This window comes from Stenotrophomonas thermophila (genome assembly GCF_001499715.1).
Classification (GTDB): domain Bacteria; phylum Pseudomonadota; class Gammaproteobacteria; order Xanthomonadales; family Xanthomonadaceae; genus Stenotrophomonas; species Stenotrophomonas hibiscicola.
This window is the reverse complement of record NZ_CVIW01000017.1, coordinates 1-56642: the sequence shown is the minus strand read 5'-3', so window position 1 is coordinate 56642 and position 56642 is coordinate 1. Positions and strand designations below refer to the sequence as shown.

Annotated in this window: 51 protein-coding genes and 2 pseudogenes (1 of these 53 running past the window's edge); 24 read left to right on the top strand and 29 right to left on the bottom strand. The window is 66.7% G+C overall.

Features of this window, described 5'->3' with window-relative positions; translation table 11 throughout:
* Both BN1263_RS09870 and BN1263_RS09865 read left to right on the top strand, forming a co-directional pair.
* Nucleotides 1-50 carry the end of an HvfC family RiPP maturation protein gene (locus tag BN1263_RS09870; protein WP_058980824.1) on the top strand. 721 nt of this gene lie to the left of the window's left edge, so 50 of the gene's 771 nt are visible here — the last part of the coding sequence; the start codon falls outside the window, past its left edge; its stop codon occupies nt 48-50.
* 14 nt (nt 51-64) lie between these two features.
* Nucleotides 65-703: a ferric reductase-like transmembrane domain-containing protein gene (locus tag BN1263_RS09865; protein WP_058980822.1), complete on the top strand. Its 639-nt coding sequence runs from the start codon at nt 65-67 to the stop codon at nt 701-703.
* A gap of 135 nt (nt 704-838) precedes the next feature.
* Here BN1263_RS09865 and BN1263_RS09860 read toward each other — a convergent pair whose 3' ends face one another.
* The 7 genes and pseudogenes from BN1263_RS09860 to BN1263_RS09830 all read right to left on the bottom strand — a co-directional run bounded on the left by BN1263_RS09860 (nt 839) and on the right by BN1263_RS09830 (nt 7616).
* Nucleotides 839-1975, bottom strand: a complete 1137-nt coding sequence (locus BN1263_RS09860; RefSeq protein ID WP_058980820.1) for a metallophosphoesterase — start codon at nt 1973-1975, stop codon at nt 839-841.
* Nucleotides 1976-2079: 104 nt separating this feature from the next.
* Complete coding sequence (locus BN1263_RS09855; protein ID WP_058980818.1) at nt 2080-3618, bottom strand: TerC family protein; 1539 nt, start codon at nt 3616-3618, stop codon at nt 2080-2082.
* Between the two features lie 43 nt (nt 3619-3661).
* Complete coding sequence (locus BN1263_RS09850; protein ID WP_005408494.1) at nt 3662-3886, bottom strand: helix-turn-helix domain-containing protein; 225 nt, start codon at nt 3884-3886, stop codon at nt 3662-3664.
* The gene (locus tag BN1263_RS09845; RefSeq protein WP_026346953.1) at nt 3886-4353 is read right to left on the bottom strand and encodes a DUF2975 domain-containing protein; all 468 of its coding nucleotides are present in this window, start codon (nt 4351-4353) and stop codon (nt 3886-3888) included. The genes BN1263_RS09850 and BN1263_RS09845 overlap by 1 nt, the downstream gene beginning before the upstream one ends.
* A 184-nt stretch (nt 4354-4537) precedes the next feature.
* Entirely contained in the window at nt 4538-5122 is a 585-nt protein-coding gene (locus tag BN1263_RS09840) for an NMCC_0638 family (lipo)protein (RefSeq protein ID WP_058980816.1), read from the bottom strand.
* Nucleotides 5123-5216: 94 nt separating this feature from the next.
* Nucleotides 5217-5648, bottom strand: coding sequence for a pyridoxamine 5'-phosphate oxidase family protein (locus BN1263_RS09835; protein ID WP_186008961.1), 432 nt, complete (start codon nt 5646-5648; stop codon nt 5217-5219).
* Between the two features lie 229 nt (nt 5649-5877).
* Nucleotides 5878-7616, bottom strand: a pseudogene (locus BN1263_RS09830) (GGDEF domain-containing protein).
* Here BN1263_RS09830 and BN1263_RS20690 point away from each other — a divergent pair.
* Nucleotides 7525-7815 carry a hypothetical protein gene (locus tag BN1263_RS20690; protein ID WP_186008962.1) on the top strand — a complete coding sequence of 97 codons (291 nt, stop codon included), beginning with the start codon at nt 7525-7527 and terminating at the stop codon, nt 7813-7815. The pseudogene BN1263_RS09830 and the gene BN1263_RS20690 sit on opposite strands and share 92 nt — an antisense overlap.
* On the opposite strand, the gene BN1263_RS09825 is transcribed toward BN1263_RS20690, so the two are convergent.
* The 3 genes from BN1263_RS09825 to BN1263_RS09815 form a co-directional block, all read right to left on the bottom strand.
* Entirely contained in the window at nt 7776-8801 is a 1026-nt protein-coding gene (locus BN1263_RS09825; RefSeq protein ID WP_019659360.1) for an AI-2E family transporter, read from the bottom strand. The two genes, BN1263_RS20690 and BN1263_RS09825, sit on opposite strands and share 40 nt — an antisense overlap.
* Before the next feature lie 116 nt (nt 8802-8917).
* Nucleotides 8918-9970, bottom strand: a complete 1053-nt coding sequence (locus tag BN1263_RS09820; RefSeq protein ID WP_058980814.1) for a sensor domain-containing diguanylate cyclase — start codon at nt 9968-9970, stop codon at nt 8918-8920.
* A 113-nt stretch (nt 9971-10083) separates the two neighbouring features.
* The gene (locus tag BN1263_RS09815; protein WP_058980811.1) at nt 10084-11091 is read right to left on the bottom strand and encodes a LacI family DNA-binding transcriptional regulator; all 1008 of its coding nucleotides are present in this window, start codon (nt 11089-11091) and stop codon (nt 10084-10086) included.
* 95 nt (nt 11092-11186) lie between these two features.
* Between BN1263_RS09815 and BN1263_RS09810 the strand changes: the two genes are divergently transcribed.
* The 5 genes from BN1263_RS09810 to BN1263_RS09790 are packed head-to-tail and all read left to right on the top strand — an operon-like array spanning nt 11187 to nt 15819.
* Entirely contained in the window at nt 11187-12239 is a 1053-nt protein-coding gene (locus tag BN1263_RS09810) for a sugar phosphate isomerase/epimerase family protein (RefSeq protein ID WP_058980810.1), read from the top strand.
* 27 nt (nt 12240-12266) lie between these two features.
* Nucleotides 12267-13484: a nucleoside permease gene (locus tag BN1263_RS09805; protein WP_058980807.1), complete on the top strand. Its 1218-nt coding sequence runs from the start codon at nt 12267-12269 to the stop codon at nt 13482-13484.
* 12 nt (nt 13485-13496) lie between these two features.
* Nucleotides 13497-14621: a Gfo/Idh/MocA family protein gene (locus tag BN1263_RS09800; RefSeq protein WP_058980803.1), complete on the top strand. Its 1125-nt coding sequence runs from the start codon at nt 13497-13499 to the stop codon at nt 14619-14621.
* Nucleotides 14622-14640: 19 nt separating this feature from the next.
* Nucleotides 14641-15504: a sugar phosphate isomerase/epimerase family protein gene (locus BN1263_RS09795; RefSeq protein WP_058980801.1), complete on the top strand. Its 864-nt coding sequence runs from the start codon at nt 14641-14643 to the stop codon at nt 15502-15504.
* Between the two features lie 18 nt (nt 15505-15522).
* Complete coding sequence (locus BN1263_RS09790; RefSeq protein WP_058980799.1) at nt 15523-15819, top strand: c-type cytochrome; 297 nt, start codon at nt 15523-15525, stop codon at nt 15817-15819.
* A 30-nt stretch (nt 15820-15849) separates the two neighbouring features.
* Here the strand turns inward: BN1263_RS09790 and BN1263_RS09785 are convergent, their stop codons facing one another.
* The 6 genes from BN1263_RS09785 to BN1263_RS09760 all read right to left on the bottom strand — a co-directional run bounded on the left by BN1263_RS09785 (nt 15850) and on the right by BN1263_RS09760 (nt 21134).
* Complete coding sequence (locus BN1263_RS09785; protein ID WP_058980797.1) at nt 15850-16623, bottom strand: 3-keto-disaccharide hydrolase; 774 nt, start codon at nt 16621-16623, stop codon at nt 15850-15852.
* Entirely contained in the window at nt 16608-17183 is a 576-nt protein-coding gene (locus tag BN1263_RS09780; RefSeq protein WP_058980795.1) for a gluconate 2-dehydrogenase subunit 3 family protein, read from the bottom strand. Before BN1263_RS09780 ends, BN1263_RS09785 begins: the two co-directional genes overlap by 16 nt.
* Nucleotides 17183-18868 (bottom strand): GMC oxidoreductase, encoded by a 1686-nt coding sequence (locus tag BN1263_RS09775; protein ID WP_058980793.1) that lies wholly within the window; start codon nt 18866-18868, stop codon nt 17183-17185. Before BN1263_RS09775 ends, BN1263_RS09780 begins: the two co-directional genes overlap by 1 nt.
* 27 nt (nt 18869-18895) lie before the next feature.
* Nucleotides 18896-19792 carry a hydroxypyruvate isomerase family protein gene (locus BN1263_RS09770; protein ID WP_058980791.1) on the bottom strand — a complete coding sequence of 299 codons (897 nt, stop codon included), beginning with the start codon at nt 19790-19792 and terminating at the stop codon, nt 18896-18898.
* Nucleotides 19793-19994: 202 nt separating this feature from the next.
* Nucleotides 19995-20567 (bottom strand): single-stranded DNA-binding protein, encoded by a 573-nt coding sequence (locus BN1263_RS09765; protein WP_019659372.1) that lies wholly within the window; start codon nt 20565-20567, stop codon nt 19995-19997.
* Nucleotides 20568-20738: 171 nt separating this feature from the next.
* Entirely contained in the window at nt 20739-21134 is a 396-nt protein-coding gene (locus BN1263_RS09760; RefSeq protein ID WP_058980790.1) for a hypothetical protein, read from the bottom strand.
* A gap of 139 nt (nt 21135-21273) precedes the next feature.
* Between BN1263_RS09760 and BN1263_RS09755 the strand changes: the two genes are divergently transcribed.
* The 4 genes from BN1263_RS09755 to BN1263_RS09740 all read left to right on the top strand — a co-directional run bounded on the left by BN1263_RS09755 (nt 21274) and on the right by BN1263_RS09740 (nt 27323).
* Complete coding sequence (locus tag BN1263_RS09755; protein WP_058980787.1) at nt 21274-22305, top strand: LacI family DNA-binding transcriptional regulator; 1032 nt, start codon at nt 21274-21276, stop codon at nt 22303-22305.
* 131 nt (nt 22306-22436) lie between these two features.
* Entirely contained in the window at nt 22437-23339 is a 903-nt protein-coding gene (locus BN1263_RS09750; protein WP_058980785.1) for an ABC transporter ATP-binding protein, read from the top strand.
* Between the two features lie 12 nt (nt 23340-23351).
* Entirely contained in the window at nt 23352-26936 is a 3585-nt protein-coding gene (locus BN1263_RS09745; RefSeq protein ID WP_058980783.1) for an ABC transporter permease/M1 family aminopeptidase, read from the top strand.
* A 60-nt stretch (nt 26937-26996) separates the two neighbouring features.
* On the top strand, nt 26997-27323 hold the full coding sequence (locus tag BN1263_RS09740; protein ID WP_186008960.1) for a hypothetical protein: 327 nt from the start codon (nt 26997-26999) through the stop codon (nt 27321-27323).
* Nucleotides 27324-27367: 44 nt separating this feature from the next.
* Here BN1263_RS09740 and BN1263_RS09735 read toward each other — a convergent pair whose 3' ends face one another.
* Nucleotides 27368-27682 carry a hypothetical protein gene (locus tag BN1263_RS09735; protein ID WP_058980778.1) on the bottom strand — a complete coding sequence of 105 codons (315 nt, stop codon included), beginning with the start codon at nt 27680-27682 and terminating at the stop codon, nt 27368-27370.
* Nucleotides 27683-27907: 225 nt separating this feature from the next.
* On the opposite strand from BN1263_RS09735, the gene BN1263_RS20445 reads away from it, so the two are divergent.
* Nucleotides 27908-28807 carry a hypothetical protein gene (locus tag BN1263_RS20445; RefSeq protein ID WP_144435337.1) on the top strand — a complete coding sequence of 300 codons (900 nt, stop codon included), beginning with the start codon at nt 27908-27910 and terminating at the stop codon, nt 28805-28807.
* A gap of 10 nt (nt 28808-28817) precedes the next feature.
* Entirely contained in the window at nt 28818-29192 is a 375-nt protein-coding gene (locus tag BN1263_RS09730) for a hypothetical protein (RefSeq protein ID WP_058980776.1), read from the top strand.
* A 117-nt stretch (nt 29193-29309) separates the two neighbouring features.
* On the opposite strand, the gene BN1263_RS09725 is transcribed toward BN1263_RS09730, so the two are convergent.
* The 5 genes from BN1263_RS09725 to BN1263_RS09705 all read right to left on the bottom strand — a co-directional run bounded on the left by BN1263_RS09725 (nt 29310) and on the right by BN1263_RS09705 (nt 35813).
* Nucleotides 29310-29768: a GNAT family N-acetyltransferase gene (locus BN1263_RS09725; RefSeq protein WP_058980774.1), complete on the bottom strand. Its 459-nt coding sequence runs from the start codon at nt 29766-29768 to the stop codon at nt 29310-29312.
* 140 nt (nt 29769-29908) lie between these two features.
* Nucleotides 29909-30295: an SseB family protein gene (locus tag BN1263_RS09720; protein ID WP_058980773.1), complete on the bottom strand. Its 387-nt coding sequence runs from the start codon at nt 30293-30295 to the stop codon at nt 29909-29911.
* Between the two features lie 126 nt (nt 30296-30421).
* Nucleotides 30422-32137, bottom strand: coding sequence for an alpha-amylase family glycosyl hydrolase (locus BN1263_RS09715; protein ID WP_058980772.1), 1716 nt, complete (start codon nt 32135-32137; stop codon nt 30422-30424).
* The gene (locus BN1263_RS09710) at nt 32137-33624 is read right to left on the bottom strand and encodes an MFS transporter (protein ID WP_058980771.1); all 1488 of its coding nucleotides are present in this window, start codon (nt 33622-33624) and stop codon (nt 32137-32139) included. The genes BN1263_RS09715 and BN1263_RS09710 overlap by 1 nt, the downstream gene beginning before the upstream one ends.
* Nucleotides 33621-35813 (bottom strand): glucosidase family protein, encoded by a 2193-nt coding sequence (locus BN1263_RS09705; protein WP_058980769.1) that lies wholly within the window; start codon nt 35811-35813, stop codon nt 33621-33623. The genes BN1263_RS09710 and BN1263_RS09705 overlap by 4 nt, the downstream gene beginning before the upstream one ends.
* A gap of 237 nt (nt 35814-36050) precedes the next feature.
* Between BN1263_RS09705 and BN1263_RS09700 the strand changes: the two genes are divergently transcribed.
* On the top strand, nt 36051-38105 hold the full coding sequence (locus BN1263_RS09700) for a glycoside hydrolase family 97 protein (RefSeq protein WP_058980767.1): 2055 nt from the start codon (nt 36051-36053) through the stop codon (nt 38103-38105).
* Between the two features lie 225 nt (nt 38106-38330).
* Nucleotides 38331-41087, top strand: a complete 2757-nt coding sequence (locus BN1263_RS09695) for a TonB-dependent receptor (protein ID WP_058980763.1) — start codon at nt 38331-38333, stop codon at nt 41085-41087.
* Between the two features lie 227 nt (nt 41088-41314).
* On the opposite strand, the gene BN1263_RS09690 is transcribed toward BN1263_RS09695, so the two are convergent.
* A complete protein-coding gene (locus tag BN1263_RS09690; protein ID WP_058980762.1) occupies nt 41315-42928 on the bottom strand; it encodes an alpha-glucosidase family protein in 1614 nt (537 codons plus the stop codon).
* 214 nt (nt 42929-43142) lie between these two features.
* Here BN1263_RS09690 and BN1263_RS09685 point away from each other — a divergent pair, with 214 nt between their 5' ends.
* Nucleotides 43143-44141 (top strand): polyprenyl synthetase family protein, encoded by a 999-nt coding sequence (locus tag BN1263_RS09685; RefSeq protein WP_058980759.1) that lies wholly within the window; start codon nt 43143-43145, stop codon nt 44139-44141.
* Nucleotides 44142-44394: 253 nt separating this feature from the next.
* Here the strand turns inward: BN1263_RS09685 and BN1263_RS09680 are convergent, their stop codons facing one another.
* On the bottom strand, nt 44395-45186 hold the full coding sequence (locus BN1263_RS09680) for a dienelactone hydrolase family protein (RefSeq protein WP_058980758.1): 792 nt from the start codon (nt 45184-45186) through the stop codon (nt 44395-44397).
* Nucleotides 45187-45330: 144 nt separating this feature from the next.
* Here BN1263_RS09680 and BN1263_RS09675 point away from each other — a divergent pair, with 144 nt between their 5' ends.
* On the top strand, nt 45331-45924 hold the full coding sequence (locus tag BN1263_RS09675) for an SMI1/KNR4 family protein (RefSeq protein WP_058980756.1): 594 nt from the start codon (nt 45331-45333) through the stop codon (nt 45922-45924).
* Between the two features lie 87 nt (nt 45925-46011).
* Here the strand turns inward: BN1263_RS09675 and BN1263_RS09670 are convergent, their stop codons facing one another.
* The 4 genes from BN1263_RS09670 to BN1263_RS09655 form a co-directional block, all read right to left on the bottom strand.
* Nucleotides 46012-46545 carry a hypothetical protein gene (locus BN1263_RS09670; RefSeq protein WP_058980754.1) on the bottom strand — a complete coding sequence of 178 codons (534 nt, stop codon included), beginning with the start codon at nt 46543-46545 and terminating at the stop codon, nt 46012-46014.
* A gap of 98 nt (nt 46546-46643) precedes the next feature.
* Nucleotides 46644-48053 (bottom strand): UDP-N-acetylmuramoyl-L-alanine--D-glutamate ligase, encoded by a 1410-nt coding sequence (gene murD, locus BN1263_RS09665; RefSeq protein ID WP_058980751.1) that lies wholly within the window; start codon nt 48051-48053, stop codon nt 46644-46646.
* The gene (murL, locus tag BN1263_RS09660; RefSeq protein WP_058980750.1) at nt 48034-49386 is read right to left on the bottom strand and encodes a UDP-N-acetyl-alpha-D-muramoyl-L-alanyl-L-glutamate epimerase; all 1353 of its coding nucleotides are present in this window, start codon (nt 49384-49386) and stop codon (nt 48034-48036) included. The genes murD and murL overlap by 20 nt, the downstream gene beginning before the upstream one ends.
* A 76-nt stretch (nt 49387-49462) precedes the next feature.
* Entirely contained in the window at nt 49463-52057 is a 2595-nt protein-coding gene (locus BN1263_RS09655; RefSeq protein WP_058980747.1) for a bifunctional aspartate kinase/diaminopimelate decarboxylase, read from the bottom strand.
* A gap of 75 nt (nt 52058-52132) precedes the next feature.
* On the opposite strand from BN1263_RS09655, the gene BN1263_RS09650 reads away from it, so the two are divergent.
* Complete coding sequence (locus tag BN1263_RS09650; protein ID WP_058980745.1) at nt 52133-53005, top strand: PhzF family protein; 873 nt, start codon at nt 52133-52135, stop codon at nt 53003-53005.
* A 91-nt stretch (nt 53006-53096) separates the two neighbouring features.
* Nucleotides 53097-53975 (top strand): PhzF family protein, encoded by an 879-nt coding sequence (locus tag BN1263_RS09645; protein WP_058980744.1) that lies wholly within the window; start codon nt 53097-53099, stop codon nt 53973-53975.
* Between the two features lie 99 nt (nt 53976-54074).
* Here the strand turns inward: BN1263_RS09645 and BN1263_RS09640 are convergent, their stop codons facing one another.
* On the bottom strand, nt 54075-54506 hold the full coding sequence (locus BN1263_RS09640) for an OsmC family protein (protein WP_019659396.1): 432 nt from the start codon (nt 54504-54506) through the stop codon (nt 54075-54077).
* A 372-nt stretch (nt 54507-54878) separates the two neighbouring features.
* Here BN1263_RS09640 and BN1263_RS09635 point away from each other — a divergent pair, with 372 nt between their 5' ends.
* The 4 genes and pseudogenes from BN1263_RS09635 to BN1263_RS20995 all read left to right on the top strand — a co-directional run.
* Complete coding sequence (locus BN1263_RS09635; protein ID WP_005408442.1) at nt 54879-55277, top strand: HU family DNA-binding protein; 399 nt, start codon at nt 54879-54881, stop codon at nt 55275-55277.
* A gap of 283 nt (nt 55278-55560) precedes the next feature.
* Nucleotides 55561-55869, top strand: a complete 309-nt coding sequence (locus tag BN1263_RS09630; RefSeq protein WP_019659397.1) for a DUF3861 family protein — start codon at nt 55561-55563, stop codon at nt 55867-55869.
* A 55-nt stretch (nt 55870-55924) separates the two neighbouring features.
* Entirely contained in the window at nt 55925-56473 is a 549-nt protein-coding gene (locus BN1263_RS09625; protein WP_058980741.1) for a hypothetical protein, read from the top strand.
* 82 nt (nt 56474-56555) lie between these two features.
* Nucleotides 56556-56642: pseudogene (locus BN1263_RS20995) on the top strand (DUF1439 domain-containing protein); the annotation flags it as partial.

Sequence of the window (56642 nt, the reverse complement as noted above, 5' to 3'; positions counted from 1 at the left end):
TGGCCGGGTTCTGCGACTGCCGGCCAGCGGCCGGCACTACCCCTGTCTGATTCGAGGTTTCATCATGGCTGCTTCCAACACTTCCTTCCTGCGCGGCTGGCGCCTTTTCGTGACCATGGCTGTGGTCCTGATCGCCGTCGCACTGGCGGCGTTCACCCTGCAGCCCGACGTGGTCGAGGGCAGCCGCGCGGCGATCCGGGTCACTGCACGCACGTCGTTCCTGCTTTTCCTGGCCGCGTTCACCGCATCATCGTTCGCCAGCCTGCTGCCCGGCCCGTTCACCCAGCACATGTTGCGCGAGCGGCGCATCATCGGCCTGTCATTCGCGTTCTCGCACCTGCTGCATGCGGTGGCGATCACCGCCTTCGGCATCCTCAACCCCGCGTTCTGGCCGGCACGCTCGGCCCTGGCCAACCTGCCGGGCACGATCGGCTATGTAGCCATCCTCACCCTGGCCATCACCTCGCATCGTGGCATCGCCCGCCGCATGGGCCCCACCGTGTGGCGTCGCCTGCACGTGACCGGCATGTGGATCATCGCCGCAGTGTTCACCTATTCGTACTTCAAGCGCGTGCCCGGCAACTTCTGGTACGCGGTACCCTCCGCGTTGCTCTTCACCGCTGTCGTGGTGCGTGCGATCGCCAAGCGGGCGCAGTCGCTGCGGCGCAATGCGCATGCGCGGCCACCGCTGCGGAGTTCTTGAGGAGGCGGTTACCTGTAGAGCCGAGCCCATGCTCGGCTGCCCCTGGCTCAGCCGAGCATGGGCTCGGCTCTACAGAGGGATCCCAGCACGATAGGCAGCGAATTCCCTGCGGAAAGGGATATGCCCCACTTCAGGTCACGGGGCGCGGCGCAGCGTGATCAGGGTGATTTCCGAGGACACCCCGATGCGCGCGGGGAATCCGGCCCACAGGCCAGCGCCATTGCTCACGTACAGGGTCATCCCATCCACGTCGTAGCGGCCGGAGACGAAGCCACCATTGGCCCGCTTCACCAATTGGTCCATGCCGATGATCTGCCCGCCGTGGGTATGCCCGGACAGCTGCAGTTTGACGCCGCGCGCTGCTGCCGAGCGTGCATTACGCGGGCGGTGATCGAGCAGGATCACGGGCGCGGTGGGATCGGTGCCGGCCAAGGCGGCGTCCAGATCCGGCAGCGGCAGGCCATAACGCGCCGCCACCGGGTCGGTGACACCAGCGATGGTCAGCGCCGCATCACCGCGTCGCACCTGCAGGTGGCTGTTCTCCAGCACCTGCATGTGCAGCGCGCGGAACGCCTGCATCCATGCCTGGTACTGCGCGTAGTACTCGTGGTTACCGGTGATGGCAATGACGCCGTCCGGCGCCTGCAGATCGGCCAACGGACGCGCGTCGTCGCGACGGGCCTCGACGCTGCCATCGATCAGATCGCCGGTGATCACGATCAGGTCCGGCTTCAGCGCGTTGCTCTCGGCCACCACTCTACGCACCCAGTCGCCGGTCAGCAGACGGCTGGCATGGATGTCGGTCAGTTGCAGCACGCGATAGCCGTCGAACGCCGCTGGCAGCCCGGCAATGCTCACCTCGATCTGCCGGGCATGAGGCACCGCCATGCCCTGGCTGACACCATAACCACTGACCAGCAGCGCCAGCACGCCGGCCGCCGGCCGCAAGCGCCGCGTGCGCAATGCGGCTACCGCACGTGGCCAGCGCAGCAGGCGGGACGCGAGCAGGCCCGCATCCATCGCCAGCATCAGCAACGCCAACAGCAACACCGCCGTGGAGCCGGTAGCCAGCGTGGCGATGGCCAGTTTCGGAATCTCGGGCGAGGCCATCGTGCCCCAGAACGTGGCGACGATACGCAGCTGCACGGCTACGCCCACCAGCAGCAGCGACAGTACGACCTTCTGCCAGGGGGGCATGCGCAGTGGCCAGAACAGGCGCCAGGCCACATACAGGCCCATCAACAAACCGATCGTACTCAGCACTGCAACCATCCGGGAGGGAAAGTGGGGGCCGCCATGGTGACGGCTGCGGGCCGTGTTGTGTAGAGCCGAGCCCATGCTCGGCTACTCAGGAAGCCGTCAAGCATGGCTCGACGCTACGGATGCCCCAGACGCTCCAACCGCAGGCGGGCAATGCGGCGCTTCTCCATCGCAAGCACAGTGATGCGCACGCCGGCCACCTCCAGCACATCGCCGATGTCCGGCAGCCGACCCAACTGCTCCAGCACCAGCCCGGAGATGGTCATGTAGTCGGCACTGCGCGGCAGCGATACGCCGGCCAGCCGCTGCAGGTCGTCCAGAGTCAGCGCACCGTCGGCCTCCCATTGGTCCTCGCCCTGCGCGACCACGCCATAGCGCTCGTCCTGGGTATCGACCAGGTCACCGGCAATGGCCGCCAGCAGGTCGTTGGCGGTCACCAGGCCTTCCACGCTGCCGTACTCGTCCACCGCCACCGCCAACGGCACCGGATGCTGGCGGATCAGTTCCAGCGCCTGCAGCGCGCTGGCACTGGACAGCACGTACTGCGGCTCGCGCAGGTTGCCCTCCAACTGCAGCGGCCTCCCCTGCAGCAGGTCGGCCAGCAGGTCGCGGCTCTGCACCACGCCACGCAGGCTGTCCAGGTCACCCTCACCCACCAGCAGGCGGGTGTGCGGCGACGCCACCAGGCGTGCCACCACATCCTGCTGCCCACGCGCCAGGTCGATCCACTGCACGTCGGCACGCACCGTCATCACGCTCGACACCGGGCGATCGGCCAGGCCCAGCACGCTGCGGATCATCTCGTGTTCGGCCGGCTGCAAGCGCTCTTCAGCGTCCACCTGCCCGTCCCCCCCTTCATCGTCGTGACCATTGGCCGGGCGCGCGCCCAGCATGCGCAGCACGGCATCGGCGGTGCGCTGGCGGAACGGCAGGCGGCGCTCGTTGCGCTCGCGGTTGAAACGCACCCACTGGTTGAACGCCTCGACCAGGATCGAGAAGGCGATCGCCGCGTACAGGTAGCCCTTGGGGATCTTGTAGCCCAGTCCTTCGGCCACCAGGCTGAAGCCGATCATCAGCAGGAAGCCCAGGCACAGCACCACCACGGTGGGATGCTTGTTGACGAAGCGGGTCAGCGGCTTGCTGGCCAGCAGCATCAGCGCCATGGCGATCGTCACGGCCGCATACATCACGCCGAGGTTGTCGACCATGCCGACCGCGGTGATCACCGAGTCCAGCGAGAACACCGCGTCGAGCACCACGATCTGCGCCACCACCATTGCGAAGCTGGCGTAGACCTTCTTGCCGTCCTCGTGGTGTTCGCGGCCTTCCAGCCGTTCGTGCAGTTCCATGGTGCCCTTGAACAGCAGGAACAGGCCACCGCCCAACAGGATCAGGTCACGCCCGGAAAAGCTGTGGTCGAACAGCGTCAGCAGCGGCGCGGTCAGTTTCATGATCCAGGCCAGTGCGGCCAACAGCACCAGCCGCATCAGCAAGGCCAGCGCCAGGCCGATCACCCGTGCGCGGTCGCGCTGGTGCGGCGGTAGCTTGTCGGCAAGGATCGCGATGAACACCAGGTTGTCGATGCCGAGAACGATCTCCAGCACGACCAGGGTTGCAAGGCCCATCCAGATCGAGGGGTCAGCCAACCATTCCATTTCAGGTCCGTTTCGTCAGTAGGCAAGGGAAAAGAGCGACCGCTCAGTCAGCGTCCTGTGCCTGCGCCGGGTCGTGCCCGAGCAGGTCACCGGGCGTGCACTGCAGCTCGCGGCAGATCGCATCAAGGGTGGAAAAGCGGATGGCGCGCGCCTTGCCGGTCTTCAGGATCGACAGGTTGGCCAGGGTGATGTCGATGCGCCCGGCCAGCTCGGACAGGGTCATGCCCCTTTCCTGCAGCATGCGGTCCAGGGTAATGACGATTGCCATCAGATGACACCGTCGAGGTCATCGCGCATCGCGGCACCCACGGCGAAGACGCGCGCCAGCACGAACAGCATCAGCACGGCCACCAAGCCAGTGATCGACATGCCACCGCCGACCTCCATCCAGGTGAAATCCGGGCCCATCCAGGCCGCGTAGGCGCCGATCAGGATCGACAGCAGCTCCATCGCCAGCATCAGCCAGGCCATGCGCTGCAGGCGCTGTGCGTTGGCGTGGGTGAACGGCCGCTCGCGCGCCGCCGACTTCAGCAGCCGCAGCAGGTGGCGCAGGAACATCAGGCACAGCACCAGCAGCGCGACGATCGCGCCCAGGCCCAGGCAGAAATGCAGGAACAGGTCATTGCCATGCGCGGCGACAGCCGCAGCGTCATGCACGCTGTCGAGCAGCCAGCGGCGGTCGTGGGCGACCAGCGGCACGGCCAGCAGCGCGGCCAGGATGCCCAGCCAGCACATCGCCCTGACGGCCTGTACGGCCGCCAGGGCCAGGGTGAACAAGCCTCGCGCGGGTCTGGCGCGGGCGGGACGAGCGGTCAAGCGGCCTCCGGCATTGGGGTGGCCTCGCCGCCCCGGGGTGGATTTATCGATAAACGATATATCACATGCCGCGTGAAAGGCTGAATCGCGAGCGTCGCCCCTGTCAGGGCCCAGGTGCGCCCTGTGCCTGCATCGCTTCGCCAGGGGCGGCCGAGGCCATGGCCTGCACTCCGGCTTCGGCCGCCTGCCGCGTGACCAGGCGGAAGCGCACCTGCAGTTTGCCCTGCCCCGGCGTAGCCCAGCCGTACTGGATGGCCACCTGATCGGCCGACAGTGGCCCACGCCCTGGCAGCGACCGTACCTGCAACGGCTTCGGTGCGGCCTGCACCAACCGGGCAAACCCCTTCTGCACCACCGCCGCGTCGGCCTTCTCGGCGTAGACCGTACACGTTCCATCGTCAGCCCAGCTCACCGCATAGCGGCCACTGGCCAGCGGCACCATCCACGCCACGCCCGATTGCCCCTGCAACAGCGTGGCGGCTTCGGCCGGCTGCAGCGGCGACAGCCCATTGGATTCCATCAGCGACTGCAACCGCGCCGGGGCCCCGATGTGCTGCATGCAGGCGGTATCGAACAGCTCGCTGAAGGGATCCTGCGCCGGGGCCTTGGCCTTGGGCGCACGCGCGGGTTGCGCCACCACCAGTGTGGGCAGCAGGGCCAAAGCCAGCCAGAAGAACGCAGGACGCATCGGGATTCCACGCTACGGAAAACAGCGGGGAGGATGGCAAAGGCCTGGCGCGCCGCGCAATGGCCGCGATGGCCGCCAGCCTCCCGCTGCCGGGTCAGACGGCCATTTCGCCCTGGTCCTCGCCATCCCAATAGTGGATGCGGCTGGCGCGCACGTGAATCAGCACCAGCCCCGGTGTATCCACGCCCTGCTGGAACCAGCGCTCAAGATCCTTCACCCAGTGCTCGCGCATCACAGCGCGATCGCGCACCAGCGCCGCCCTTCCCTGCACGTGCACGAACAACGGCGGCTTGCCCAGCAGCGACTTGCTGCCGGAAAAACCCAGCGCAACGGCGGGGTCAGCCTCAATCTCGTGCACCATGTCGGTGTCTTCCGTAGTGAAGAACCAGCTGTCACCGTCGTAGTCCACGTCACCGTTGTTGCTCATCGGACGACCGGCAATTTCTCCGCCGGCGCGGGTCTGCAGCATGGTGAAATCGATGTCGGCCATCTTCCTGGCCAGTTCGGGCAGGGTGAGCTGGGTCATGGTGTCGTCCTTCATCAAGTGGAATCCCAGCGTCTGCGCAGAGCGGTGACCGAAGCGTGGAAGGTCCATGGCGACTTCTTCACAGAAAACGAGATAGGGCGCGTGGCGCGTGCGTGACGCGCTGATCACCACACCACCTGCGTTTGCAGCAGCTGCACGCCCCATCTCGCGTCGGGCGATCCTGCAGACGCTGCGACGGGTGCATGCACGCATTGGCTGACGCGTGCCATCAGCGCGTGATGCGACCGTCCCCGCACCGTACCCGGTCACGCCCCTGTGCCTTGGCCTGGTACATGGCCGCATCGGCGGCACGCAGCAGGCTGCGCCAGCCCAGCGCATCGGTGCCGCCCGTGGCCACCCCGAAACTGGCGGTCACGCGCAGCACGATGCCCCCGGCCAGCGCGATGTCCATCTGCTGAAGCGCCAATCGCAATGATTCAGCCAGCTGGCGCCCGCCGGCCAGATCACCGTCGGCCAGCAGCACCAGGAACTCCTCGCCACCATAGCGGGCGATGTTGTCGCTGCGCCGCAGGTGGTGCCGCAGCAACTGCGCCACCTGCACCAGCACTTCGTCGCCGGCTTCATGGCCATGGCCATCGTTGATGGCCTTGAAGCGATCCACGTCCAGCAGGATCACCACGGCGCTTGCCTCGCCCCCCGCATGTCTCCGCTGCACCACCTCATCCAGCGCGCGCCGATTCAACAGCCCGGTCAGTTGGTCGGTACCGGCCAGCTGGCGCAGCTCGCTGGTCAACGCCGAACGCTCGCGCGATTTCTCACGCAGCACTTCGATGGCATCGAACAGGCGCTGCATCTCGGCCAGCGGGTGGGTGACATTCCGCTCCGGACCGGGGGTATCCGAGGCAAGCTGGATCACCTGCTGCTGCGCCTGCAGCAGTGGCTGCAGGATCTGCAGGTGCGCAATGCGCAGGGCCATGCCCAGCACCACCAGCGTGCCCAGCGCGGTAGCCACCAGCACGGCCAGGCGCATGGCCTCACGGTTGCGACTGCGTTCTAAGCGGGCGATGGACACGCTCAGGTAGCCATCGCGCAGCGCCTCCAGCGACTGCAGGGTCGGCACGTAGCGATTGGTGAACGCGGCGGCGGTCCACGACGGCGGCACGCCACGGCGGCCGTCCTCGATCAGCTGCTCGATCATCGGCAGTGACTCACCGAAGAGCTGCCGCCGCGCCATGTCCCAGTGCCAGGACAATTCCGGGTCGCTGCGGAACACCGACTCGTGGCTGCTCGCCAACCGCCACAGCTCCAGCAGGCGGCCCTCGGTCTGCAGCGCAGCGCGCACCTGTTCCTCGCGCCACGCCCCCGGTACCGCCACCGGCGCCATCACGTTCGAGGCCAGGCGGCCACCATGCTCGCGAAGATCGAACAACAGCTGGCCCTGCATTGCCGGAATCGCCGCCTCACGGTCGGCACTGACCAGCGCGTTGATCTGCGCCGAGGTCAGCAGATGCAGGCGGTCAACCACCGCGAACATGCCGCTGATCGCACGCTCCACCTCCTCCACACGGCGTGCGTCATGCGGTTGCGCCGCGACATGATCGACCGCAGCCCGCGCCGACTTCAGGCGACGCTGCGCGCTGGCCAGCAGGCGATGCTCGTCGTACACGCCCGGGTCATCCTTGAACACGGTCTCCAGCTGCAGCAGGGCAGTGTCGACCCGCTGGCGTGCGGCCGCCAGCTGCGCAGCCAGCCGTGCCTGTTCGGCGGCATCGGCCGGGTCAGCCCCCAGCAGGCTGTTGGCCGGGCCTCGCTCGGCCGAAGCCAGGTTGGCAAGATGAAGGTCTGCCGCAGCTGCCGCAGGCTGGCCAGGTTGCCTTCGGCGTCGGTGTAGCGCAGTGTTCCCTGGACCAGGGCGATGGCCATCAACGGCAACGTGCACACGACAAACAGCCCAGCCAGGATCCAGACCCAGGTCCGCAACCTGATGGGCGATACCTTGCCGGCCATGCAGAATTCCCCTGAAGTGCGGCTCACTGTAGCGACCGGCTCCGGCGGCGCCAAGCCAGTGCCGCCCGATCCGCGGGGGGGATATAGCGCAGCGCGCGCGAACGCCGACAATGCCGGCGCCCCGACGCCAGCCGATCAGATGCGACAGGTTACGCCGGGTCAGATCCAGCGCTGGTCGACCAGTTCGCGCTTCACGTAGGCATAGAACACCGGCGCCGCCACCAGGCCGGGCAGGCCGAACGCCGCCTCCATCACCAGCATGGCCAGCAGCAGCTCCCAGGCGCGGGCCTGGATTTCACCGCCGACGATGCGCGCATTGAGGAAGTACTCCAGCTTGTGGATCACGATCAGGTACAGCAGCGCCGCCACTGCCACGTAGAACGAGACAGACAGCGCAACGATGGTGATGATCGTGTTGGAAATGATGTTGCCCACCACCGGCAGCAGGCCGGCGACGAAGGTGATCAACACCAGGGTCTTGGACAGCGGCAGGTGCACACCGAACAGCGGCAGCACGCCCAGCAGGAAGATCGCGGTGAACACGGTGTTGAGCAGCGAGATCTTCACCTGTGCGAACACCACCTGGCGGAATGCGGTGGCCAGGCGGCTGGTGCGCCCGATCAGCTCCTGCGCCAACGGCCCCATCTTGGGCACGGGAAGTTCGTCGTACAGCGCGATCATCGCACCCAGCACCATGCCGATCAGCACGCGCACGCCCACCTGCACCACCGAGGTACCGGCCACGCCCAGCTGGCGCTGGTGCTCGGCGGCCCAGTCGTTCAGCGCCGCGCGCAGCGCCGGCATGTCTTCGGGAATGTAGGGTTGCAGCAGCGCCGGCACCTGGTGCCGCGAGGTATTGAGGATCTCCATCAGGCGCGCCAGCAGCGCGTCCGGGCCGCCGGTCTCATTGCGGAAGAACGAGGCCACGCCGATGCCGGCCAATACCAGCGCGCTGATGATGATGGCCGACAATACGATCACCGCGATCGCCCGCGCTCGTCCCGGCGGCAGCTTGCCTTCCACGGTGGAGGCCAGCACGTGGGTCAGCTGGAACACCAGCAGCCCCGACAGCAGGGTCACCACCAGGCCCAGCTTCAACGCCAGCCACATGCCCAGCAGCATCATCAACCACGCCGCGATCCGCGCAACGGGGGGCTTGGGCTGTGCAACGAGGGCGTCTTGCATGGGCGGTGCGTCCGGGCGGGGTGGCCCATGGTAGAGGATTGGTGGCGATGATTCCGGGTACAGCATGGACGAGCGCTACGCCCTCGTTCTGCGGTATGCCCACCGCCCCCGGCCCACTATTCGCCATAGCTGGCGTTGTTCTTGCCCTGGCGCTTGGCGTGGTAGAGCGCACGGTCGGCCAGTGCCAGCCAGTCCTCGACGCTGCCACCGCGCGGCGTTGCCGCGATGCCGATGCTGACGCTGAACTCGATGCCCGGTGTTGCCTGCCGTGCTGCTTCCAGCAGCTGCAGGCGGACCCGCTCGGCCACCTGCATCGCATCGATGGGCGCACAGTCGTGCAGCAGCACCACGAACTCGTCGCCTCCCAGCCGCGCAGGGGTATCACCGGGCCTGGCGAAGGCGCGCAAGGTGGATGCGATATGGCGCAGCACTTCGTCCCCGGCACGATGACCATGCGAGTCATTGATGCGCTTGAAGTCATCCACATCAAGCATCAGCAGGCAGGCGAAACCACCCTGACCCTGCGCCTTGTCCAGTGCCTGCTGCGCGCGGACGATCAGGAAGCCGCGGTTGGCCAGCTCCACCAGCGGGTCCATCCGGCTCAGCCGCTTCAACTGGCGGTTCTGCGATTTCACCCGACGGGCCAGCTGCCAGCTGAGAATGCTCAGCCCGATGCCATACACGAACAGGAACGGGATGCTCAGCATGATCGTGCGTTGCGAGGTCACCGGCTGGAATGGGAAGCCGAGCACCCACCAGGTGAGTGCGAAGCCCAGCAGCAGCGCCAACGTGGCGCGCGTCGCCAGGCGCACGCCACCGGCTGCGATCTTGTCGGCCACCAGCAGCGCGGCAAACAGCGCGCTGGGCACGGCACTGAGCGCCATGAATGCGATCCAGCCGCCGCCGAACAGGGAATCGGCCACCATGCAGCGGAACTGGACGCGCGCCGGCTGGCGGGAGCGCCGGGTCAGCAGCAGCGCCAGCGCGGGCCACGCCAGCGCGTTGAGCAGCAGCAGGACCCACGCCCATCCGCCATTCTGCCGTTCGAGGATGATCGACGCGATGGGGATCGCCCCCAGTCCATTGCCGACAAAACGCATCCAGCCGATGCGACGTGCCGCGCCAATGCCTTCGACCGCGCCTTCCGCCGAATCGGTGAAGAATGGCATTGCCCCTCCTGCGCGATCGCACCTGCTGCTACGGCCCTTGCCGGGCTGGCTGCCGGTGAGTCTGACAGGTTCGCGTCAATTCGGGATCAAGGCGGCGCCCCGTGGCGCGGTGTTCACCCGCCCCTGGGGGCCGCCGTGGAACCGCGCAGCATGAAGCTGAACTCCAGCGTCTGCTGCAGCGGCACATCGACCTGTTCGATGATGGCGAGCAGCAGGTTGACCGCGCGCTCGCCAATCTGCCGCATCGGCTGCCTGATCGTCGTCAGCGGCGGCGTGAGGTAGCGCGACGAGGCCAGGTCGTCAAAGCCGACGATGGACAGGTCCTCCGGCACGCGGATGCCCAGCTCCCGGCAGGCAGCGAGAGTGCCCAGCGCCATCTGGTCGCTGAAACAGAAGACCGCAGTCGGCACCGGCGCGACGGCCAACATCGACATCGCAGCTGCATGGCCGGACTCCACCGAAAAGTCACCCGGCATGATGTTCAGCTGGCGCAGGCGCCCACGCGCCTTGCCCGCCGCCCGGACTCCTTCCATCCGTTGCTGGTGCAGCGGATTGTCGGGGGGTCCTCCCACCACCGCGATCCGTTCGTGTCCCAGTCCATACAGGTGTTCCATCACCGTGCGCGCGGCGGCGGCATTGTCGATGTGGACGCTGGGAATCCCCAGTGCGGGATCGAATTCACAGCCGTTGACCACCGGCGCGGCGGAACCGCGTTGCTCAACGATGTCACGCGCCGTAGGTGGCAGGCGATGCCCCAGCACGATCATGCCGTCGGCCTCGTTGCGCCGGAGCATCTGCGCGTAGCGCTCCTCGCGGTCCGGTTGATGCTGGGTATCCCCCAGCAGGACCGCGTAGCCGACCGCCTGCGCTGCGTCCTCCGCGCCCTGCAGGATCTGGGCGAAGAACGGATTGGCAATGTCCGGGACGGTGACCAGGATCTTGCCGCTGCGGTGGGTCTTGAGCGTGCGGGCCACCGTGTTGGGCACATAGCCCAGCGCGGCGGCCGCCTGCTCGATGCGCGCACGTGTGGCCGGCAGGACCTTGTCCGGCCGGGACAGTGCCCGCGACACCGTGCCGGCGGAGACGCCGACGTGCTTTGCGATGTCGTAGATGGTGGCCATGGCGTTAGTTCTCCCGTCCGCTGTGCAGTGCACAACAGGTCCTGCGTGCGCCCCTGCTAGGATAATGCAATCGATTGCATCGAGGGCGAATCACGTTGAAGACGCTCAAGGGTCCAGCGCTGTTCCTGGCGCAGTTCATCGGCGACACAGCTCCTTTTGATCGGCTGGACACGCTGGCCGGATGGGCCGCGGGTCTGGGCTATTCTGGCGTACAAGTTCCCACCTCCGCGCCCCGCCTGTTCGATCTGGCCGAGGCGGCACGCAGCCAGGCGTACTGCGACGACATTGCCGGCATGCTGGCCGGTTACGGCGTTCAGATCACCGAATTGTCTACCCATCTGCAGGGGCAGCTGGTCGCGGTCCATCCTGCCTACGACAGCCTGTTCGACGGATTCGCCCCGGCGAACGTGCGCGGCAACCCGCCGGCGCGCCAGGCGTGGGCGGTGGAGCAGCTGCGGCTGGGGGCTCAGGCCAGCCAGCGCCTGGGGCTGGCCGCGCATGCCACCTTCTCCGGCGCACTGGCCTGGCCCTATTTCTATCCGTGGCCGCAGCGCCCGCCGGGCCTGGTGGAAGAAGCCTTCGCCGAACTCGGCCGCCGCTGGCGACCGATCCTGGATGTCTTCGACACCTGTGGCGTGGACCTGTGCTTCGAGCTCCACCCGGGCGAGGACCTGCACGATGGCGCAACCTTCGAGCGCTTCCTTGACGTGGTCGATCACCACCCGCGAGCGAAGATCCTGTACGACCCCAGCCACCTGCTGCTGCAGCAGATGGACTACCTCGGTTTCATCGATCGCTACCACGCGCGCATCGGCGTCTTCCACGTGAAGGACGCGGAGTACCGCCCCAGCGCGCGCAGCGGCGTGTATGGCGGCTACCAGGACTGGATCGATCGCCCGGGCCGGTTCCGTTCACTCGGTGATGGCCAGATCGACTTCAAGGCGATCTTCTCCAGATTCGCGCAGTACGACTTCCCGGGCTGGGCGGTACTGGAATGGGAGTGCTGCCTGAAGCACCCGGAAGACGGTGCACGCGAGGGCGCCGCCTTCATCCGCGATCACATCATCCATGTAACCGAACGCGCCTTCGACGATTTTGCCGGGAGCGGCACGGATCTGGAATCACTTCACCGCATGCTGGGAATCTGAACCATTTCCGCCCCGGGAGGGCAAGCCATGACGCACGCGATGTCGCGCCTGGGCGCGATGATGTTTCTGCAGTTCTTCATCTGGGGGGCGTGGTTCGTCACCCTGGGGACGTACCTTGTGCAGGGCCCCTTGCAGGCCAGCGCGAGCCAGGTGGCAACCGCGTTCCTCAGCCAGTCCATCGGCGCCATCGTGGCACCGTTCCTGGTCGGCCTGATCGCGGACCGCTATTTCGCGGCGCAGCGCATCCTGGCAGTACTGCACCTGGCTGGCGCGGTGCTGATGTGGCTGGCTTCCACCGCCACCAGTTTCAGCGTGTTTTCCGCGTGCGTCATGGGCTACATGCTGCTGTTCATGCCGACGCTGGCCCTGGCCAACAGCGTGGCGATGCGGCATATGCAATCGCCGGAGAAGCAGTTCCCGCTGGTACGCGTGGCCGGCAGCGTCGGCTGGATCGTCGCAGGCGTGCTGATCGGCTGGCTGGGCTGGGAACAGGCGCATCGGCTTGAACTGACGTTCCGGATGGCGGCTGCGGCATCGCTGGTGCTGGGCCTGTATGCGTTCACCCTGCCGCACACGCCACCACTGGCGCAGCAGCGCGAGGCCGGGCTGGGACAGATCCTGGGGCTGGATTCGTTGCGACTGCTGAAATCGCGTGCCTATCTGGTGTTCTTCCTGGCCTCCATCGCCATCTGCATTCCGCTGTCGTTCTACTACAACTTCACCAATCCGTATCTCAACGACCTGGGCGTGCAGGGCGCCGCCGGCCTGCAGTCGCTGGGCCAGGTGTCCGAAGTGCTGCTGATGCTGGCCATGCCCTTCCTGTTCGTGCGGCTGGGGGTGAAGACCATGCTGGCGGTCGGCATGGCCGCCTGGGTGGTGCGCTACGCCCTGTTCGCCTTCGGCGATGCCGGTGGCGGTTTCCCGCTGCTGGTGATGGGCATCGTGCTGCACGGCATCTGCTATGACTTCTTCTTCGTCACCGGCCAGATCTACACCGACGCCCATGCCGGCCCCGCCGCGCGCAGCAGCGCACAGGGCTTCATCACCCTGGCCACCTACGGCGTGGGCATGCTGATCGGCACCTTCCTGTCCGGTGCCGTTGTGGAGCACTTCACCACCGCAGCAGGCCCGGACTGGCAACAGATCTGGTTGTTCCCGGCCGGTGTTGCACTGGTGGTGCTGATCGCCTTCCTGCTGTTGTTCCGCGACCGCCCGGCAACTGCTGCAGCGCCGTACACACCCTGAGGAGACCGGCCGATGCCCCACCTTGGAATCGCCATCGTTGGTACCGGCATGATCGGCGCGGTGCATCGCCGCGCGGCACTGCTGGCGGGCGCCGCGGTACGCGGCGTACTGGCCTCGTCGCCACAGCGCGCGAGCGAGGTGGCACACGCGTGGAATGTCCCGCACGCCTATCGCGATATCAATGACGTCGTCGCTGACCCCCAGGTACAGGTCGTGCACATCTGCACGCCCAACCACCTGCACCGCGCGATGGCGCAGGCCGCGCTGGAAGCCGGCAAGCACGTGATCTGCGAGAAACCGTTGGCGACGACGCTGGACGATGCACGGGCGCTCGCGGCGCTGGCTGCCTCGACCGGATTGGTTGCCACCGTCCCCTTCGTCTACCGCTACCACCCGGTGGTCCGCGAGGCGCGTGCACGCATCGCGCAGGGTGAACTTGGGCCGTTGCACCTGATCCATGGCAGCTACCTGCAGGACTGGCTGCTGGACCCGGCCAGCAACAACTGGCGGGTTGACCCGGCGCTGGGCGGCGCGTCGCGCGTGTTCGCCGACATCGGCTCGCACTGGTGTGACCTGGTGGAATGGGTCAGTGGCGAACGCTTCACCGAAGCGAGCGCGGCGTTCGCCACGGTCATCGCCGAGCGCAGCGCCACCACTGGCCAGAGCTTCAGCACGCCGGCGACAGGCGGCGCAAGGCAGGCGGTCGAGAGCGAGGACGTGGCCGCAGCGATGTTCAGGACCGGCGCCGGCACGCTGGCGTCATTGACGGTCAGCCAGGTCTCGGCCGGACGCCACAACCGGCTCTGGTTCGAGATCGATGGCGCCAATGCGAGCGTGGCGTTCAACCAGGAGGATGCCGAGCGGCTGTGGATCGGCAGGCCCGAGCAGCGCGAGGAAATCTTCGTGCGCGGCCCGGGTGCCGGCAGTGCCGAACAGCGCCGGTTGTCGCCGCTGCCAGCGGGGCATGCCCAGGGCTACGGCCACTGCTTCGAAGCGTTCGTCGCCGACACCTATCGTGCCGTTGACGGCGAGCGCTTCGAAGGCCTGCCCACCTTCGAAGACGGCCTGCGCTCGGCGCGGATCGTCGATCGCGTCATTGCATCGGCCAGGTCACGCGCCTGGACCGCCATCGGTTGAATCCCGGGAGGATCTGTTGATGAAAGCTCTTTTCCGTAGAAGTGCAGGTCTCATCCTGCTGCTCGCTGCCCTGCCCGCCTTCGCAGACGAAGCGGCCACCACGCAGAAGCCGATCGCGGTGCAGATGTACACCCTGCGCAATGCAGGCTCGCTCGACCAGCAGCTGAAGATCGTCCACGACGCGGGCGTGCGCGCGGTGGAGACCGTCGGAACGCAGAACGTCAGCGCTGCGGAACTGAAGCGACTGCTGGACCGGTACTCGATCAGGGCGGTTTCGTCGCACGTGCAGCTGGCCGAGCTGCGCGACAACCTCGATGGCGTGGTGGCCTTCAACCGCTCGATCGGCAACACCACACTGGTGGTGCCCTACCTGGACCAGAAGGACCGTCCGCGCGATGCCGCCGGCTGGACCGCATTGGGCCAGGAGCTGGGCCGGATCGCCAGACAGGTGCGCGGCAAGGGCATGCAGCTGGCCTATCACAACCACGATTTCGAGCTGGCCGACTTCGACGGTCAGACCGGGCTGGAGCTGCTGTTCGCAGCGGCCGGGCCCGATCTGAAGACCGAACTGGACCTGGCCTGGGTCGCGCGAGCGGGACTGGACCCGGCGGTGATGCTTGGCAAGTTCCGCGGTCACGTTTTTGCGGTACACGCCAAGGACAATGCACCCAAGGGCCAGGCCGAAGACGAAGGTGGTTTCGCTGCGGTCGGCCAGGGCGTGCTGGACTGGAACGCGATCCTGCCGGCCGCCGCCACCGCTGGCGTGCAGTGGTACATCGTCGAACACGACCAGCCACGCGATCCGGCCAAGGTGATCCAGACCGGCGCGGACTACCTGCGTGAACACCTGCCGGCCAACGTGCCCGCCCGTGCACAGCACTGACGCGTGAAGGAGCCCCACATGAAAATGATCCTGGCAGTGGCCGTCGCCCTGGGCGGCATGAGCGTTGCGACGGCAACGTGGGCCAAGGACGACCCGGCCGCCGGCGCGAAGCTCTACGCCCAGCACTGCACTGCCTGCCACGGTGCTGAACGCGCCGGCGTACCGCCGACCTTCCCGGCGCTTACCGACGTCGGCAAGCGGCTTCAGCCCGCCCAGATCAAGGACAAGATCAGGAAGGGCGGAGGATTGATGCCGCCCTTTGCCCAGCTGTCGCAGCAGGAGATCGACGACCTCGCCAGCTATCTGGCGAAGTAGGCGGCCGGCGACCACGCCGGCCGCGTGCCGCTACAGTTCGCGCACCCAGATGTTGCGGTAGCTGACCCTGGAGTCATGCTCCTGCAGATAGAGCGGCGCACATCCGTGCGGTGAGTAGGAGGGAGGACCGATGTACTCGGTCCTGCCCGCCACAGCCGTATCGTCCTGCACCAGAACACCGTTGTGCAGCACCGTGATGCGCGCCGGCGAGAGCAGCCCACCGCCCGGAGAGAAGCGCGGTCCCTTCCAGATGATGTCGTAGGCCTGCCACTGCCCCGGTGCGCGCGAGGCGTTCACCAACGGCATCGCCTGCTTGTAGATCGACCCCGCCTGGCCGTTGGCATACGTCGGGTTGTTGTAGCTGTCGAGCACCTGCAACTCATACAGTTCCTGCAGGAAGATGCCGCTGTTGCCCCGGTTCTGGCCGTCGAAGCCTTTCGTCTCGGTGGGGGTACGCCATTCGACATGCAGCTGGACATCGCAGAAGCGTTGCCTGGTGCGGATGCCCTTGCTGCCCGGAACGACGGTCATGACGCCATCGGCAACCTTCCAGGGTACACGCCCTCCCTGCTCCGCCTCCCAGGCCGAGACATCCTTGCCATCGAACAGCACGATGGCGTCCGACGGTGCCTTGCCCGGTGGCGTGGCCACCACCGCAGGCACCGGCGTCCACACCTCGGTCTTCTTCGGGTCACGCGCAGCATCGGCACCGTCCTGTGCGAATGCCGTCGCAGCGGCAAGCAGGCCGGCGGTGCCCAGCAGAGCGCGGATCATCCAGGTGTCGTCCATCAGCTGGTCCCCCATGCAGGCGTACCGGGAACGTAGGCAAGGTCGCCGTCGTAACGTCCCGGCACAGCGACGTATTGCAGCACCCCGGTCGCACCGACCTTGGAGGTGAAGAAGCCGAAGATGGCCAGTTGCTTGATCATCGTGAAGTAATGCGGCATCGCCTCGCCTTCTTCTGGCGTACCGGTCTCGGTCACATCGGCATTGCGCGCCTTGGCTTCGGCATCCAGGGTACGCAGCAACCCGGTGCGTGCCTCCGGCGTGAGCGACAGGAAGCGGCCACCGGCACGCTTGTCGATGTCGGCCAGGCCGGCACGGAACACCGCCTGCTGGCGAGCGGTGTAGCAGTCGCTGACGAACGTCGCCATGAACGCACCGGCGCCCGCGTCCTTCGCCCCGGGTGTCCGGGTCCGCGGCAGGATGGTCTCGGCGATCTCGTCCAGCGTGCCGATATCGGCATCGGTGAACGCGGGCATCGCCCCCGCGGCCGGCGCCCGCCCTTGCACCAGCGCCGGCAGGCCAACCATGGCCGCACCGGTGGCGGCGACGATCATCTTCAGCAGTTCGCGGCGATCCATCAGAGGTTCCCCGCTTTCAGTTCGCGCACCGCATGGTCGGCGGCACGCGCCGTCAACGCCATGTACGTCAGCGAGGGATTCACGCAGGCGCTGGAAGTCATGCAGGCACCGTCGGTCACATAGACATTGGGCGCATCCCAGACCTGGTTGTGTACGTTCAACACCGAGCTCTTCCGATCACGTCCCATGCGCGCGGTCCCCATCTCATGGATGCCCTTGCCCGGGGCATAGTCGTTGTCGTGCATCTTCACGTCCTTGACCCCGGCCGCCTCCAGCATCTCGGCGGCATCGGCGGCCATGTCCTTGCGCATCGCCAGTTCGTTGGCACGCATGGACACATCCATCGCCAGCACCGGCAGCCCCCACTTGTCCTTGCGGTTGCGGTCCAGGCGGATCGCATTGTCGTGGTGCGGCAGCATTTCACCGAACCCGGTCATACCGATGCGCCAGTCGCCCGGCACGGTCAGCGCCTCCTTCAGGTCGGCACCGATGTTCAGCTCGGCGATCTCGCGCGACCAGCCGGTGCGGCTGGCACCGCCCTGGTAACCGAACCCGCGCAGGTAGCCGCGCTTGTCGGCGGCCACGTTGCGGAACCGCGGAATGTAGAAACCGCAGGGACGACGACCGAAGTAGTACTTGTCTTCGTAGCCCTCGACCCGGCCCGAGGCGCCCGCACCGAAATGGTGGTCCATCACGTTGTGCCCGAGCTCACCCGACGAAGAGCCCAGCCCCCCGTCCCAGACGTCGGTCGCCGAATTCATCAGCAGCCAGGTCGAGTTGAAGGACGATGCATTGAGGAAGATGACCTTGGCCGTGTACTGGTAGGTCTGGCCTGTTTCGGCGTCGATGACCTCCACGCCGCGCGCACGCTTGCGGTCCTTGTCGTAGAGCACTTCCTTGACGATCGAGAACGGCCGCAAGGTCAGGTTGCCGGTCTTCATCGCCGCCGGCAGCGTCGCCGACTGGGTCGAGAAATAGGCACCGAAGGGACAGCCCAGGATGCACTTGTTGCGGTACTGACAGTTCACGCGGCCCTGCTCGGGCATCGGCTGGGTGATGTTGGCAGTGCGCGAGTGGATCATGTGCCGTGTTCCGCCGAAGGCCTTCTTGATCCGCGCGGCCACATCCTTCTCGACGATGTTCAAGGGAATCGGCGGCAGGAATTCGCCGTCCGGCAACACGTCCAGTCCTTCGCGCGTGCCGGCAATGCCGGCGAACCTCTCTACATGGTCGTACCACGGCGCGATGTCGGCATAGCGGATTGGCCAATCGGTGGCGATGCCGTCCTTGAGGTTGGCCTCGAAATCCAGATCGGAGAAGCGATAGCTCTGCCGCCCCCACATCAAGGAACGACCACCGACGTGGTAGCCACGGAACCAGTCGAAGCGCTTGGTCTCGATGTAGGGCGAGTCCTGCTCGTTGGCCCACATCCCTTCCAGGTTCTCAGCCAGCCCGTAGTCGCGCATCAGCACCGGGAACGCGGCCTTCATTGCCTGCGTTGGCCGGTTGCGGTGCGGGAAATCCCACGCCTCCTTCATCGCGTTGACGTAGTCCTTGACGTGCTCGATGTTGCGCCCGCGTTCCAGCATCAGGACCTTCAGGCCCTTCTCGGTCAGCTCCTTCGCTGCCCAGCCGCCACTGATTCCCGAGCCAACAACAATGGCGTCGTAGTGATTATCTGCCATGGGTCTCTCACCTGGGTGGATATCGTTTCAGACGTCGCAGAGGCGGATCGCCTCGCGCAATGAGGCAACGGGATCGGGCGCGGCAGGCGTGAACTCCTGCGCCAGATACCCCTTGAAACCGGTGTCGCGGATCGCGCGGCAGATCGCTGCATAGTTCAGCTCCTGCTGGTCTCCGATCTCATGCCGGCCAGGCACGCCTGCGGTGTGGTAGTGCTTGAAGCAGGCGTGATGCTTGCCGATGGTGGCGATGATGTCGCCCTCCATGATCTGCATGTGGTAGATGTCGTACAGCAGGCCGAAGTTGTCCGAGCCGAGCCGCTGGCACAGCTCCACGCCCCAGGCCGAGTGGTCGCACAGGTAGTCGCGGTGATCGACCTTGGAGTTGAGCAGCTCCATCACCAGCACCACACCGCGCTTCTCGGCATGCCCGAGGATGCGCTTGAGGCCAGCCTCGGCATTGGCCATGCCGTCATGCGGGTCCATACCGTTGCGGTTGCCGGAGAAGCAGATGAGATTCCGGTAACCGGCATCGGCCACCAGATCGATGTGCCGCGTGTAGCGCTCTACCAGCTGGTCGTGGAACTCACGGCCGGCAAAGCCCTTGGTAAGGCCCAGCTCCGCGCCGTTGCACATCGAGCTGTAGACGCCATGGGCCTTCAGCGTGGGCCAGTCTTCGGGGCCGACCAGGTCGATCGCGGCAAAGCCGATGTCCTTCACCGTCGCGCAGAGCTGGGCAACTGAAAGCTGCGGGAAGGTCCAGCGGGCCACGGCCTGCTTCAGGTTGCCCTTCAGCGGTGCAGTGGTGGCGAATGCAGGCAACGCTCCCGCAGTACCCAGAGCTACGCCTCCAGCAATCGCCATGCGCAGCGCATCGCGCCGCGTGAGCCCCCTCGAAGGAGCCGGTCTGATCGAATGGATGGACATCCACCTTCCGGCCTCCCAACCGGTATCAAACGCAACGATTCACAGCAATGCAATCGATTGCACCATAGGGGAGGAAATTGGATGCTTGCAAGTTGCGGTGCACGAAAATTCAATGCTGCGGGGCACAACTCCGTAGCAATCGCGGACAAAGAAAAGCCCCGCATGAGCGGGGCTTTCTTTTCTGCTGCAGGCGAGCGTCCGATCAGAACGGAATATCGTCGTCAGCGAAGTCGTCCATCGGCGGCGCCTGCTGCGGCTGCGGGCGCTGGTTGCCGCCCTGGTTGCCGTAACCGCCGCCCTGGTTGCCGCCCTGGTTGCCATAGCCACCGCCCTGGCCGCCGCGCTGGCCACCGCCGCCGCCGTACTCCTGGCGCGGCGCCTGCTGGCGCTGCGGACGATCGCCGCCGTAGTTGCCGCCACCGCCACCGCCGCCGCCTTCACCGCGGCCGCCCAGCATCTGCATTTCATCGGCGATGATGTCCGTGGAGTACTTCTCCACGCCGTCCTGGCCGGTGTACTTGTCGTAGCGCAGGCTGCCTTCGACGTAGACCGAGCTGCCCTTGCGCAGGTACTCGCCGGCGATCTCGCCGAGCTTGCCGAAGAACACCACGCGGTGCCATTCGGTGCGCTCCTGCTGGTTGCCATCCTTGTCCTTGCGGACGCTGGTGGTGGCCAGGCTGATGCGGGTGATCGCCATGCCGCTCTGGGTGTACTTCACATCCGGGTCGTTGCCGAGATTGCCGACCAGGATGACTTTGTTGATGCCGCGCGCCATAGATGGATTCTTCCGTTGTCCGGGGCTGGACCAGTGATAGCACACCCAACGGGGTGCCGATACGCTGGACCTCCCGCGGTTGCGAATGGGGGGATATCGGAACGAGGCATCTTACCATTCCCTTCGCCCCCGGCCCGTCGGGAATCCGGCCGATCCGGGTCGGAACCGACCTCAACGAAGCAGGGGGCGATCCAGCAGCAAGCCGGTGACCCGTGTGACCTCCCCCACCGCCACCACCCTGGGCCCTTCATGGCAGTGGAAGCGCACGCCGGGCCGGATACGCTCCCGGTGCAGCCCCGCCCTGAGCACCTCATTGACCACGGTCAGGCCGGCCAACAGGGGCTCGCCCACCGGCAGCGGCAGCTCGGTCGCCCAGCTGTCGCCCTCGGCGTGACGGAAGTCGGGCCAGATCATGAACAGCTCTGGCGCCCCGGCGTCATCGGCGTAGGCGAAGTCCCAGCGGATACCGTTCCGGGCCGGGCTGCGACGCCCACCCTCCTCTGGCGCAAGGATGCGGATCCGCGCCTCGAAATCGTCGGGGACACCCGGGTACAGGCGAAAGGTCACCGCTTGGCTCCATCAGGCTATGGTGTTGACCGTCGCACGACCGCGACCGTGGCCACAAGCAGTGACGGCCAGGACGGCCGGCAGCCACCCCATGGCATCATGCCCGGGCACCCTTCCCCCTGCCCCCTCCCGCGTTCCCATGACGATCAAAGGCAAAGCCACCTCCCTGGACATCGCCCATCTGGCCGGGGTCTCCCAGCCAACCGTGTCGCGGGCCCTGCGCGGCAGCCCGATGGTCAACGCCGAGACCCGCGAGCGCATCCTGCGCATCGCCCGCGAGCTGAACTACAAGGTCGACAAGAACGCCTCCAGCCTGCGCCTGCGCAACGCCGGCACGCTGGCCCTGCTGTTCTTCGAAGACCCGACCAACGACGATTCGCTGATCAATCCGTTCTTCCATTCGATGCTGGGCTCGATCACCCGCGCCTGCGCGCTGCACGGGCAGGACCTGCTGGTCTCGTTCCAGCAGCTGTCCACCGACTGGCAGGCCGATTACGAGGACAGCAACAAGGCCGACGGCATCATCCTGCTCGGCTACGGCGACTACCACGAATCGCGCGACCGCCTGCAGCGGCTGGTCGAACAGGGCACGCACTTCGTGCGCTGGGGCGCCGCCCTGCCCGGCCAGCCGGGCGTGTCGATCGGCAGCGACAACTTCCAGGGCGGGCATCACATCACCACCCACCTGCTGCAGCAGGGCTGCCGCCGCATCGCCTTCCTCGGCCATGCCTCCAGCCATTACCCCGAATTCCAGGAACGCTACCGCGGCCACGTCGCGGCCCTGCAGGACCACGGCCTGGCCGCCGAACCGGCGCTGCAGCACGATGCGATCACCACCGAGGCGTCGGGCCAGGAGGCCTGCCAGGCGCTGCTGGCGCGTGGCGAGCCGATCGATGCGATCTGCGCCGCCAGCGACCTGATCGCCATCGGTGCGATGCGCGCCCTGCGCGAGGCCGGGCTACGGGTGCCGCAGGACGTGGCGGTGACCGGCTTCGACGACATCCCGCTGGCGGCCTCGGTGTCCCCGGCGCTGACCACGGTCCAGCAGGACACCAAGCAGGCCGGCCAGCTGCTGGTGGAGCGCCTGCTGGCGTTGATCGGCCGACAGCCGGTGCAGAGCCAGAGCATCCCGGTGAAGCTGGTGGTGCGGGAATCGTCGCTGCGCCGGTAAGCGCCACCAGGCCTTACGCCACGCCTCAACGTGCGACGGCGGAATTCTTCCCCCATGACCAACGGCGGATGCGCACGGAGGCTGATGCGCGGATAACGCGCAGACATCGCCCATGGAAAGGTGTACGTCGCATGCTGAAGATCGATTCGCTGTCCAAGACGTACGCCAACGGCGTGCATGCCCTCAACAACGTCAACCTGGACATCCCGCGGGGCATGTTCGGCCTGCTCGGCCCCAACGGCGCCGGCAAGTCGTCGCTGATGCGCACGCTGTCCACCCTGCAGGAAGCCGACAGCGGCACGGCGACGCTCAGCATTCCAGGCGAGGCGCCGATCGACGTGCTGCGCGACAAGGATGCGGTGCGCCGCCGGCTGGGTTACCTGCCGCAGGATTTCGGCGTGTACCCGAAAGTCAGCGCGCTGGACCTGCTGGAGCATTTCGCGGTGCTCAAGGGCCTGACGCAGCGCGCGCAGCGCCGCGAGGTGGTCGATGGGCTGCTGCAGCAGGTGAACCTGTGGGACGCGCGCAAGCGCAAGCTGGGCACCTACTCCGGCGGCATGCGCCAGCGCTTGGGCATTGCCCAGGCGCTGCTGGGTGACCCGCGGTTGGTGATCGTCGATGAACCCACCGCCGGCCTCGACCCGGAAGAGCGCAACCGCTTCCTCAACCTGTTGGCGGCGATCGGCGAGAACGTGGCGGTGATCCTGTCCACCCACATCGTCGAGGACGTGACCGATCTGTGCCCGACGATGGCGATCATGAACAAAGGCCAGGTGCTGCTGACCGGGCGCCCGGCCGATGCCATCGACGCCCTGCAGCAGCAGGTCTGGCGCAAGCAGGTTGATCCTTCGGAACTGGCCGACCACGAGGCACGCTACGTGGTGCTGTCCACCCGCCTGGTCGGTGGCCGCCCGGTGATCCACGTGCACAGCGCCAACGACCCTGGCGACGGCTTCGCGGCCGTGGCTCCCGACCTCGAGGACGTGTACTTCCAGCGCCTGCGCCTTCAGGCCCGTAGCCGCGTCGCAGCCTGAGCGGAGCACGCCATGATCCTCAACTTCTTCCGCTTCGAGCTGCGCGAGCAGCTGCGATCCCCGCTGCTGTGGCTGCTGGCCGGGCTGTTCGCCCTGCTTGCCTTTGCCGCCGCGTCCAGCGACGCCGTGCAGATCGGTGGCGGCACCGGCAACGTGCACAGCAACGCGCCCACCGTGATCGCACAGATGCTGGGCATCTTCACCCTGCTCGGCATGCTGGTCACCGCCCTGTTCGTCAGCAACGCGCTGTTGCGTGACTTCGAACTCGGCACTGCCGAACTGATCTTCGCCAGCCCGGTGAAGCGCCGCGATTACCTGGCCGGGCGCATCGCTGCCGCCCTGGCAGCCGGGCTGCTGGTCTACATCCTGATCGCATTCGGCCTGTGGCTGGCGCCGTTCATGCCGTGGGTCGATCCCGAGCGCATGGGCCCGATCAGCTGGCAGGGCTATGCGTGGACGTTCGCGGTCATCGTCATTCCGAACCTGTTGTTCACCACCGCGCTGCTGTCGCTGCTGGCAGCGCTGACCCGCTCGATCCTCTGGGTCTACATCGGCCTGGTGGCCTACCTGGTCCTGTACGGCGCCAGCGCGGCCCTGCTGCGCGACATCGACAATACGTGGATCGCGGTGCTGAGCGAACCGCTGGGCATGCGCGCACTCGGCCGTACCATCCGCTACTGGTCCACCGCCGAACGCAACAGCGGGGTTCCCGAGCTGGCCGGCTACCTGCTGGCCAATCGCGCCCTGTGGTTGGGCGTGGCTGCCGCGCTGTTTGCCGCCACCTTCGCGCTGTTCCGCACCGAACGCAGCGGCAGTGGCCGTCGGCGCTGGGGCCGCAGGCAGGCGCAACCGGCTTCCGAAGCCAGCGTGGTCCGTCCCATCCGCGCGACACTGCCGCGCGTGACACCGGCGTTCACCGCCAGCACGGCGTGGCAGCAGTTCCTGCGCCAGGTCCGCTTCGATACACGCGGTGTCCTGCGCAGCGTGCCGTTCATCGTGCTGCTGGTACTGGGCCTGGCCAACTTCCTGCCCAGCGCGCTGTTCCGGCAGACCCTGTACGGCACCTCGATCTGGCCGGTCACCTCGCAGATGATCATGGGCCTGCAGGGGGCCTTCAGCTGGCTGCTGGTGATCATCGTGCTGTTCTTCGCCGGTGAGCTGGTCTGGAAGGAACGCAGTGCGCGCATCAATGAAGTGACTGATGCCATGCCGGTGCCGAACTGGGTGCCTCTGCTGGCCAAGTTCACCGCACTGCTGGCCGTGATCATCTGCTTCCAGGCCGCCGGCGCGCTGGCCGCGATGGGCGTGCAGCTGGCCAAGGGCTACATGCATCTGGAGCCGCTGCTGTACCTGCGCAGCCTCGCGCTGGATTCGGTGGTCTACATCCTGATGGGGGGCCTGGCGCTGGTGCTGCAGGTGCTCACCAACAACAAGTTCGTCGGTTACGCATTGCTGATCGTGGTGATGATCGGCCAGGGTGTGCTCGGCCTGCTCGACTATACGCAGAACCTGTACAACTTCGGCAGCTGGCCCAACGCGCCCTATTCGGACATGAACGGCTACGGCCACTTCCTCACCGGGCAACTGGCGTTTCAGGGCTACTGGGCGCTGTTCCTGCTGACTTTGATGTGCCTGGCGTCGGCCTTCTGGGTACGAGGTGTCAGCCAGAGCCTGCGCCAGCGCCTGGCCCTGGCCGGCCGTCGCCTGCGCGGCCCGACCGGTGCCTTCGCTGGACTGGCGGCATTGGCCTTCGTCGGCGTGGGTGGCTGGCTGTACTGGAGCACCAACATCCGCAACGAGTTCATCTCGCCCGACCAGCAGCTGGATCTGCAGGCCCGCTACGAGCGCGAGCTGTCGAAGTACCGCAACCTGCCGCAGCCCCGCATTGTGGCGGCGGACAACCGCGTGGACCTGTTCCCGGAATCGCAGTCGATGGTGATCGATGCGAACTGGACGGTGCGCAATACCCATGCCACGCCGATCCAGGACGTGCACGTCTCGATGGGCGATGACAAGCAGCTGGTCGCGGTCGACCTGGGTGGGCAGACACTTTCGATGCATGACGCCGATCTCGGCTACCGCATTTACCGCCTGCAGAAACCGCTGCAACCGGGTGAAACCCGCAGCGTGCATTTCCGGGTGGTGCAGAAGCCCAACGGCATCACCGCGGGCCAGGCACCAAGCAACATCGTCGACAACGGCACCTTCTTCAACAGCCGCGTACTGCCGTCGTTCGGCTACAACGAAGGCGCCGAGATCAGCGACCGCAACGAGCGGCGCAAGCGCAACCTGGGTGAGCCGCGGCGCATGCCCAAGCTGGAAGACGAAGCCGCGCGTGCCAACACGTACATAGCCAACGATGCCGACTGGCTCGAGTTCCGCACCACGGTCTGCACGGCACCGGACCAGGTGGCGTTGGCCCCGGGCTACCTTCTGAAGGAGACCACGGTAAATGGCCGGCGCTGCTTCAGCTACGCCATGGACCGACCAATGCTGAACTTCTACGCCTACCTGTCGGCACGCTGGGAGGTGCGCAGGGCGAAGTACAAGAACATACCGATCGAGGTCTACTTCGACCCGGCGCACGCCTACAACGTGGACCGGATGATCGAAGCGGTGCAGAAGTCGCTGGCCTACTACGAAGCGAACTTCACCCCGTACCAGCATCGCCAGGTGCGCATCATCGAGTTCCCGGGCTATGCCCGCTTCGCGCAGTCGTTCGCTAACACCATCCCCTACTCCGAGGCCATCGGCTTCATCGCTGACCTGCGTGACCCGGACAAGGTGGACTACGTGTTCTACGTAACCGCGCACGAGATCGCACACCAGTGGTGGGCGCACCAGGTGATCGGTGCCAACGTGCAGGGCGCGACGGTGCTCTCCGAATCGTTGTCGCAGTACTCTGCGCTGATGGTGATGGAGCAGGAATACGGCCGCCAGCACATGCGCCAGTTCCTCAAGCGCGAACTGGACGGCTACCTGTCCGGGCGTGGTGGCGAGGCCATCGAGGAACAGCCGCTGGAACGTGTGGAGAACCAGCAGTACATCCACTACCAGAAGGGTTCGCTGGTGTTCTACCGGCTGCGCGAGGAGATCGGCGAGCAGGCGCTCAACCGGGCATTGAAGCGCTTCCTGCAGGACAAGGGATACCAGCAACCGCCCTACACCACCTCGCGCGAATTGCTGGCCTACATCCGCGCCGAGACGCCGGCCGACCGCCAGCAGCTGGTCACCGACCTGTTCGAGAAGATCAGTTTCTACGACAACCGGGTGATGGCCGCCAGCGCCCGCAAGCGCGATGACGGCCGCTACGACGTGACCCTGGACCTGCATGCTGCCAAGCAATATGCCGACGGCAAGGGCCAGGAAAGCGACGGGAAGATGGATGACTGGATCGAGATCGGCGTGTTCGCCAACGGGCCTTCAGGCAAGGAACGCGACCAGAGAGTGCTGTACCTGCAGCGCCACCACATCACCAGTGCGGAGCCCAAAATCACGATAACGGTGGACGAAAAGCCGGATGAAGCGGGCTTCGACCCGTACAACAAGCTGATCGACCGCGTGAGCGATGACAACCGGCGCAAGGTAACGATATGAGGTATGTGGTGGTGCCGGTAGCGTGGCCGGCATCATCGCTGGCGGAGCTGCTGCGGGCACATGGATTCTGTGGGAGCTGCCGTGCCAGTCATGATCTACGGTTTCACTGGCCGATACACTGGCAAGGCCGAATTCGAGTGGAACGCGCCCAGCGTCGGTGCACACCACCAGGCAATGCTGTTCCTGCTGCAGGACGGTGAACACCATGCATTCGACCTCGCGTTGGCCGAGTGCTTCCGTTTCTGCTTCGATGAAATCCGGGATCTACGCTGCGGCCGTCTGCAGGTCGATGTACTCAACACCGATGCCTACCGCGGCTTTGCTCCCTTCTACGAGGAAGCGCTGGAAGCCGGCTCTGCCCTGCTCTACTACCCCGCTCCACTGTAGTGCCGGGTCATGCTCGGCACGCTGCCGACGAAAGCCGCGAACGCTCAGCGCAGCGCAGCCCTGGGCCCCAGCAACGCCAGCAGCACATACACCACGATCGAGGCGACCGTACCTAGCGCTGCCGGTACCCCGAACGCCCAGCCCGAGCGCCCCTGCTGGCGCGCCCACTGAGCCAGATGCCAAGCCGCGCCCAGGTTGATCAGCCAGGCGATGACGAACACCGGCCACTGCACCATGCCCACCGCGCGCAGCACCGGAATGGACACCAGCGCGGCAACGATCGCCGCGATCAGGAAGATCAGCGCCGAGCGGGAATGGGAGGGTGCGGCCATGGTCACGTCATCAACCACCAGAAGCATGGAGCCCGCTTGCAGGATAACGCCGACGGTCCTTGGATGCAGCAGATGGTCCCATCGGGGCCAGATTGGATGCCCTACATCAAGATCCTCGGATCTCCGACGAACCGCACGGCGGATACCGATACGCGGCAATCGCCACGAAGCGCAAGGTGAATCAGTGGGAACGCCGTGGATCAGGAAGGTGTACCCGCAGCAGGTGCACCCATTCGTCCAAGGAGTCACGTTGTGAAAATGATCTCTGCAGCTAGCTTGATTCTGGCAGGCTCCGCGCTTTCCACGTTCAAGGCGCACGCAGTCCAGGTAGTCACCTGTGGCAATTGCACTCAATCCTGGCAATACGAATCCGCTGGCGAAATGGCACATGGATTCCGTCGTGGCTGGGAGGTCTACCTCGTGGTCAACCCCCACACCGCCCAAGCGCTTTACGTCACCGTCAATTACATTCCTCCTGGCGAGGTTCCCAGAAGGCTCCACCCAGCTCCTTCCCTGGGCGAATTGGGAATCGCTGCTGACATCAACGTTCCAGGCTGGCGCCTACCGAGCCAACCGGTGCAGACCCGGGATGGGCAAGGCGACTTCGACAGCAGTTCACAAGGTTTGGCAGAAGGCGAGCGACTTCAGCTTGAAGCGGTTGTCCGCATGTCGAAAGAATGGGTGTTCATAAAGCCTGCAAATGACAGCGGGTACTTCTCCAGCCTGCATGTCGCAAACCAATTCATTCCAGCAGTAGATGATGCGATCCGAATCGCGCACACGGCAAGCAATCCGGCCTGGCAACACGGGCAGATCAATGGAAACCTCCTTGGCTCACTTTTCCGATCACTCGAGCATTTCTTCGGGAGAGGCGTTGGCGGCTGCCTGCTGATGGACAACGGCGACACCGCTTGCTGGCAGATCAATCCAATGGCAAGAGGGGCGGCTCGACTGATCAAAGGTACGGCCAAGGATATTTTCGGCCAGGCATTACCTGAATCAGACACCATCAAGAATGGGGGACAGATTGATATTGATGTCGACAAGGGTGATTGGCCTCGCGAGATCCGCTACAACTTCAATGGCGGCTATTATCGATGCGGATCGGTAAGCGGAAGGCTGGATCGCTGCGAATGGATCCGCCCCCGCTAGGAGATACGTCATGAAGATATGGTTGCAACTGGGAACGCATTCCTTGGTCGCCGTCGCCTTCTCACTTCTTGGGGCATTTCACATCACCCTTGGTCTCCCCAGCCTGAAGCGCCAGTACAGTGATGATCTCGCGTTGTCCATCCACCTGCTGTTCGACGAGGATGGCCAAGAACGATCCCAGGCTGAACTGCAGTCCAGAGTTTCATCCCACATCGTCAACATGCTTTTGCTCTCTGCCCATTCCCAGGGTAAATCGGATGCGGAGGATGCGCGTTTGGCAGCAATCAGCCAACGCGTTCTCGCCCAGGACCTCCTGCGATACGTCGAGCGCGACGATGTACGACACAACGCTGTCCTGGTGGCAGGCAACCTGGCTGCGGATTGAGCATCCGATGCCCGATGTCGCCAGCCACCAGCCTGCGCTCCCGCGCTCTTTCAAAGTGCACATCCGGTTCACTGACTGGACGGAGCACCAGGAAATTTCTCTTCCAGGGCACGTCTCTTACAGTGAACGCACCATCACCAGCACGCGATAGCTGCAGCTATCGGCTACCTGCAGCGGTGCCCAGCCCAGCCGCGCATACAGCCCACCGTCCAGGGCCTCAGTCTGCAGGTAGAGATCGGAAACCCCCATCCGCACCGCCTGCGTCGCTGCTTGCTCCACCAACGCGCCAGCCAGCCCACGCCCGCGATGGCTGTCGGCCACGAACACGCTGCCCAGCCAATGTTCGTACTGTGGGAACGCCTGCATTTCCCGCCGCTTGAGCTGGACTGCGCCAACCACCTGACCGTCATCGAATACGGCGATCAGGTGCGGGAAACCTTCGGCGTCCTGTGGCGGATTGAGCCGCTGCAGTTCCTCTTCCAGTGTCAGGCCGGCGTCCTGGCCCCATTCCGCGTGGTACCACTGGGCCAATTGCTGCCGTTCCGGTGCGTCGGCGGGTAATACCCTGAATTGCATGGCAATGCCTTGATCCCGATATTGCCCAAGAGGATCACGGACGGCGCTCGAAGGGAAGCCTTCTGTAGAGTCGCGCCGTGCTCGACTGATCCGGCATTGCGCGAACGGCAGCCGAGCATGGGCTCGGCTCTACATGACAATCAACCCTGGGCGAAGTCCTTGAGGATCTCGCCGACGCCGCTGGGCGAGATCTCGAAACCCAGCTGGGTGCCCGGGTTGATCACCACGCCGTAGCCACCTGGCACGCGGCGCAGCACGTCCAGCATCCGCCAGCGGATCTGGTGTTCGGCCTGCTGGCTGTAGATGCCCACCCGCGAGGGATCGGTGAACACGGCCACGTGCAGGGTGCCCTGCTTGTCGAACAGCAGCGGGTCGAAGCCGCTGCCATCGGGGGTCACCAGGCTGCCGGTCAGCAGTACCACCTCGGAGGCGACGAAGGCCTCCATGAAGGCGCGGATCGGCACCGCCCCGTCCATCGCCGCCTTCAGCAGGGTTTCGATCGGGGTCTGCGGGGCGAGGTCGGTCATGGCGGTACGGCAGGGCGTGAGGGGGGGCCTATTGTAGGGTCGAGCCTGCTCGACTGCTCGAAGAGCGTGCCAACCGAGGTTGGCACCCACCAGAGCGGTAGCGCCGGGCCATGCCCGGCGGCGCCCTCACCGTCCCAGACGCTGGTCCCGAGCCTTTTGGTCGGTCATCGCCTTGTCCAGCTCGGCCTGCAGCGCCGGCTGCTGCACGGCGGCATCCAGCACATACACCTTCACGCCGTGTGCGGGCACTTCGGCTTTCAGGGAGGCATCCACCTGCAACGAACCGCCGTCCAGTGCATCGCGCCAGCGGCCGGACTGGACGTAACGCGCCACGGTGAGCGTCCTGGCCTGGTCGCCCTTGTTCAGCAGCACCAGCGCGGTCTGTGCCACCTCGCCATGCTGCAGCACGCGGAAGAACACCGCCTCATCGCCCTGCAGGCGTTCGTTCACCTGCAGGCCGCGCTGCAGGGCCGGGGTGGCCTCGCGCAGCTTGGCAATGCGCTGCAGCGGCGCGAAGATCGGGCTCTGCGGCGCGGCGTCCACGCGCGTTTGGCCAAAGTAGGCCCGGTTGCCGGCATGCTCGGCGCGGCCGCGCATGAAGCCGGTTTCCGAACCGTAATAGACCACCGGAATGCCGCGCGCGGTGAACAGCCAGTTGTGCGCATCGATGAAGCCGTTGTCGCTGGCCTGCAGGCGCGGCATGTCGTGGTTGTCGTAGAAGCTCATCAGCTCGTAGGGATTGGCATACGGTCCGCCGCTCAGGTGCAGCGGCTCAGCCAGGGTCTCGAAGCCCTTGTTGGCGGTGCCGAAGGTCTGCTCCAGCGCGCCGCGCAACGGGAAATCGAGCACGCTCACGTTCGCGTTGGCGGGCCAGGTGTGCTCGGCGATGCGCGCGGCATCGTAGTCGAATGCTTCGCCGAACATGAACATGCCCGGATGCTCGGCGCGGATGCGCTTGACGAATTCATGCCACCACGGGTGCGGCAGCCAGCCGATGGTGTCGATGCGCAACGCGTCCACGCCCTGCGCGGTCCATTGCAGGTAGGCACCGACCAGGTAGTCCATCACCGCCGGATTGTCCTGGTTGAAGTCGGACAGCTCAGCCAGGTTGCCGTCGAAGATTGAGCCATCCTTGCTGTCGACCGGTCCAATGTTGTTGTAGAACGCGTGCAGCGGGTTGTGCTTCGGATCCAGTTTCTGCGGCGGCAGGTTCTGGTGGTCGGCGATCAGTTTTCCGTCCTTGTCGAAGATCTGGCCGAACTGCGGCTGTCGCGTCGGCATGGTCCAGGCCGGCGAACCGTGGTTGCCCACGATGTCCAGCACCACCTTCAAGCCAGCCCCGTGCAGGCCCTTGGTCAGCCCGGCGAAATCCAGGTCTTTGCTGGGCAGGTGCTCATCAAGTTTGTAGAAGTTGATGCCCCAGTACCCGTGGTAGCCGGTCTTGCCGCGGTCGGTCAGCGTGCTGGTACAGCTGATCGGCTTGCTGCCGGTAAAGGCCTCGTCCGGGTTGTCGACGATCGGCGTGATCCATACCGCGCCGAAACCGAGGTTGCGGATGTACTGCGCGTTGTCGAGCACACCGCGGAAATCACCACCGAGGTAGCCGATGTTGCCGTCCACCTTGTCCGGGCACGGCACCGGAATATCGAAGGTGCGATGCGTGCCGCCCTGGTCGCGATGGTCGTTGGACGGATCACCGTTGACGAAGCGGTCGGTGACCACGAAATACACCGCATCGCTGGCGAACGGCTCGGTGGTGCCGACGTAGTCCGGGCGCGGCGCGGCCGCGGCCTGGCCGGCGAACAGGGCAAGGGAAACAGCAACAGCCAACGCAGCACGCATCACACTACCTCCGGACGGGACGGAACCCGCAGCACGCACAGGCCGGCGACGAACAGGCTGCAGCCGCCCAGTACCAGCACATGCATCGGCTGGCCGCCCAGCCACGCGCGCAGCGCAAAGCCGAGCGCGCTGGCCGCGACCAGCTGCGGGATCACGATGAAGAAATTGAAGATGCCCATGTACACGCCCATCTTCGACGCCGGCACGCTGTCGGACAGCAGTGCATACGGCAACGACAGGATCGAGGCCCAGGCAAAGCCCACACCCACCATCGACAGCAGCAGCCAGTGCGGGTCGCGGATGAACATCAGCGAGACCAGGCCGGCACCGCCCAGCCACAGGTTGACCAGGTGGCTCCAGCGCAGGCCGATCGCACGCACCATCGGCGGAATCAGCACCGCCGCCACCGCAGCGAAGCCGTTGTAGGCGCCAAACAGTACGCCCACCCAGTTGGCACCTTCGTTGTAGGCGGCCGACTGTGGATCGGTCGAACCGAAGTGGGTACCGGCCACCGCAGCGGTGGTGTAGATCCACATGGCGAACAGCGCGAACCACGAGAAGAACTGCACCCACGCCAGGCGGCGCATGGTGACCGGCATCGCGCGCAGGTCGCCGACGATGGCGGCCAGCATATGCGTGGCCGGCAGCGCGCGCGCGGCCGCCAGCAGCAGGCCGTAGCCGGCGCACAGGCCGGCCAGCACGTACAGCATCCGGTCGCCTTGCCGCCAGGCGATCAGCAGCGCCAACAACACACCCAGCCCAAGCCACAGGGTCACCCGCGTCCATGAAGCCGGGCCGTTGATCGCGGCCGCCGCGTGATGTTCCGGTGGCTCGGCATCATCGAACCCGGCCAGCTCCGCCGGTGAATATTCGCGGGTGCTGACCACCGTCCAGGTGATCGCCGCCAGCAGCACCACCGCGCCGAAATAGAACGCATAGCGCACAGTGTCGGGCACTTCCCCGGCGGACGCGGTGTTGGCAACGCCGAAGTGGGCCAGGATGAACGGCAGGAAGCTGGCGACGATGGCACCCACGCCGATGAAGAAGCTCTGCATAGCATAGCCGGCCGGACGCTGGCGTGGCGCCAGCTGGTCACCGACGAAGGCACGGAACGGCTCCATCGATACGTTGATCGAGGCATCCAGTACCCACAGCGTGCCGGCCGCGATCCACAGCGTCGGCGAGTTCGGCATCACCAGCAGCGCCAGCGTGGTCAACACCGCACCGATCATGAAGTACGGACGACGGCGCCCCCAGCGCGTCCAGGTGCGGTCGGACAGGTAGCCGATTACCGGCTGCACCAGCAGGCCGGTCAGCGGCGCGGCAATCCACAGCCCTGGCACCGCGTCGATATCCGCGCCCAGCGTCTCGAAAATGCGGCTGGCATTGGCGTTCTGCAGGGCGAATCCGAACTGGATGCCGAGGAAGCCGAAACACATGTTCCAGATCTGCCAGAACGACAGCTGCGGCTTGGCCGGGCGATTCATCGTGCGACCTCTGCGGCTGCAACGGGCGCCACCGTTAGTGCCTGCACCTGGGCCTGGTTCAGCACGCCCTCGCGCCCGCCTTTGCCACCGGTGTAGTGCGCGAAGTGCTGCAGCGCGCTCATGTTGAACCCGTCTTCAAGCGTGGCCGTGCAGCGGCCCCTGGGTACGGCGAACGTGGCCGAGGTCGAATCCTGAACGGCCACGCTGTGCGGCAAGGTGACCGTACGCCGCTGCAACGGCTGGCCCGGGCACTGCAGCACGAGCTGCTTCACCGCAGCGGTAACGCCGGTGTTGATCGGCCCATTCGGGTTGCTGTACTGCAGGCGCAGGCGCACCTGCCCGGCCCTGGCCGAGGTGAACTGCCAGCGCTCGGCACCCTTCAGTCGCTGCTGCGGACCGACGCAGACCATCGGGCTGTGCAGCGATTCCAATGCACCATCGCGTCGGGTCAGGCTCAGGCAATGCTGCAGGCCATCGTCACCGATGCGTGCCAGGCCATTGCTGGCGGTGAGCGCGCGACCGTCCTGCCACAGCACCTGGTCGGCAGCGACCTCGACGTTCCAGCCCCTGCCCTTGCGCCGCGCCTGCGGTGCGGCCGGCGTGGCCGGTGCGCGCGCATTGGCGTCGGCCGTCATCGCCACGCTGCGCGGTGCCGATGCGGCGGGGACCAGCTGCACGGTGGTGGTGGCACCACGCGTCGTCACCTTGCCCGCTACCAGCAATCCATCGCCCAGCTGCTTCGGCCGCTCCAGCACATAACGCTTGCCGTTGGCCTCCAGGGAGATGCGGCGTTGCTTGCCGAACAGTTCGGGCACCAGCACGGCCGGCAGCTTGGGCTGCACGCGGCCATCGTCCTGCAGGCCGAATACGCCTTCGACCACCATCGACAGATAGCCGGCCACCGACCACAGCTGGCGTTCGGAGTTGACCACCGGGCCGCTCAGCACGCCCTCATCAACATGCACCGCCTGGCTGACCAGCTCGTAGTTTTCCATGTTGGAACCGGCCAGCGCGGCGCCCTGCATCAGCGAGCGGATCTCGGCGGCGATGCGCGGTGCATCGTCCAGCTGGCGCGCCGCGCGCAGCGAATAGGCACTGACGAACGGCCAGATCGCGCGGTTGTGGTAGATCGGCTGCTGCGCCTCCTGCGGCCACACCACCGGGCTGCCGGCCGGGCCCATCGGATACGCCGCCAGCGCACGCCGCGCGCGCTCGGGCGGCAGCACCTCGGCGAGGATGCCCAGCGACAGGCCAAGCAGATCGACCTTGGCGTACGGCACCGGGTGCGCGGCTTCGCCGATGTAGCTCATGTACTGGCCGATATCCTCGCGCCAGAAGCGCGCATCGATCTGCCGTGCCAACGCATCGGCCCACGCCTTGTAGTCGGCCACGCGGGCATCGCCGCGCTGGCCGGCCAGGCGTTCGGCCAGGCGCAGTGCCTGGTAGTGCAGCACGTTGGTGGACAGTGCGTAGGAATCGCCGATGAAGCGCACGTCCTCGCGGGTCCAGTCCGGATAGGTCTGCTCGCGCCAGTCCAGGAACGAGGTTTCGCCACGGTACAGGCCCATCTGCGCGTCGAACACCATCGTGCGGTCCTGCGCCAGCGTGCCCTGCAGCGCCTGCCAGACCTGGTCGGCAAACGCCGGATCATCCAGCAGGTGGCGCGCGGCCAGGAACCACACCACGCGATCGCTGCTGATCGGCCAGCTGCCGCCGGAACCGGTGTCCTGCGCCACGAACAGGCCGGGCGTGTGCCCGTCGCGCGCCGCCGACAGCTTGAACTGCAGCGACTGCCGGGTGCGTTGCGGGTCCAGCCGCGCCAGCGCCAGATCGGCGGCGAAGCTGACATCGCGGGTCCACACATAGGGCCAGCGCGCGCCGGTCTGGAAGCACTCGCACGGCACCGGTCGGCCTTCGTCGAACGCGGGATCGCGGATCGCGTCCACGCGGTCCTGGTCCATCTCCTGCTGGGCCAGCGCGAACAACGCGTCGAACATCACGCTGCCGGTCTGGCTGCGCATCGGTGCGGCTGCGATCTGCACTGCGCCCTTCGGCGCATGCAGCACGAAGCTACCCTTGGCAGCGGCTTCGGCGCGCGCATGGCGGCCGTCGAATTGCAGGTCGGCCGCCTGCGCGGTCGATCCCAGCGCTGCCCCCAGGGCAGCGGTCAGGCAAATGATCTTCAGCATCGAAGCGGCGGACCGGCTTGCGCCCGTCGGCCTCCCTCCCTCTCTGCACGCGTTGTAGGTCCGCACCGTCGTTGCCGGCGGGCGGGCGCGGCCCCTCCCTCAAGGTGCCTTGGCCCCATGGTAGACGCGGGGCTGTCGGCTGCGTCCAGCTGCATACGTATTCATGGCACCACGCGGTAGCGCGGCTGCTGCGCTGGCTTATGGTCCGGGTCTGCCAACGGCGCCTTGGGAGGGGAATTGCCGATGTCACACACGGTTGTACGCGCGCTGTTCGCGCACATGTTCGGCCTGGCCCTGTTGGGCGTGGCCACGCTGGCGCAGGCCGCGCCGCAGGTGGCCAGCGTCGAATCACCCGGCAAGGTGCTCAAGGTCAGCCTCGTGCTGGACGGCGGCACCGCCCGCTACCGCGTCGAGCGTTTCGGCGAACCCGTGGTGGAGGATTCGAAGCTCGGCTTTGCCCTGCGCGACGGTCGCCTGGACCGCGATTTCGCCCTGCTTGGCCAGCAGCGGCGCAGCGTCGATGACACCTGGGAGCAGCCGTGGGGCGAGCGCCGGCTCACCCGCAACCACTTCAACGAGCTGACCGTGCAGCTGGCTGAAACCACCGGCAGCAGGCGGCGGCTGGATGTGGTGTTCCGCGTCTACGATGATGGCCTTGGCTTCCGGTATGTGTTCCCTGAGCAACCGAACCTGCGCGAGGCGATCATCGATGACGAGCTGACCGAGTTCGCCATCGCGCCTGAATCCACCGCCTGGTGGATCCCCGCGGGTGAACCGATCCACTACGAATACCTCTACCAGCGCACGCCGCTGCGCGAGATGCCGCTGGCGCATACGCCGATGACCCTGCGCAGCCGCGATGGCCTGCACGTGGCGATCCACGAAGCGGCGCTGGTGGACTACGCCGGCATGTGGCTGCGCCGCACCGAGGGCCAGCGCCTGCGCGCGCAGCTCTCGCCCTCGGCCGAAGGCTGGAAGGTACGCCGCGCCCTGCCCTTCGCCACGCCGTGGCGCACGCTGCAGATCGCCGACCGTGCCGGTGGCCTGGTCGAATCGGACCTGATCCTCAACCTCAACGAACCCAACGCGCTGGGCGATGTGAGCTGGGTGAAGCCAGCCAAGTACCTGGGCGTGTGGTGGTCGATGCACCTGGACAACCAGAGCTGGGCGACCGGGCCGAAGCACGCGGCCACCACCGCAAAGACGAAGAAGTTGATCGACTTTGCCGCTGCGCACGGCTTCCGTGGCGTGCTGGTGGAGGGTTGGAACCCGGGCTGGGACGGCATGTGGGTGGGCAATGGTTATGACTTCGATTTCACCCGGGCCACGCCCGATTTCGACATTGAAGCGCTGTCGGCATATGGCCTGAAGAAGGGCGTACACCTGATCGGCCACCATGAAACCGGCTGCGCCATCGAGCACTACGAGGACCAGCTGGGCGCCGCGCTGGACCTGTATGCACGGCTGGGCGTAGACCAGTTCAAGACCGGCTACGTCTGTGACGACGGCCAGGTCGACCGCCGCAATTCGACGGGGGGCCCACTGTGGCGCGAGTGGCATGACGGGCAGTTCATGGCCCGCCACCATCTGAAGGTGGTGGAGGAAGCCGCGCGCCGACACCTGTCGGTGAACCCGCATGAGCCGATCAAGGACACCGGCCTGCGCCGCACCTATCCCAACTGGATCTCGCGCGAAGGCGCACGCGGCATGGAGTACAACGCCTGGGGCCAGCCGCCGAACCCGCCGGAGCATGAGGTCAATCTGGTGTTCACCCGCATGCTGGCCGGGCCGATGGATTACACCCCCGGCATCCTCAGCCTGAAGGGCCGCCACGGCCAGGCCATTCCCAGCACGCTGGCCCGCCAGCTTGCCCTGTACGTGGTGCTGTACAGCCCGATCCAGATGGCCGCGGACCTGCCCGAACACTACCTGCAGCATCGCGAGGCGTTCCGTTTCATCGAGGACGTGGCGGTGGACTGGGAGCAGAGCCGCGTGCTCGATGGCGAAGTGGGCGACTACGTGACGATCGTGCGCCGTGACCGCAACAGCCGCGACTGGTTCCTCGGCAGCGTCACCGACGAACACGGCCGCGTGCTGCCGGTATCGCTGGGCTTCCTGGAGCCAGGCGTGCGCTATCGCGCCGAGATCTACCGCGATGGCGAAGGCGCCGATTTCCGCAGCAATCCGTTCGCGTTCGCGCGCGAAACCCGCGAGGTGACCAGCGCCGATGCACTGACGCTGGTGCTGGCACCGGGCGGTGGGCAGGCCATTCGCTTCACGCCATCGGATTGATGAACGCCCCCGCGTGACGCTCGCCGGGCATGGCCCGGCGCTACCGTGGCGGGAGTCTGAAAGCGATTACATCCCTGCAAACGCCATTGAATACGTATGCAGGGTGATTCCCGCGAAGAATGCGCTGCCTACCATAGCGGCGACGACAGCGGCCACCGCGTCGCACGTTCACGGCCCCGCCGGAACGCTCACAAATCGATCTGCAACATTGCCTGGGAGGGGAAAATGTTGAACCACAAGCGCAGCGCGCTGAGCATCGCGCTGGCCGTTGTCCTGGCGCCGACACTGGCGTCGGCACAGTCCACGCAGAACACCACCACGCCGGCCGGCACCGCCGCCACCAACCTGGATACGGTGCAGGTCACCGGCATCCGCCGCGGCATCGAGAGCGCGATCGCGGTCAAGCAGGACGCCACCTCGGTGGTCGAAGCGATCTCCGCCGAAGACATCGGCAAGCTGCCCGACGTCAGCATCGCCGAGTCCATCTCGCGCCTGCCCGGCCTGGCCGCGCAGCGCGTGGCGGGCCGTGCGCAAGTGATCAGCGTGCGCGGCCTGTCGCCGGATTTCGCCACCACCCTGCTCAATGGCCGCGAAGTGGTCAGCACCGGCGACAACCGCGGCGTCGAGTTCGACCAGTACCCGTCCGAACTGGTCAACGGCGTGACCGTGTACAAGACCCCGGATGCGGCGCTGGTCGGCCAGGGCCTGTCGGGCACCATCGACATGCAGACCGCGCGCCCGCTCAGCTTCGGCGGGCGCGTGATCGCGGTCAGTGGCCGCTACCAGAAGAGCTCGCTGGGCCGCGCCGCCAACACCGATCCGTACGGCAACCGCTTCAGCGCCAGCTACATCGACCAGTTCCTGGACAAGACCCTGGGCATCGCCATCGGCTATGCGCACAGCGACATGCCGATCCAGGAGAACCAGGTCGGCCTGTACGAGCCGTGGACCACCGAGCACACCGACAAGGGCGACCGTCCGGGCGTGGGCGCCGGCACCTACTTCTCCGATGGCATCAAGGCGCTGCGCCGCACCGGCAACAACAAGCGCGACGGCGTGATGGCCACGATCCAGTTCCGCCCGAACAACAGCTGGACCAGCACCTTCGATGCCTTCCACACCGAAGCCGAGCAGATCGACACCGCCAACCAGTTCGAGCTGAACCTCAGCAACTACAACGGCAACTACACCCCGGGCCTGCTGGTCAGCAACCCGCAGGTCAACGCCAATGGCTCGTTCACCGGCGGCACCGCCAGCGGTGTGTATCCGCTGGTGCGCGGCATGTACAACAAGCGCAAGGACAAGATCGATGCGTTCGGCTGGAACAACGAGTTCAACTTCAGCGGCGTCAAGCTGGTCGCCGACCTGAACTACTCCAAGGCCACGCGCGATGAGCTGAACCTGGAAAACAACCTGCAGCTGACCCCGATGCCACAGCTGGATACGGTCGGCGTGTCGATCCGCCAGAACGGCTTCTCGCAGATCAGCCCGGGCCTGAACTACTCCAACCCCGATGCGCTGTTCCTGACCAACACGATCTACGGCTCCGGCTACGGCAAGGTGCCGCAGGTGGAAGACCGCCTGAAGGGCGGCAAGCTGGCTGCCACCATCGCCCTTCCCGATGCCATCGCCTCGTGGGCACCGGACATCGACATCGGCGTGAACTATGCCGACCGCCGCAAGGTGAAGACCCAGTCCGAAGGCAACATCCTGCTGGGTGCGCAGGGCGATGCCAACATCGCCTCGGACCTGCAGTATCGCCCGGTCAACCTCGGCTTCGCCGGCCTCGGCTACATCCCCTCGTGGAACGTGCCGGCAGCCGTGGGTCGCTACATGACCTTCAACCCGGTCGACAACCTGGACTACCTGATTCCCAAGTCGTGGACGGTGCAGGAGAAAATCACCACCACCTGGGCGCGCCTGAACATCAACGCCGACATCGGCGACGTCGGCGTGCGCGGCAACATCGGCGTGCAGATGCAGCACACCGACCAGAGCTCGGACTCGCGCTACTGGGACAGCTCGCAGTCGGCCGGCAACAACGTGCAGCCGTACTCGAACGGCCGCACGTACAACGATTGGCTGCCGAGCCTGAACCTGGCCTTCCTGTTCCCGCACCAGCAGACGCTGCGCTTCGCCGTCGCCAAGCAGGTCGCACGCCCACGTGTGGACCAGATGCGCGCCGGCCTGGAGTTCGGCGTGGACACCGGCACCGGCCGCCCCGGCGGCAGCGGCGGCAATCCGCTGCTGGATCCGTGGCGCGCCACCGCGCTGGACCTGTCCTATGAGAAGTACTTCGGCGAGAAGGCCTATGTGGCGGCCGCGATCTTCTACAAGGACCTGAAGAGCTACGTCTATACCCAGTCGGTGGACAACTACGACTTCACCGCGCTGCTGGGCAGCTACGTGCCGCCGCCGGGCATGACCGCGCCGGTGCTGACCACCGGCACCTTCTCCGCGCCGCAGAACGGCAAGGGCGGCACGCTGAAGGGCCTGGAGCTGACCGCATCGTTCCCGCTGGAGATGCTGACCGACAGCCTGCGTGGCTTCGGCGTGCAGGCCAGCGCGACCTTCAACAAGAGCGACATCACCATCCTGGATCCGGAGAGCGCCTCCAGCGTGGGCAGTGACCCGATCAGCCTGCCGGGCCTGTCCAAGCGCGTGTACAACTTCACCGCCTACTACGAGCGCAGCGGTTTTGAAGCACGCGTCAGCCAGCGCCGCCGGTCGGACTTCATCGGCGAGATCGGCAACTTCAACGGCAACCGCAGCCTGCGCTACGTGGTTGGCGAGAACGTGACCGATGCGCAGGTCAGCTACACCTTCAGCGACAGCAGCGCCCTGCGTGGCCTGACCGTGCTTCTGCAGGGCAGCAACCTGACCAACGAGCCGTACCGCACCTACGCCGGCAGCAAGGACCGCCCGCTGGAGTACATCGAGTGGGGCCGCACCTACATGCTGGGCGTGAACTACAAGTTCTGACCACAGCCGGGTAGTGCCGGCCGCTGGCTGGCACCCCGAACCCGGTAGCGCCGGCCGCTGGCCGGCAACACAAAGGGAGCAGGACCGGAAACCCGCTGCGCAGGCAGCGGGTTTTCTTTCGCCCGGTCACCGGCATGCCACCGACCGGCGCCCGGCCATGCCGCTCACAAAAAAGGGACGGGGCGCTTCGGCCCCGTCCCCGCAAGTACCGCCACCGGAGAAAACGGTCAGCTGCGTCGGGCGCAATACACCGCGCGCGGCGGCAGCTGGAGTTCATCACCCTGCACCGTGCCCGCATCCGGGCCCGGTACCGCCACCTGCTGCCAGTTCCCCGGCGGCAGCGGATGGGTCACCGCCTCGGCCGACAGGTTGAAGGCCAGCAGGAGGGTTTCATCTGCAAGCATACGCTCGAACAGCAGCACGGGCTCGGCGCTTTCAAGGAATCTGATGCTGCCATGCAGAAGCGCCGGCTGGGTATGCCGCCAGGCCAGGAACGCCCGGAACGCCGCCAGCACCGAGTGCGGGTCGCGTTCCTGCACGGCCACCGCCGCCGCGCGGTGCTCGGCCGGGATCGGCAGCCAAGGCTGCCCGGTGGTGAAACCCGCTAACGGCGCATCGGTCCACGGCAGCGGGGTGCGGCAGCCGTCACGGCCCTTGAAATTCGGCCAGAAGGTGATGCCATACGGGTCCTGCAGGGCCTCGAACGGTACCTCGGCCTCGGCCAGGCCCAGCTCCTCGCCCTGGTACAGGCAGACCGAGCCGCGCAGCGAGCACAGCATCGCCACCAGCATCCGCGCCAGGCGCGGATCGGCCGGGTGACCGCCCCAGCGGCTGACCGCACGCTCCACGTCGTGATTGGACACCGCCCAGCACGGCCAGCCTTCGGTCATTGCCGCTTCCAGCCGCGAGACCGTATCGCGGATGTAGGCCGCACTGTAGTCGTCCACCAGCAGCTCGAAGCTGTAGCCCATGTGCAGGCGGCCATCGCGGGTGTACTCGGCCGTGGTGGCCAGCGAGTCTTCCGAAGAGATCTCGCCCAGGCTGACCGCCCCCGGGTATTCGTCCAGCAGCGCGCGCAGGCGCTCCAGGAACGGCAGGTTCTCCGGCTGCGTGTTGTTGTAGTAGTGGTACTGGTAGGCGTACGGGTTGTCCGGGCTGAAGCCGCGCCCCACCCGCTTGTCGGCGGGCTTGGCCGGGTTGTCACGCAGCTGTGCGTCGTGGAAGCAGAAGTTGATCGCATCCAGGCGGAAGCCATCCACGCCGCGGTCCAGCCAGAAGCGCACATTGTCCAGTGTGGCCTGCTGCACGTCCGGGTGATGGAAGTTCAGGTCCGGCTGGTCGACCAGGAAGTTGTGCAGGTAGTACTGCTCGCGGCGCGGCTCCCACTGCCAAGCGCCGCCACCGAACAGCGACAGCCAGTTGTTGGGCGGGGTGCCATCCTCGCGCGGGTCGGCCCAGACGTACCAGTCGGCCTTCGGGTTGCTGCGGTCCTGGCGGCTCTCGCGGAACCAGGCATGCTCGATCGACGTGTGGCTCAGCACCTGGTCGATCATCACCTTCAGGCCCAGGCCGTGGGCCTTGGCCAACAGGCGGTCGAAGTCGTCCAGGCTGCCGAACAGCGGGTCGACATCGCGGTAATCGGCGATGTCGTAGCCGAAGTCGGCCATCGGCGACCTGAAGAACGGCGAGATCCAGATCGCATCCACGCCCAGCGCGGCAATGTGGTCCAGGCGCTGGATGATGCCGGGCAGATCGCCCACGCCATCGCCGTTGGCATCAAGGTAACTGCGCGGGTAGATCTGGTAGATGACGGCTCCGCGCCACCATGGATAGTGCGACATCGACAGCCCCCCTCCGGGCATGCGGGACCCGCCGGCAGCGGGCCGAAATCCTGATCCGGCAAGCTTAGCGGTGGCCTCCCGGGCATGGCGCAACCTGCATACGTATTCACGCGGAGGGCCGCGCAGGCCGGGCTGGAATTGCCGCGCGGACCGGTTTGCGCCCGAATTCACGGCCAGCGCCTATAATCAGTGGTGAGCCTGAAAGCCTGATCGCATGACCATCACCGAAGACACCCGTCCCGCCCTGGGCCTGCCCCAGATCCAGTCGCTTGCCGCGGCCGACATGGCCGCCGTCGACGCCCTGATCCGGCGCCGGCTGTCTTCGGACGTCGTGCTGATCAACCAGATCGCCGACCACATCATTTCCGCCGGCGGCAAACGCCTGCGCCCGATGCTGGTGATGCTGGCCGGCCACGCGGTGGGCCAGGCCGGCCCGGAACACCACCAGCTGGCGGCGATCATCGAGTTCATCCACACCTCCACCCTGCTGCACGACGATGTGGTAGACGAATCCAGCCTGCGCCGTGGCCGCAGCACCGCCAACGCACTGTGGGGCAACGCGCCCAGCGTGCTGGTCGGCGACTTCCTGTACTCGCGCAGCTTCCAGCTGATGGTCGAGCTGGAGCGCATGCCGGTGATGCAGATCCTGGCCGACGCCACCAACCGCATCGCCGAGGGTGAAGTGCTGCAGCTGCTGCACGTGCACAATCCGGATACCGACGAAGCCGCCTACCTGCGCGTGATCGAGCGCAAGACCGCGGTGCTGTTCGCCGCCGGCACCCGCCTGGGCGCGCTGGCCAGCGGCGTGGATGAAGCGACCCAGCAGGCCCTGTTCGACTACGGCATGCACCTGGGCTATGCGTTCCAGATTGCCGACGACGTGCTGGACTACTCGGCCAACGCCGAGGAGCTGGGCAAGAACCTGGGCGACGACCTCGCCGAGGGCAAGGCCACGCTGCCGCTGATCCACGCGATGGCCCACTCCGACGACGCTACCCGCGAACGCCTGCGCACCATCGTGCAGGACGGCGACGCCTCGGCGATGCCGGAAGTACTGGCCGCGATCCGCTCCACCGGCGGCCTGGAGTACAGCCGCGCGCGTGCCGAGGAATATGCCGAAGCCGCCGAGCGCGCCCTGGATGGCCTGGGCGACAACGATGCCGTGGCCGCCCTGCGTGGCCTGGCCCGCTACGCGGTGCGGCGCTCGCATTGATCGGTAGTGCCGACCAACGGTCGGCACCTACCAAACCGGCATTCCAGTGGGTGCCGACCGTTGGTCGGCACTGAAACGGTCGCATTGACCGCATCTGGTAGTGCCGGCCGCTGGCCGGCATTGAAGCATCGGTAGGTGCCGACCGTTGGTCGGCACTGAAGCATCGGTAGTGCCGGCCGCTGGCCGGCATTCCCGATGACATCCGCAGCATCATGAGGTTGCCGGCCAGCGGCCGGCACTACCACTGCACGAATCAACGTTTCTCGAAGCGCTCCTCGAAGAACTCATCCAGCGCCTTCCACGCGCGCTTGGCCGCCCGCTCGTTGTACTGGCACCCCGGCGGGCTGTTGGCGTCGCGCTCGGCGAAGCAGTGCACCGCACCGCTGTAGTTGGTGAACTCCCAATCGACCTTGGCCGCATCCATTTCCTTCTGGAAGGCGGCGATGTCCTCGGCGGTCACGCTCCTGTCGTCGGCACCATTGAGCACCAGCACCGACGGGTGACTGCCACCGGCCTGCGCCGGCAGCGGCGAACCCAGCCCGCCGTGCAGGCTGACCACACCGGCCAACGGCGCACCTGCACGGGCCAGCTCCAGCACCGTGGTGCCGCCAAAGCAGAAGCCCACCGCACCGGTCCGGCTGGCATCGAGCGGCACCCTGCCGGCCTGCGCCTTGAGCACGTTCACCGCTTCCAGTGCACGCGCGCGCAGCAGCGGCCGGTCGTTGCGCAGCTTGCTGGCCACCGGCCCCGCCTCCGCATCGGTCTTCGGCCGCACGTCCTTGCCATAGACATCGGCCACCAGCACCACGTAGTCATCGCCGGCCAGCTGCTTGGCCTTCTCGACTGCCGACTCGTTCACACCCTTCCAGTTCGGCACCATCACCAGGCCCGGGCGCTTGTCGTTGTCGCTATCGTCATAGACCAGCACGCCACTGAAGGTCGTGCCCTGGTGTTTCCACTCCACCGGCTGCGTCTTCATCGCCGCCCACGCCGGCATCGCCGCCAGCCCCAGCATCATCGCCACACCGCATCGCCAACGATTCATGCGCCTGCTCCGCAAGAAAAAGGGGACGGAAAAAGGGGACGGAGGGGATTAAGCCGTATTCGCCCCTCCCGCGTCGCATTCTGCATTGGCGGCGTGACGCAGGTGTGGTTGGATACGACTTGATCCCCTCCGTCCCCTTTTCGCATGAATCTTGTTGATCGCTTTCTGTCTGGCCTGATCCCGCGTTTGCATGCCGAGGATGCCCCGCACTGGGTCCACGTGCAGGGCGCCAGCGCTGAAGACCTGCAGCGCCTGCGTGTGCAGTGGCCGCAGGTGCCGGACAGCCTGGTGGAACTCCTATCGCGCGTGGATGGCACGCACTACCGGGAGTACCCCGGCGGCAAGGTCTGCGTACTGATGCTGGGCTCGGACGTGGAGGACGGTGGCTACCCGTACTACCTGCGATCGGTCGCCCAGATCTTCGAGGACCAGCAGCGGTGGGACGACAGCATCCGTTCCATCTACGAAGAGTGGCTGGATGAGGAACCGGAGATTCTCGGCGAGGGCATCGACGCGGATCTGCCGATGAGCCGCCGGCTGTGTTTCTCGCACTGCATGAACAACGGCGGCACCTCGATGCTGTACCTGGATTTCGACCCCGCACCGGGCGGTACGGTCGGCCAGGTGGTGCGCTACCTGCACGATCCGGACAGCTACGCGGTGATCGCGCCCAGCTTCGATGCCTACCTGCAGCAGCTGATTGACGGCGATTACGCGTTCATCGACGAAGACGAATGAAGGCAGCCGAGCGTGGGCTCGGCGCTACAGCGGAGCCACGCCATGCGTGGATGAATTTCTCCGCAGGTTGCCGGCCAGCGGCCGGCACTACCCGCGTTCGATCCAGTGCAACGTGCCCGGCTCGAATGCCAGCAGATCCGACGCCGCCAGGTGCGCGCGCGGCCAGTGGCGTTCCGGCGGCTTCGGCTGCCGGGCCCCCACAGAACCGTCGTAGTCGCGTACCAGCAGGCCGATGCGCGCGGCCCCAGCCTGCAACAGCGCATCGATACGCTGCAACCACTGGCCGGCATCATCCAGGGCTTCATCGCTGAGTGCCCGCTGATCCTGTTCATGCCGCGCCAACCGCGCCGCCAACGCGCGGGCGATCTTCGCTTCGCTCCAGCCCTTCCTGCGCCAGCGTTCGGCATCGCCGTTCCACTCACGAACCGCCTGCGCCGAGGCCAGCGACGTGCCGCAATCGCAGTGCGCGGCACTCAGCCACGGCTGCCAATCCGGGCCCACCACTGACTGCAGGCTGGGCGAATCCTGCGCAAACAGGCGCCGGCCACTGCGCTGCATGATCGCGGCGGCTTCAACGTGCGATAAGGATGCGGGCAGGAACAGGGTAATGAAGGTGCACATGCGGGCATCCGGGTCCGTCCGGGGATGCCTGCATGATAAATGCACGATGGGGTCAGAGCCCTTTCCTGAGGAAAGGGATCCGACCCCGATCCGGCGGATCAGGCGATGCCCAACCCCGGAATCGCGCTGATGCTGTCCGGATCGAATCCGGCCAGTTCGGCGAAATGGCGGCCACGCGCCACGTAGTCGCGGTAGGCACCAAAGCTCGGCGCACCCGGCGACAGCAGCACCACCCCGCCCTGCGCGCCCAGAGCCGTGCGCGCCAAGGCCATCGCCTCGGGCAGGTCGCCGGCGGCGTGCAGGCCGAAGCGGCCGGCATCGGCCAGCGGCTGCAGCATGGCATGGATGCGCGGGCCGTTGCTGCCCATGGTCACGATCTCCACCGGTGGCACGTCGTGGGCCATGTGCTGCATGAAATCGGTCCAGTCCAGGCCACGGTCGTGCCCGCCCACCAGCAGCGCGATGCGCTGCCCGGCGAAGCACTCCAGCGCGGCCAGGCTGGCGTGCGGCGTGGTGCTGATCGAATCGTTGACGTAGGTCAGGCCATCGGCCACGCCGATGCGCTGCAGGCGGTTCGGCAGCGGGCGGAAATCCTGCACCGCCGGTGCCAGCGCCACCGCGTCCAGGCCCAGTGCCTCCAGCGCGGCCAGCACCGCGCACAGGTTGCCGCGATTGTGACGGCCCGGCAGCGGCGTGTTGCGGGTATCGAACACGGCCTGCTCACCGTGATGCACGATGTCGCCCCGCATGTGCCAGCCCTGCGGCTGGTTGAACCAGACCACCTCACTCTCGGGCAGCGACAGTGCCGCCAGGTGCGGATCTGCGGCATTGAGCACGGCGATGCGCGGTGCGGCTTCAGTCACCAGCCGCAGCTTGTCCTCGATGTAACGCTGTTCGCTGCCGTGCCAGTCCAGGTGTTCGGGGAACAGGTTCAGTACCACCGCCACCTGCGGGCGGGCGCCACTGCGCGCTACTTCACCGGTCTGGTAGCTGGACAGTTCCACCGCCCAGTATTCCGGCGCGGGCTGCGGATCCAGCACTTCAAGCAGCGGCAGGCCGATGTTGCCGACCAGTCCGGTGCGATGCCCGGCGGCCCGCAGCAGGTGCGCGACCAGCGCGGTGGTGGTGCTCTTGCCCTTGGTGCCGGTCACGCACACGGTGTCGTGCACGATGCCATCGTCAGCCGCGTGCTCCGCAAACCACAGCGCGGTGCCGCCGATGAAGGTGGTGCCCTGCTCTGCCGCCGCCAGCGCGATCGGCTGGTAAGGGCTGATGCCGGGCGACTTGATCACCACATCGAACGCGGCCAGCGCTTCGGCCGAGGGGTCGCCAAGTACCTGCAGCGCGCCCTGCGTTTCCGCACGCGCGGCTTCGGCTTCAGCGGCCGGGCAGAACAGGCTCAGCGGCATCGTGGGCAGGCGCTCACGCAGCACCGCAAACGCGGCGCGGCCCTCGCGGCCCCAGCCCCACAGCGCGACGCGCTTTCCTTCAAGCTTCGAAATCTTCACGCACCCGTTCCCACAGCGCAGCCGGAACGCGGTGCTCGCCCTGCAGCTGCAGCAGCGGTGCCAGTTCCAGTTCGGCGGCATCCAGCTGCGGCTGGATCTCGTTGCAGAAGCGCTTCACCAGCACGTCTTCCTTCCATTCCGGGCGCTGCGCCAAGGTCGCCATCGCCGCACGCGATTCGCGGCCTTCGCCCACGCACTCGAACGGCTTGTGGTCCTGGAATTCCAGCAGCGCGTCGAAGCCACCGGCCTGTTCGGCATCGTCCAGCAGGTTGCGGCCAAAGATGCGCACCAGGCGCGTCTTGGGCATGAACGGGGCCAGCGCCAGGAAGACGAAATGGCACTTCGGGCAGACACCGCACCAGCGGTTCACCGGGCGCTCGCCGAGGATGTGGAAATTGCGGTTGCAGCTGGAGAAGTGCGCGTCGTAGAAATCGGTCTTGGCGAACTGGCGGGCCACCGCCAGCTCGGACATCGGGCGCAGCAGCGAGTAGTACTGCAGGTCCGCCGCCACGTACTTCCGCACATGGCTGCCGAACGCCTGCTCGCAGGCCCAGCCCTTGGACCACTGGTGATTCACTTCGCCGGTGCCCGGAATCTGGCTGCCGTAGCTGGCCGAACGCTCGTTGGAGAACACGACCTGGTCCACGCCGTGCAGCAACGCGGCCAGCACCATGATTGCCGAGTTCACCACCGTCACCGGGATATGGCCGTTCCAGGCGCCCTGGCGGTTCAACTCGAACAGTTCCGGCGCCAGCGTGCGGCCCAGGTTCAATGTCGGCAGGCCGGTGCGCTCAGCGCACGCACGGATCAGCTGCGAGCCACCGATCCAGGTCACGGTCTCGTCCACGCCGGCACGGCGCAGCGCTTCGATGCTCACCAGCGAATCCTTGCCGCCGCCGATGGCCACCAGCGCGTGCGGCCGCAGACCCAGCGCCGGCGCCTGCACGGCCTCGCCCTGCACCGGCAACCGGAAGCGGCCGCGCAGGTTCAGGCCGTTGCGGTAGGCGAATTCGCCCAGGCCATTGAGGTAAATGGTCTCCACCAGTGCGGCGGTATCGGCATCGATGCTGTAACTGTCGATGCTGACCGTATCCGGTACGCCGGCCTTGTAGTAGCTGACGCCGGCAATCAGGTGCAGCAGCTGCAGCGCACGCTGCACGGCGGCGGCGCGCGCCTCGTCCAGCGCGAACGGGGCACCGGGCACGGTGATGGTTTCCACCATCTCCGGGCCGTCGTCGAAGGCGTAGACCAGCCGGGCCACGCCGGTATCCGCTGCGAAGTCGCAACGGACGAAGCGGAAGCGGGAAACCTGGTGTTTGTCGAAAGCAGTCATGGTGTATCCGGTCAGGCACGGGCCCGCGCGAGGGCGCGGGGCGTGTCGGTGGGCGGGTGCAGGGCGCGCATGGTGATCATTCGATCACGTCTTCGCGCGGCAACATCCGCTGGTTGTAGGTGTTGGCCATCACATAGCCGTAGGCACCGGCATCTGCGATCAGCATCACGTCGTCCGGCGCGGTGGACACCGGCAGCTTGCGGCGCTTGCCGAACACATCGCTGGATTCGCAGATCGGGCCGACCACATCGAACGCCGCTTCGGCATAACCGCCCTGGCGGCTGAGGTTCTCGATGTCATGCCAGGCGTCGTACAGCGCCGGGCGCATCAGTGCGTTCATGCCGGCGTCCAGGCCGACACGGCGCACGCCGTCCTTTTCCACCACCTGGGTGGCATGGGTCAGCAGCACGCCCGATTCGGCCACCAGGTAGCGGCCCGGCTCGATCGCCAGGCGGAATGCCGGGTGCAGCGCCTTGACCTCGGCCAGGCCCTCGGCCCAGGCGTCCAGGTCGAAGGGTTCGTCTTCGTCGCTGTACGGAATCGGCAGGCCGCCACCGATATCGATGGTCTGCACGCTGCCGATGCGGCGGGCGAAACCGGCCAGCTCATCGCACATCAGGCGCCAGTGCTGCGCGGTTTCCACCCCGCTGCCCAGGTGCGCATGCAGGCCCACCACGCGGCTGCCCAGTTCGGTGGCCGCGCGCACGAACTCGTCGACGCGGGCGATCGGCAGGCCGAACTTGGACTCCTTGCCACCGGTGCGGACCTTGGCGTGGTGGCCCTCGCCCCGGCCCAGATCGACGCGCAGCCACAGCTCGCGGTTGCGGAACAGGTCCGGCCAGCGCTGCAGCGCTTCCACGTTGTCGACGGTCACGGTCACGCCCAGCGCGAACGCCGCCTCATACTCGCTGCGCGGGCAGAAGCTGGGGGTGAACAGCACGCGCTTGGGCGACAGTTCCGGCAGGTGCTGGAACACATGCTTCAGCTCGCCGTGCGACACGCACTCCAGGCCGAAGCCTTCGGCTACCAGCAGCTGCAGGATGGCCGGGTGGCTGTTGGCCTTGATCGCGTAGTAGCGCTGGTCGATCGGCTTGATTGCGGCCAGTGCACGGGCGCGGGCGCGCACCGTCGGCAGGTGATAGACGTAGCGCGGCGTACCGGCATCGGCCAGCTGCAGCAGGTGCGCACGCTGGCCGCGCCACCACGGCGTGCCGCGCGGGCGCACGGTGCCGGCAATCTCGCGCCAGCGCGGGCCGAACACTTCGGTCTCCTCCACCGGCATCGCGCCGCTGTCGATCAGCTCTGCGTGCAGGATCGGCAGCAGGCCATCGGCATCGGCCTCGTCGATGACGAAGGTCAGGTTCAGGTCGTTGGACGACTGCGAGATCATGTGCACGCGCTCGCGGCCGAAGGTGGCCCACACGTCCGACAGCTTGTGCAGCAGCGAGCGCATGCCGCGGCCCACCAGGGTGATCGCCGCGCACGGCACGATCACCTTCACCTTGCAGATCTGCGACAGGTCCGCCGACAGCGCGGCCAGCACATCGGTGTTGACCAGGTTCTCGGACGGGTCCAGCGACACGGTGACGTTGGTCTCGGCCGAACCGATCAGGTCCACCGACAGGCCGTGCTTCTTGAACAGGTTGAACACATCGGCCAGGAAGCCGACCTGCTGCCACATGCCGATGCCTTCCATCGACACCAGCACGATGCCGTTGCGGCGGCTGATCGCCTTCACCCCCGGCACCGGTGCGGCGCTGCCATCGATGCTGGTGCCCGGCAGTTCCGGGCGCTCGGTATCGAGGATGGCCATCGGCACGCCGCCATCGCGGCACGGCTTGATCGAGCGCGGGTGAAGCACCTTGGCGCCGGTGGTGGCGATTTCCTGCGCTTCGTAATAGTCCAGGCGGGTCAGCAGGCGCGCGTCCGGCACGTCCTTGGGATTGGCGCTGAACATGCCCGGCACATCGGTCCAGATCTCCACCCGGCTGGCGCCGAGCAGCGCACCGAAGTACGCCGCCGAGGTATCCGAGCCACCACGGCCGAGGATGGCGGTACCGCCATCGGCATGCCGCGAAATGAAGCCCTGGGTGATCAGCAGGCGGGTCGGCTGCGCGCGGAAGCGCTGCACCCACTCCGCGTCTGCGCGCCACTGGCAGTTCACCGACAGCCGCTGCGACCAGTCGCTCTGGTTCGGCTGCGGCGGCATCGCGTCCAGCCACTGGCGAGCATCCATCCAGCCCATGTCCAGGCCCGAGGCGCGCAGGTAGGCCGCGCCCAGGGTGGAGGACAGCAGCTCGCCCTGGCCCAGCACTTCGGCCTGCCAGTCGAGCGGACGGGTGGCTGCACGCGCATCGTCGAGCAGGCCCTGCAGCGCGGCCAGCCGTTCGGCCAGCACCTCGCGACCCAGGCCGAGTTCGGCCAGGAAGCCTTCATGGCGTTCGACCAGCGCTGCCACGCGGTCCCGGCTATCGGGCGCGCCGTCGGCAATCGCGGTCAGTTCGTTGGTGACCCCGGACAGCGCCGATACCACCACCAGCACGCGCGAGCCGGTCTCTTCCGCGCGTTTTTTCGCCAGCTTCCCGATCGTGTCCCAGCGGTGACGACGCGACACCGAAGTGCCGCCGAACTTCAGTACGATCCAACGATCGACAAGGGGGGAAGCTGACATGGATTGGCTATGTAGAATGTGGGGAAGCCGCCCTCGGGGGCGGAACCCTTGATTCTAAGCGCAATATCCCCGTAGATGGCCGTCCTCCGTTACCTGCAGCTCGATGTCTTCGGCCCCCGCCCCGGAACCGGCAATCCACTGGGCGTCATCCTGGACGCCGACGCGCTCTCCAGCAGCCAGATGCAGGCCCTGGCCGCCTGGCTGAACCTGTCCGAGACGGTGTTCTTCCTGCGCCCCACCGCGCCCGGCGCCGATTACCACATCCGCATCTTCACCCCGACCCGTGAGCTGGCCTTCGCCGGCCACCCCAGCGTCGGCGCCGCCTGGGCGGCGGTGACCTGCGGCCTGGCCCAACCGCGCGCCGGCGCCCTGCTGCAGCAATGCGCGGCAGGGTTGCTGCCGGTATGGGTGAGCGGCCCGGCCGAGGCACTGGAGATCCAGCTGGCCAGCCCGCCGGCACGGCAACTGGACACGGAGGCAGGCGGAGCGCCCGCCGCGCTGTTGGCGCTCGCTGCCGACGGGCAGGTGCCCGAACTCTGGGACAACGGCGCACGCTGGTGGCTGCTGCCACTGCGCGATGCCGACGCCGTGCGCAGCCTGCTGCCGGACATGGCCGCGCTGGCCGACTGGAGCCTCGCCACCGATGCTACAGGCCTGGCCGTCTTCGCCGACGAGGCCAGCTCCGACCACACCCGCGTGGTGCGTGCCTTCTGCCCCGCTGATGCGCCCGCCGTGCCCGAGGATCCCGTGACCGGCAGTGCCAATGCACTGATAGGCGCCTGGCTGCGGCAGCGGAATGCCCTGCCCGGCCGCGAGGGCCGCTACGTGGCCAGCCAGGGCCGCGAAGTGGGCCGCGATGGCCGCGTGCAGGTGCAGGTCGACGCGCAGGGCACGGTGTGGATCGGCGGCCAGGTGCAGTGCGTGATCGACGGCAGCATCCATTGGTAGCGTCGGGCCACGCCCGGCGAACGCCGCACACGGACGCCGGGCATGGCCCGGCGCTACCGTATCCCCACTCGTTTTTCGGAGTTTGCCCCCTATGACCACCCGCCGTTTCCTGCAGCTGGATGTGTTCTCCCCGCGCGCCGGCGCTGGCAATCCGCTGGCCGTGGTGCTCGATGCCGAGGGCCTGGACGACGCCAGCATGCAGGCGATCGCGCGCTGGACGCGTCTGCCCGAGACCACCTTCGTGTTCCCGCCCCAGGCAGCCGGTGCCAGCTACCGGCTGCGCATGTTCAGCCCGCAGAAGGAAGTGCCGTTCGCCGGCCACCCCAGCGTCGGCACCGCGCATGCGGTGCTGCAGGTGGGCCTGGCCGGAGCGGTTGACGGTGTGCTGGTGCAGGACGGCATTGCCGGCGCGCTGCCGCTGCGCGTCAGCGGTGAGGGTACGCAACAGCGCATCGCCATCCGCACCCCGCGCGCGCAGCTGGCCGAAACTGCCGAGGCCTGCGATCCACGCCTGCAGGCTGCACTGAGGGGCTGGCCTCTGGGTTCGTTGCCGCCGGCGCGCATGCAGGGCGGGCGTAGCTGGTGGGTGGTGCAGGTGGCCGATGAAGCCTCGTTGCGCGCCCTGCAACCCGACTGGGATGCGGTGGCCGCACTGGCCGAGTCCACCGACAGCATGGGCGTGTTCGCCTATGCCTTCAGCGATGGCGGTGAGGGATTCGATCTGGCCGTGCGTGCCTTCGTCGGCAACGGTCGCCGCTTCGAGGACGCCGCCTCGGGTGCGGCCAATGCGGTGCTTGCCGCATGGCTGGACCTGCGCGACGCGCTGCCGCGTGGGCGGACGCCGTTCGAAGTCAGCCAGGGCCGCGAAGTCGGCCATGACGCGCGCCTGACCCTGCTGGTCGATGGGGATGGCGAGGTATGGTCAGGCGGCCAGGTGCAGACCGTCATCACCGGCACCATCGATTGGTAAAGGGACACTGTAGAGCCGAGCCCGCGCTCGGCTGCTCTCCGGCCAGATCACGGGAGCTGCAGAAGCCGAGCATGGGCTCGGCTCTACAGATGCGTCGGCTCAGCCCAGTTCGGCTTCCAGGCTGATCGGCACCGCACTGAGCGCCTTGGACACCGGGCAGTTCTGCTTGGCGTCATCGGCAATGGCGCGGAACTGCGTCGCGTCGATGCCAGGCACCACCGCCTTTACCTTCAGCCGGATCTGCGACAGCTGCGGGCCGCCTTCCATCGACAGGTCGACCTTGGCTTCGGTGTCCAGCGAGGTCGGGGTAAAGCCAGCCTCGCCGAGCTTGGCCGACAGCGCCATGGTGAAACAGCCGGCATGTGCGGCGGCAATCAGCTCTTCCGGATTGGTGCCCTTTTCGTCGCCGAAGCGGCTGTTGAAGCCGTAGCGGGTCTTGTCCAGCAGTCCACTCTGCGGCGTGCTCAGCTGCCCCTTGCCCGACTTCAGATCGCCTTCCCAGTGCGCGGTGGCGTGTCGCGAGATTCCCATTGTGCTGCTCCTGCATGGCGGTGATGAACGGCCACCCTCGCATGCCACGCGTTAGCCCTGCGTCGCTCCGCCGCACGCCCCACGTCGCCCCCGACCCCGGAAGATGGACACTTCCTCGCCAGCGCGCAACGCATTTTCCTCTTGTTTTCAGTGGTTTCGCGCAGTGCACCAAGGGGCAGGCGGCGGGCTTCGAGCACGCTGACACGCCCCCAGCCTCCACCGCCGGCCATGTACTGAATCGGCCTGGATATGAAAAAACATGCACTTTCCGCGCTTCGGGCTATTGGCGGCGCCCAAGAGTTGCCCTACATTGCGCTTGCCGACGGGGTTCGGCGCCGACCAAACAACCAACCGTTCACGGAACAGGAAACCATGGCAAAGACCGCTAAGAAGGCTGCCCCGAAGAAGGCAGTGAAGAAAGTCGCGACGAAGGCAGCCGCCAAGCCGGCCGCTCCGAAGCCGATCAAGGAAGTGCTGACCAAGTCCGGCCTGGTTGCACACATCGCTGAAGCCTCCGGCGTCGTCGCCAAGGACGTCCGCGCTGTGCTGGCCTCGCTGGAAAGCGCCGTCGCCTCCTCGGTGCACAAGAAGGGCGCTGGCTCGTTCACCCTGCCGGGCCTGCTGAAGATCACCACCGTCAATGTGCCGGCCAAGCCGAAGCGCAAGGGCATCAACCCGTTCACCAAGGAAGAGCAGTGGTTCGCTGCCAAGCCGGCCACCACCAAGCTGAAGGTGCGTCCGCTGAAGAAGCTGAAGGACGCCGCGCTGTAAGCGCGCGCCCCAACGCGGATTGCAACGGGACGGCTCTGGCCGTCCCGTTTTTTTTTGCGCGCTTCCCGCGCCATGCGTGGATGCGCCGCCCCGGGGCCATCCGCAACACAGCGTTGCCGCATATCGGGAAACGACCGCTCAGGCCCGCCGTCACTGGCAGGGCGCGCCCTCTGCAGGCCCCGGAACGTACCGGGTGGAACACTGCGTGCGGCGCCAGCCGTCGCAGCCGGCCGTGGCCTTGCCTATGGTGAGCACATCCTCCACAGCTACGACGAGCACCCCCATGGCCAGCCCCTCCACCCGCTACCGGATCTCGGTGACCCCCATCGAAAAGGACGGGTTGCAGTGCACCGGGCGCTGCACCATCGAACTGGAACATCGCGCCAGCCGAGACCTCATGCGCCTGCTGGAGGCGGCGCCGCGCACCGCTGGCGTCAGCGGCGACGAGCGCGCGACCCTGGTGATCGCCACCCAGCTGCTGCGCGACATCGTGCAGCGCCACGCCGAAACAGAAGGCCATGCCCTGGCCGCCATCGCCGCGCAGGTGCTGCCGGCGCTGGATGCACTGGAACAGCTGCCCTCCTCCCGCTGATCGCCGCACAGCCGATACACTGCCTCCTTCCGTTCGCCTCGGGGAGGAGGCTGGCATGCGCAGGTTCCTGATACTGATCGCACCACTGGTGCTGCTGGCCTGCTCCAGGTCGCCATCGCGATCCGACGCAGCGGATGCCGCACCGCCGGTAGCGGCCAGGACGACTGCCAGCACGAAGCCACAGACCGCCGCAGCAAGCGATGCAGCGGCTGCGCGGGCCATCGATGTCGATCCCCTGTTTGCCGCCGTCGCGGCCGACGCCGAGCTGCCCGCGGCCATGCTCAACGCGTATGTCATGGCCCTGCTCAATCGCGATCGCAAGGCCGCCGACGCCGCGTGGACTTTCCCGCCCAGCGATGCCCGGCGCGCTGACGATGCCGCATTGCGCCAGCTGACGGACGTGCGCAGCCTCCGCCTGACCAGCGAGCTGCCGATCGCGCGCGACGGCCACCAGCCGCCCCAGCTGCTGGAGGTTCCGGTGCGGATCCGCGCGGTGACTCCTGAGGGCACCTTCCGCTTCGGCGGCTGGTACCGGGTGCAACCCAGCGCCGACGGCAGCGCCTGGCAGATTCAGTCGGCACAACTGCGGCCATCGCTGGACTGAACCGTTGCGGCGGCATGCACGCGCGATTCAGCCGGCAAGGCTACTCTTTGAACCATCCATTCCGCATCCATCGGTCTCTGCCATGCGCCTGCGTTCCCTGATGACCCGCCTCGCGGCCTCCACCGTGCTGATCGCCGCTGCAATCGGCGCCCAGGCTGCGCCTTCCATT

Coding starts and splice junctions, on each gene's coding strand:
- BN1263_RS09865 (WP_058980822.1), top strand. CDS start 65: ATGGCTGCTTCCAACACTTCCTTCCTGCGCGGCTGGCGCCTTTTCGTG.
- BN1263_RS09860 (WP_058980820.1), bottom strand. CDS start 1,975: ATGGTTGCAGTGCTGAGTACGATCGGTTTGTTGATGGGCCTGTATGTG.
- BN1263_RS09855 (WP_058980818.1), bottom strand. CDS start 3,618: ATGGAATGGTTGGCTGACCCCTCGATCTGGATGGGCCTTGCAACCCTG.
- BN1263_RS09850 (WP_005408494.1), bottom strand. CDS start 3,886: ATGGCAATCGTCATTACCCTGGACCGCATGCTGCAGGAAAGGGGCATG.
- BN1263_RS09845 (WP_026346953.1), bottom strand. CDS start 4,353: ATGTGCTGGCTGGGCATCCTGGCCGCGCTGCTGGCCGTGCCGCTGGTC.
- BN1263_RS09840 (WP_058980816.1), bottom strand. CDS start 5,122: ATGCGTCCTGCGTTCTTCTGGCTGGCTTTGGCCCTGCTGCCCACACTG.
- BN1263_RS09835 (WP_186008961.1), bottom strand. CDS start 5,648: ATGACCCAGCTCACCCTGCCCGAACTGGCCAGGAAGATGGCCGACATC.
- BN1263_RS20690 (WP_186008962.1), top strand. CDS start 7,525: ATGGCCATCAACGGCAACGTGCACACGACAAACAGCCCAGCCAGGATC.
- BN1263_RS09825 (WP_019659360.1), bottom strand. CDS start 8,801: ATGCAAGACGCCCTCGTTGCACAGCCCAAGCCCCCCGTTGCGCGGATC.
- BN1263_RS09820 (WP_058980814.1), bottom strand. CDS start 9,970: ATGCCATTCTTCACCGATTCGGCGGAAGGCGCGGTCGAAGGCATTGGC.
- BN1263_RS09815 (WP_058980811.1), bottom strand. CDS start 11,091: ATGGCCACCATCTACGACATCGCAAAGCACGTCGGCGTCTCCGCCGGC.
- BN1263_RS09805 (WP_058980807.1), top strand. CDS start 12,267: ATGACGCACGCGATGTCGCGCCTGGGCGCGATGATGTTTCTGCAGTTC.
- BN1263_RS09800 (WP_058980803.1), top strand. CDS start 13,497: ATGCCCCACCTTGGAATCGCCATCGTTGGTACCGGCATGATCGGCGCG.
- BN1263_RS09795 (WP_058980801.1), top strand. CDS start 14,641: ATGAAAGCTCTTTTCCGTAGAAGTGCAGGTCTCATCCTGCTGCTCGCT.
- BN1263_RS09790 (WP_058980799.1), top strand. CDS start 15,523: ATGAAAATGATCCTGGCAGTGGCCGTCGCCCTGGGCGGCATGAGCGTT.
- BN1263_RS09785 (WP_058980797.1), bottom strand. CDS start 16,623: ATGGGGGACCAGCTGATGGACGACACCTGGATGATCCGCGCTCTGCTG.
- BN1263_RS09780 (WP_058980795.1), bottom strand. CDS start 17,183: ATGGATCGCCGCGAACTGCTGAAGATGATCGTCGCCGCCACCGGTGCG.
- BN1263_RS09775 (WP_058980793.1), bottom strand. CDS start 18,868: ATGGCAGATAATCACTACGACGCCATTGTTGTTGGCTCGGGAATCAGT.
- BN1263_RS09770 (WP_058980791.1), bottom strand. CDS start 19,792: ATGTCCATCCATTCGATCAGACCGGCTCCTTCGAGGGGGCTCACGCGG.
- BN1263_RS09765 (WP_019659372.1), bottom strand. CDS start 20,567: ATGGCGCGCGGCATCAACAAAGTCATCCTGGTCGGCAATCTCGGCAAC.
- BN1263_RS09755 (WP_058980787.1), top strand. CDS start 21,274: ATGACGATCAAAGGCAAAGCCACCTCCCTGGACATCGCCCATCTGGCC.
- BN1263_RS09750 (WP_058980785.1), top strand. CDS start 22,437: ATGCTGAAGATCGATTCGCTGTCCAAGACGTACGCCAACGGCGTGCAT.
- BN1263_RS09745 (WP_058980783.1), top strand. CDS start 23,352: ATGATCCTCAACTTCTTCCGCTTCGAGCTGCGCGAGCAGCTGCGATCC.
- BN1263_RS09740 (WP_186008960.1), top strand. CDS start 26,997: ATGGATTCTGTGGGAGCTGCCGTGCCAGTCATGATCTACGGTTTCACT.
- BN1263_RS09735 (WP_058980778.1), bottom strand. CDS start 27,682: ATGCTTCTGGTGGTTGATGACGTGACCATGGCCGCACCCTCCCATTCC.
- BN1263_RS09730 (WP_058980776.1), top strand. CDS start 28,818: ATGAAGATATGGTTGCAACTGGGAACGCATTCCTTGGTCGCCGTCGCC.
- BN1263_RS09725 (WP_058980774.1), bottom strand. CDS start 29,768: ATGCAATTCAGGGTATTACCCGCCGACGCACCGGAACGGCAGCAATTG.
- BN1263_RS09720 (WP_058980773.1), bottom strand. CDS start 30,295: ATGACCGACCTCGCCCCGCAGACCCCGATCGAAACCCTGCTGAAGGCG.
- BN1263_RS09715 (WP_058980772.1), bottom strand. CDS start 32,137: ATGCGTGCTGCGTTGGCTGTTGCTGTTTCCCTTGCCCTGTTCGCCGGC.
- BN1263_RS09710 (WP_058980771.1), bottom strand. CDS start 33,624: ATGAATCGCCCGGCCAAGCCGCAGCTGTCGTTCTGGCAGATCTGGAAC.
- BN1263_RS09705 (WP_058980769.1), bottom strand. CDS start 35,813: ATGCTGAAGATCATTTGCCTGACCGCTGCCCTGGGGGCAGCGCTGGGA.
- BN1263_RS09695 (WP_058980763.1), top strand. CDS start 38,331: ATGTTGAACCACAAGCGCAGCGCGCTGAGCATCGCGCTGGCCGTTGTC.
- BN1263_RS09690 (WP_058980762.1), bottom strand. CDS start 42,928: ATGTCGCACTATCCATGGTGGCGCGGAGCCGTCATCTACCAGATCTAC.
- BN1263_RS09685 (WP_058980759.1), top strand. CDS start 43,143: ATGACCATCACCGAAGACACCCGTCCCGCCCTGGGCCTGCCCCAGATC.
- BN1263_RS09680 (WP_058980758.1), bottom strand. CDS start 45,186: ATGAATCGTTGGCGATGCGGTGTGGCGATGATGCTGGGGCTGGCGGCG.
- BN1263_RS09675 (WP_058980756.1), top strand. CDS start 45,331: ATGAATCTTGTTGATCGCTTTCTGTCTGGCCTGATCCCGCGTTTGCAT.
- BN1263_RS09670 (WP_058980754.1), bottom strand. CDS start 46,545: ATGTGCACCTTCATTACCCTGTTCCTGCCCGCATCCTTATCGCACGTT.
- murL (WP_058980750.1), bottom strand. CDS start 49,386: ATGACTGCTTTCGACAAACACCAGGTTTCCCGCTTCCGCTTCGTCCGT.
- BN1263_RS09655 (WP_058980747.1), bottom strand. CDS start 52,057: ATGTCAGCTTCCCCCCTTGTCGATCGTTGGATCGTACTGAAGTTCGGC.
- BN1263_RS09650 (WP_058980745.1), top strand. CDS start 52,133: ATGGCCGTCCTCCGTTACCTGCAGCTCGATGTCTTCGGCCCCCGCCCC.
- BN1263_RS09645 (WP_058980744.1), top strand. CDS start 53,097: ATGACCACCCGCCGTTTCCTGCAGCTGGATGTGTTCTCCCCGCGCGCC.
- BN1263_RS09640 (WP_019659396.1), bottom strand. CDS start 54,506: ATGGGAATCTCGCGACACGCCACCGCGCACTGGGAAGGCGATCTGAAG.
- BN1263_RS09635 (WP_005408442.1), top strand. CDS start 54,879: ATGGCAAAGACCGCTAAGAAGGCTGCCCCGAAGAAGGCAGTGAAGAAA.
- BN1263_RS09630 (WP_019659397.1), top strand. CDS start 55,561: ATGGCCAGCCCCTCCACCCGCTACCGGATCTCGGTGACCCCCATCGAA.
- BN1263_RS09625 (WP_058980741.1), top strand. CDS start 55,925: ATGCGCAGGTTCCTGATACTGATCGCACCACTGGTGCTGCTGGCCTGC.